The sequence below is a fragment of the Mojavia sp. genome (assembly GCF_059505145.1).
The window spans coordinates 1-57,671 of sequence record NZ_JCACKA010000068.1 but is presented as its reverse complement, the minus strand read 5'-3'; the positions used below and the strand labels follow the sequence as shown (position 1 = coordinate 57,671).

General features: G+C 42.0%; 50 protein-coding genes and 1 pseudogene (1 of these 51 running past the window's edge). 26 read left to right on the top strand and 25 right to left on the bottom strand.

The window, feature by feature from the left end; translation table 11 throughout:
* A protein-coding gene (locus AC5JL8_RS16310; RefSeq protein ID WP_495880793.1) for a response regulator crosses the window boundary here: on the top strand, window positions 1–102 show its 3' end. Its footprint begins 351 nt before the window's first position; 102 of the gene's 453 nt are visible here — the last part of the coding sequence; the start codon falls outside the window, past its left edge; the stop codon is at window positions 100–102.
* Between the two features lie 208 nt (window positions 103–310).
* On the opposite strand, the gene AC5JL8_RS16305 is transcribed toward AC5JL8_RS16310, so the two are convergent.
* From AC5JL8_RS16305 to AC5JL8_RS16290, 4 genes are all read right to left on the bottom strand, one after another.
* The gene (locus AC5JL8_RS16305; RefSeq protein ID WP_495880741.1) at window positions 311–1,438 is read right to left on the bottom strand and encodes a sensor histidine kinase; all 1,128 of its coding nucleotides are present in this window, start codon (window positions 1,436–1,438) and stop codon (window positions 311–313) included.
* A gap of 30 nt (window positions 1,439–1,468) precedes the next feature.
* The gene (locus tag AC5JL8_RS16300) at window positions 1,469–2,869 is read right to left on the bottom strand and encodes an ATP-binding response regulator (RefSeq protein ID WP_495880740.1); all 1,401 of its coding nucleotides are present in this window, start codon (window positions 2,867–2,869) and stop codon (window positions 1,469–1,471) included.
* A 196-nt stretch (window positions 2,870–3,065) separates the two neighbouring features.
* On the bottom strand, window positions 3,066–3,497 hold the full coding sequence (locus AC5JL8_RS16295; protein ID WP_495880739.1) for a response regulator: 432 nt from the start codon (window positions 3,495–3,497) through the stop codon (window positions 3,066–3,068).
* Between the two features lie 293 nt (window positions 3,498–3,790).
* Window positions 3,791–6,244 (bottom strand): PAS domain-containing sensor histidine kinase, encoded by a 2,454-nt coding sequence (locus AC5JL8_RS16290; protein WP_495880738.1) that lies wholly within the window; start codon window positions 6,242–6,244, stop codon window positions 3,791–3,793.
* 316 nt (window positions 6,245–6,560) lie between these two features.
* Between AC5JL8_RS16290 and AC5JL8_RS16285 the strand changes: the two genes are divergently transcribed.
* A complete protein-coding gene (locus tag AC5JL8_RS16285) occupies window positions 6,561–7,280 on the top strand; it encodes a response regulator (RefSeq protein ID WP_495880737.1) in 720 nt (239 codons plus the stop codon).
* A gap of 222 nt (window positions 7,281–7,502) precedes the next feature.
* Here AC5JL8_RS16285 and AC5JL8_RS16280 read toward each other — a convergent pair whose 3' ends face one another.
* A complete protein-coding gene (locus AC5JL8_RS16280; protein WP_495880736.1) occupies window positions 7,503–8,867 on the bottom strand; it encodes a lipid-A-disaccharide synthase-related protein in 1,365 nt (454 codons plus the stop codon).
* 220 nt (window positions 8,868–9,087) lie between these two features.
* Here AC5JL8_RS16280 and AC5JL8_RS16275 point away from each other — a divergent pair, with 220 nt between their 5' ends.
* Both AC5JL8_RS16275 and AC5JL8_RS16270 read left to right on the top strand, forming a co-directional pair.
* The gene (locus AC5JL8_RS16275) at window positions 9,088–11,133 is read left to right on the top strand and encodes a BamA/TamA family outer membrane protein (RefSeq protein ID WP_495880735.1); all 2,046 of its coding nucleotides are present in this window, start codon (window positions 9,088–9,090) and stop codon (window positions 11,131–11,133) included.
* A 239-nt stretch (window positions 11,134–11,372) separates the two neighbouring features.
* Window positions 11,373–12,989 carry a serine/threonine protein kinase gene (locus tag AC5JL8_RS16270; protein ID WP_495880734.1) on the top strand — a complete coding sequence of 539 codons (1,617 nt, stop codon included), beginning with the start codon at window positions 11,373–11,375 and terminating at the stop codon, window positions 12,987–12,989.
* 113 nt (window positions 12,990–13,102) lie between these two features.
* Here AC5JL8_RS16270 and AC5JL8_RS16265 read toward each other — a convergent pair whose 3' ends face one another.
* Window positions 13,103–14,257 carry a CapA family protein gene (locus AC5JL8_RS16265; protein ID WP_495880733.1) on the bottom strand — a complete coding sequence of 385 codons (1,155 nt, stop codon included), beginning with the start codon at window positions 14,255–14,257 and terminating at the stop codon, window positions 13,103–13,105.
* Window positions 14,258–14,445: 188 nt separating this feature from the next.
* Between AC5JL8_RS16265 and AC5JL8_RS16260 the strand changes: the two genes are divergently transcribed.
* Window positions 14,446–14,715: a hypothetical protein gene (locus AC5JL8_RS16260; protein ID WP_495880732.1), complete on the top strand. Its 270-nt coding sequence runs from the start codon at window positions 14,446–14,448 to the stop codon at window positions 14,713–14,715.
* Between the two features lie 555 nt (window positions 14,716–15,270).
* On the opposite strand, the gene AC5JL8_RS16255 is transcribed toward AC5JL8_RS16260, so the two are convergent.
* A complete protein-coding gene (locus AC5JL8_RS16255) occupies window positions 15,271–15,414 on the bottom strand; it encodes a hypothetical protein (RefSeq protein WP_495880731.1) in 144 nt (47 codons plus the stop codon).
* Window positions 15,415–15,506: 92 nt separating this feature from the next.
* On the opposite strand from AC5JL8_RS16255, the gene AC5JL8_RS16250 reads away from it, so the two are divergent.
* From AC5JL8_RS16250 to AC5JL8_RS16235, 4 genes are all read left to right on the top strand, one after another.
* Window positions 15,507–17,078: a CPBP family intramembrane glutamic endopeptidase gene (locus AC5JL8_RS16250; protein ID WP_495880730.1), complete on the top strand. Its 1,572-nt coding sequence runs from the start codon at window positions 15,507–15,509 to the stop codon at window positions 17,076–17,078.
* 745 nt (window positions 17,079–17,823) lie between these two features.
* Complete coding sequence (locus AC5JL8_RS16245; RefSeq protein ID WP_495880729.1) at window positions 17,824–18,099, top strand: TM2 domain-containing protein; 276 nt, start codon at window positions 17,824–17,826, stop codon at window positions 18,097–18,099.
* Between the two features lie 433 nt (window positions 18,100–18,532).
* The gene (locus tag AC5JL8_RS16240) at window positions 18,533–20,992 is read left to right on the top strand and encodes a heavy metal translocating P-type ATPase (protein WP_495880728.1); all 2,460 of its coding nucleotides are present in this window, start codon (window positions 18,533–18,535) and stop codon (window positions 20,990–20,992) included.
* 213 nt (window positions 20,993–21,205) lie between these two features.
* The gene (locus AC5JL8_RS16235) at window positions 21,206–21,709 is read left to right on the top strand and encodes an FHA domain-containing protein (protein ID WP_495880727.1); all 504 of its coding nucleotides are present in this window, start codon (window positions 21,206–21,208) and stop codon (window positions 21,707–21,709) included.
* A 508-nt stretch (window positions 21,710–22,217) separates the two neighbouring features.
* On the opposite strand, the gene AC5JL8_RS16230 is transcribed toward AC5JL8_RS16235, so the two are convergent.
* Window positions 22,218–22,565, bottom strand: a complete 348-nt coding sequence (locus AC5JL8_RS16230) for a hypothetical protein (RefSeq protein ID WP_495880726.1) — start codon at window positions 22,563–22,565, stop codon at window positions 22,218–22,220.
* 167 nt (window positions 22,566–22,732) lie between these two features.
* Here AC5JL8_RS16230 and thyD point away from each other — a divergent pair, with 167 nt between their 5' ends.
* On the top strand, window positions 22,733–23,653 hold the full coding sequence (thyD, locus tag AC5JL8_RS16225; RefSeq protein WP_495880725.1) for a thylakoid membrane protein ThyD: 921 nt from the start codon (window positions 22,733–22,735) through the stop codon (window positions 23,651–23,653).
* A 72-nt stretch (window positions 23,654–23,725) separates the two neighbouring features.
* Here the strand turns inward: thyD and AC5JL8_RS16220 are convergent, their stop codons facing one another.
* The 3 genes from AC5JL8_RS16220 to AC5JL8_RS16210 all read right to left on the bottom strand — a co-directional run bounded on the left by AC5JL8_RS16220 (window position 23,726) and on the right by AC5JL8_RS16210 (window position 25,003).
* Entirely contained in the window at window positions 23,726–23,968 is a 243-nt protein-coding gene (locus tag AC5JL8_RS16220; RefSeq protein WP_495880724.1) for a DUF8620 family protein, read from the bottom strand.
* 115 nt (window positions 23,969–24,083) lie between these two features.
* Window positions 24,084–24,506 (bottom strand): tetratricopeptide repeat protein, encoded by a 423-nt coding sequence (locus AC5JL8_RS16215; RefSeq protein ID WP_495880723.1) that lies wholly within the window; start codon window positions 24,504–24,506, stop codon window positions 24,084–24,086.
* Window positions 24,507–24,646: 140 nt separating this feature from the next.
* Complete coding sequence (locus AC5JL8_RS16210) at window positions 24,647–25,003, bottom strand: iron-sulfur cluster assembly accessory protein (protein ID WP_495880722.1); 357 nt, start codon at window positions 25,001–25,003, stop codon at window positions 24,647–24,649.
* A 326-nt stretch (window positions 25,004–25,329) separates the two neighbouring features.
* Here AC5JL8_RS16210 and AC5JL8_RS16205 point away from each other — a divergent pair, with 326 nt between their 5' ends.
* The 4 genes from AC5JL8_RS16205 (at window position 25,330) to AC5JL8_RS16190 (ending at window position 30,618) form a co-directional block, all read left to right on the top strand.
* Window positions 25,330–26,964 carry a DUF6930 domain-containing protein gene (locus AC5JL8_RS16205; protein WP_495880721.1) on the top strand — a complete coding sequence of 545 codons (1,635 nt, stop codon included), beginning with the start codon at window positions 25,330–25,332 and terminating at the stop codon, window positions 26,962–26,964.
* A gap of 1,325 nt (window positions 26,965–28,289) precedes the next feature.
* Complete coding sequence (locus AC5JL8_RS16200; RefSeq protein WP_495880720.1) at window positions 28,290–28,466, top strand: ribbon-helix-helix domain-containing protein; 177 nt, start codon at window positions 28,290–28,292, stop codon at window positions 28,464–28,466.
* A 238-nt stretch (window positions 28,467–28,704) separates the two neighbouring features.
* The gene (gene zds / locus AC5JL8_RS16195) at window positions 28,705–30,144 is read left to right on the top strand and encodes a 9,9'-di-cis-zeta-carotene desaturase (protein ID WP_495880719.1); all 1,440 of its coding nucleotides are present in this window, start codon (window positions 28,705–28,707) and stop codon (window positions 30,142–30,144) included.
* Between the two features lie 24 nt (window positions 30,145–30,168).
* The gene (locus tag AC5JL8_RS16190) at window positions 30,169–30,618 is read left to right on the top strand and encodes an SRPBCC family protein (RefSeq protein ID WP_495880718.1); all 450 of its coding nucleotides are present in this window, start codon (window positions 30,169–30,171) and stop codon (window positions 30,616–30,618) included.
* Between the two features lie 25 nt (window positions 30,619–30,643).
* Here the strand turns inward: AC5JL8_RS16190 and AC5JL8_RS16185 are convergent, their stop codons facing one another.
* The 3 genes from AC5JL8_RS16185 to AC5JL8_RS16175 form a co-directional block, all read right to left on the bottom strand.
* A complete protein-coding gene (locus AC5JL8_RS16185; RefSeq protein ID WP_495880717.1) occupies window positions 30,644–30,883 on the bottom strand; it encodes a 2Fe-2S iron-sulfur cluster-binding protein in 240 nt (79 codons plus the stop codon).
* Between the two features lie 15 nt (window positions 30,884–30,898).
* Entirely contained in the window at window positions 30,899–32,374 is a 1,476-nt protein-coding gene (gene cobQ / locus AC5JL8_RS16180; RefSeq protein WP_495880716.1) for a cobyric acid synthase CobQ, read from the bottom strand.
* Window positions 32,375–32,662: 288 nt separating this feature from the next.
* Entirely contained in the window at window positions 32,663–33,067 is a 405-nt protein-coding gene (locus tag AC5JL8_RS16175) for an Npun_F0494 family protein (RefSeq protein WP_495880715.1), read from the bottom strand.
* 174 nt (window positions 33,068–33,241) lie between these two features.
* Here AC5JL8_RS16175 and AC5JL8_RS16170 point away from each other — a divergent pair, with 174 nt between their 5' ends.
* Complete coding sequence (locus AC5JL8_RS16170; RefSeq protein ID WP_495880714.1) at window positions 33,242–33,679, top strand: peroxiredoxin; 438 nt, start codon at window positions 33,242–33,244, stop codon at window positions 33,677–33,679.
* Window positions 33,680–33,747: 68 nt separating this feature from the next.
* Here AC5JL8_RS16170 and AC5JL8_RS16165 read toward each other — a convergent pair whose 3' ends face one another.
* The 3 genes from AC5JL8_RS16165 to AC5JL8_RS16155 form a co-directional block, all read right to left on the bottom strand.
* Window positions 33,748–34,152 (bottom strand): hypothetical protein, encoded by a 405-nt coding sequence (locus AC5JL8_RS16165; protein ID WP_495880713.1) that lies wholly within the window; start codon window positions 34,150–34,152, stop codon window positions 33,748–33,750.
* A 44-nt stretch (window positions 34,153–34,196) separates the two neighbouring features.
* Window positions 34,197–35,084, bottom strand: a complete 888-nt coding sequence (locus AC5JL8_RS16160) for an ABC transporter permease (RefSeq protein WP_495880712.1) — start codon at window positions 35,082–35,084, stop codon at window positions 34,197–34,199.
* A gap of 96 nt (window positions 35,085–35,180) precedes the next feature.
* Window positions 35,181–36,200: an ABC transporter ATP-binding protein gene (locus AC5JL8_RS16155; RefSeq protein ID WP_495880711.1), complete on the bottom strand. Its 1,020-nt coding sequence runs from the start codon at window positions 36,198–36,200 to the stop codon at window positions 35,181–35,183.
* Between the two features lie 352 nt (window positions 36,201–36,552).
* Here AC5JL8_RS16155 and AC5JL8_RS16150 point away from each other — a divergent pair, with 352 nt between their 5' ends.
* The 6 genes and pseudogenes from AC5JL8_RS16150 to AC5JL8_RS16125 form a co-directional block, all read left to right on the top strand.
* Window positions 36,553–36,768 (top strand): hypothetical protein, encoded by a 216-nt coding sequence (locus tag AC5JL8_RS16150; protein ID WP_495880710.1) that lies wholly within the window; start codon window positions 36,553–36,555, stop codon window positions 36,766–36,768.
* A 123-nt stretch (window positions 36,769–36,891) separates the two neighbouring features.
* The gene (psbV, locus tag AC5JL8_RS16145) at window positions 36,892–37,383 is read left to right on the top strand and encodes a photosystem II cytochrome c-550 (protein ID WP_495880709.1); all 492 of its coding nucleotides are present in this window, start codon (window positions 36,892–36,894) and stop codon (window positions 37,381–37,383) included.
* A 273-nt stretch (window positions 37,384–37,656) separates the two neighbouring features.
* On the top strand, window positions 37,657–38,154 hold the full coding sequence (psbV2, locus tag AC5JL8_RS16140) for a photosystem II cytochrome PsbV2 (protein ID WP_495880708.1): 498 nt from the start codon (window positions 37,657–37,659) through the stop codon (window positions 38,152–38,154).
* 224 nt (window positions 38,155–38,378) lie between these two features.
* Complete coding sequence (gene petE, locus AC5JL8_RS16135; protein WP_495880707.1) at window positions 38,379–38,795, top strand: plastocyanin; 417 nt, start codon at window positions 38,379–38,381, stop codon at window positions 38,793–38,795.
* A 108-nt stretch (window positions 38,796–38,903) separates the two neighbouring features.
* Window positions 38,904–39,041: a hypothetical protein gene (locus tag AC5JL8_RS16130; protein ID WP_495880706.1), complete on the top strand. Its 138-nt coding sequence runs from the start codon at window positions 38,904–38,906 to the stop codon at window positions 39,039–39,041.
* Window positions 39,042–39,221: 180 nt separating this feature from the next.
* Window positions 39,222–39,464, top strand: a pseudogene (locus AC5JL8_RS16125) (hypothetical protein); the annotation flags it as partial.
* A 68-nt stretch (window positions 39,465–39,532) separates the two neighbouring features.
* Here AC5JL8_RS16125 and AC5JL8_RS16120 read toward each other — a convergent pair.
* Complete coding sequence (locus AC5JL8_RS16120) at window positions 39,533–41,134, bottom strand: peptide ligase PGM1-related protein (RefSeq protein ID WP_495880705.1); 1,602 nt, start codon at window positions 41,132–41,134, stop codon at window positions 39,533–39,535.
* 587 nt (window positions 41,135–41,721) lie between these two features.
* Between AC5JL8_RS16120 and AC5JL8_RS16115 the strand changes: the two genes are divergently transcribed.
* Window positions 41,722–42,579 carry an SDR family oxidoreductase gene (locus AC5JL8_RS16115; protein ID WP_495880704.1) on the top strand — a complete coding sequence of 286 codons (858 nt, stop codon included), beginning with the start codon at window positions 41,722–41,724 and terminating at the stop codon, window positions 42,577–42,579.
* 200 nt (window positions 42,580–42,779) lie between these two features.
* Entirely contained in the window at window positions 42,780–43,037 is a 258-nt protein-coding gene (locus AC5JL8_RS16110; protein ID WP_495880703.1) for a hypothetical protein, read from the top strand.
* A 284-nt stretch (window positions 43,038–43,321) separates the two neighbouring features.
* Here the strand turns inward: AC5JL8_RS16110 and mgtE are convergent, their stop codons facing one another.
* From mgtE to AC5JL8_RS16090, 4 genes are all read right to left on the bottom strand, one after another.
* A complete protein-coding gene (mgtE, locus tag AC5JL8_RS16105) occupies window positions 43,322–44,680 on the bottom strand; it encodes a magnesium transporter (RefSeq protein ID WP_495880792.1) in 1,359 nt (452 codons plus the stop codon).
* 364 nt (window positions 44,681–45,044) lie between these two features.
* On the bottom strand, window positions 45,045–46,592 hold the full coding sequence (locus AC5JL8_RS16100) for a mercuric reductase (RefSeq protein WP_495880702.1): 1,548 nt from the start codon (window positions 46,590–46,592) through the stop codon (window positions 45,045–45,047).
* A gap of 146 nt (window positions 46,593–46,738) precedes the next feature.
* The gene (locus tag AC5JL8_RS16095; RefSeq protein ID WP_495880701.1) at window positions 46,739–47,485 is read right to left on the bottom strand and encodes a TVP38/TMEM64 family protein; all 747 of its coding nucleotides are present in this window, start codon (window positions 47,483–47,485) and stop codon (window positions 46,739–46,741) included.
* A 170-nt stretch (window positions 47,486–47,655) separates the two neighbouring features.
* Entirely contained in the window at window positions 47,656–48,396 is a 741-nt protein-coding gene (locus AC5JL8_RS16090; protein WP_495880700.1) for a TIGR04283 family arsenosugar biosynthesis glycosyltransferase, read from the bottom strand.
* A 153-nt stretch (window positions 48,397–48,549) separates the two neighbouring features.
* Here AC5JL8_RS16090 and nrtS point away from each other — a divergent pair, with 153 nt between their 5' ends.
* On the top strand, window positions 48,550–48,663 hold the full coding sequence (gene nrtS, locus AC5JL8_RS16085) for a nitrate/nitrite transporter NrtS (protein ID WP_495880699.1): 114 nt from the start codon (window positions 48,550–48,552) through the stop codon (window positions 48,661–48,663).
* Between the two features lie 60 nt (window positions 48,664–48,723).
* On the opposite strand, the gene AC5JL8_RS16080 is transcribed toward nrtS, so the two are convergent.
* Window positions 48,724–53,277, bottom strand: coding sequence for a malectin domain-containing carbohydrate-binding protein (locus tag AC5JL8_RS16080; protein WP_495880698.1), 4,554 nt, complete (start codon window positions 53,275–53,277; stop codon window positions 48,724–48,726).
* 1,251 nt (window positions 53,278–54,528) lie between these two features.
* On the opposite strand from AC5JL8_RS16080, the gene AC5JL8_RS16075 reads away from it, so the two are divergent.
* Together AC5JL8_RS16075 and AC5JL8_RS16070 are read left to right on the top strand one after the other, a co-directional pair.
* The gene (locus AC5JL8_RS16075; protein WP_495880697.1) at window positions 54,529–55,764 is read left to right on the top strand and encodes an LL-diaminopimelate aminotransferase; all 1,236 of its coding nucleotides are present in this window, start codon (window positions 54,529–54,531) and stop codon (window positions 55,762–55,764) included.
* 124 nt (window positions 55,765–55,888) lie between these two features.
* Window positions 55,889–56,614, top strand: a complete 726-nt coding sequence (locus AC5JL8_RS16070; protein WP_495880696.1) for a Uma2 family endonuclease — start codon at window positions 55,889–55,891, stop codon at window positions 56,612–56,614.
* A gap of 103 nt (window positions 56,615–56,717) precedes the next feature.
* On the opposite strand, the gene AC5JL8_RS16065 is transcribed toward AC5JL8_RS16070, so the two are convergent.
* Complete coding sequence (locus AC5JL8_RS16065; protein WP_495880695.1) at window positions 56,718–56,849, bottom strand: hypothetical protein; 132 nt, start codon at window positions 56,847–56,849, stop codon at window positions 56,718–56,720.
* Window positions 56,850–56,942: 93 nt separating this feature from the next.
* Complete coding sequence (locus tag AC5JL8_RS16060; protein WP_495880694.1) at window positions 56,943–57,251, bottom strand: threonine dehydratase; 309 nt, start codon at window positions 57,249–57,251, stop codon at window positions 56,943–56,945.
* Between the last annotated feature and the right edge of the window lie 420 nt (window positions 57,252–57,671).

Sequence of the window (57,671 nt, the reverse complement as noted above, 5' to 3'; positions counted from 1 at the left end):
TACATCAGCAAACCTTACATGATTGAGGAATTAGAGAATATCATTCGTCGCCTACTTTTTGGTAAACTTGAGCCTCAACCAATTGAGTTATGTCAAGACTAATTTGATAAAGAATAGTTCTATCGTATACACATCCCAATGCAATAAATGAGGTGTTTTTGGTTTCAGCAAACCTCTAACTTTTAACTCTTAACTCTTAACTCTTAACTCTTAACTCTTAACTCTTAACTCTTAACTCAGCAGTCTCTTAAGCCAGGTAATGGCAGTAACTGGCTCAAATTTTTGCAAAATATAAAATTTTAAATCGGCATTAAATGTGCTTTGGTAACTGCACTTTAAATATGCTACCTTTACCTAGTTCAGAGGTTACCTCAATTTTTCCACCATGAGCTTCCACAATTCGGCTAGATAGATGCAGTCCTAAGCCACTGCCTGAACGTTTATTTCTACCTTGGCGAAATCGCTCGAAAATGCTTGCTTGGTCTTCTGGAGCAATTCCATACCCTGTATCTTCAACCTCAATTATGAGACTAGATGTATTTTTAGGATCGGCTGTTTTTTCTAAAAGCCGAATTGTTATGCCACCTTTATCTGTAAATTTGATAGCGTTGCCAATCAAATTACTTAAAACTCGTCGTAATTCTAAAGCATCACCCATGACTATACCAGCTGTGTCATCAAGCTCGTCTAACTCACTAGTATCTACTGTCAGAGTTAAATTTTTTTCCATAGCCAGAGGAGCTAGTTCGCTTACGACTTCTTGAGCGGTTTGCTTGAGATCGCATTTTTCCCAATTTAAGGTTTTTTTACCCGCCTCGAACCGAGAGACTTCGAGAAGGGTGTTTACCATTTGCATTAAATTTTGGTTACTGCGAATCATGACGCCGATCGCCTGTTTCATTTCGGGAGAAATTTTACAGAAGGTTTCCTCCTGAAACAAATAGAGCATCCGATCAGCAGCTACTAAAGGTGTCCGCAAATCATGAGTTAGACGAGAAACAAAGTCTTCTCGCTGACGTGTCATTTTTCGTTGTTCGTCAAGACTATGCTTTAGCCGTAGCAGCGATCGCACTCTTGCTAGTAGTTCATCGGTATCAAATGGCTTACGAATAAAGTCGTCAGCGCCAGCGTCTAGCCCTTCGACAACGCTAGATTCGTGAAAAGCAGTGATCAATAGAATCGGAATATAGCTTTTGATAGCAGGGTTATTACGAATGCGGCGTGTAACTTCATAACCATCTATTCCCGGCATCATCACATCTAACAAAATTAAATCGGGAGGTGATTGTTCAACTTGCTGCAAAGCTGCTATACCATCTGTTACTAAATCAATCTCATATCCCTCACTCTCTAAAATTGTTTGAACCAAAATGAGATTGTCTTTTGTGTCATCAACAGCGAGAATACGATCAATCTTAGAACTTTCAACAACAGACATGGTTTATTATCAACTCTTTTACAATTAAGCTTATGGCTTGAGGTTAGGATAACCTGTAGATATTTTAGTGGTTTGAGAATAAGATTGATGTGGATTATGAGCCGATGAAGATTGAGATTGATGGGAGTTGTGGCTTGATTGAGAATGAGATTGATGGGGATTATGAGCAGAACCAAGAATCTCATCACTGTCTAATTTAAAATCCGAACTATCAGCTGTTGTAGTCGGTAATGTTATTTGACGTGGTAATTCAATCCTAAACATTGAACCAACCCCCAATTGGCTTTCTAGAATGATTTTACCGCCCATCATTCTAACTAGCGCATCAATGATTGCCAAACCCAAACCTGTACCAGGATACTTGCGGGTGATACTTTGATCTACTTGCCGGAAAGCTTCAAAAATATGTTTGAAATCTCTAGGAGCAATACCAATACCTGTATCCCGAACTGTAATTGCAATTCGATTAGCAGCAAGTTCCTTAACCTCAACCCAAATAGTACCAGACTCTGTGAATTTAATTGCGTTTGAGAGGAGATTAATTAAAATTTGTCGTACACGCACCGAGTCATTAAATATCAAGTTGTTTTGTAAATCCATCTGCACCAGCAAAGACAGCTTTTTTGCCTCCACCAAGGAACGCATTTCCGCAACGGTAATGTCAATTACTTTAGATAAATCAAATAATTCTGGCTTTAATTCTAATCGTCCCGCTTCCAATTTAGAAAAGTCGAGTACTTCGTTCAACAGCATTAGCAAATGCTTGCCATTGTTGAGGATACGCTCTACCATGTCAGCTTGCTGATAGGTAAGTTGACCAAATTTGGGACGTAGCAATATTTGAGAAAAACCAATGATGGCATTCATCGGAGTTCGCAGTTCGTGAGATATAGTTGCCAAAAACTGCGATTTTAACCGCGAAGCTTCTAATAGCCTCAAATTTTGCAAGTGAATTTGTTGGCGTTGTCTCTCTAATTCTTGGTTCTTACGAACTAGCTGCTCATTAGTTTCTCTAAGCTGCTGGTTGGCTAAAGCTACCTGCATTTCAGCTCGATAAACCCGAATTGCATTTCGCAAAACTTGCGCCAAAGTTTCTGAAGATACTTTAGATTTGGATAGATAGTCTGTAGCACCAGCTTTCATCAATTCGACAGCTATCTGTTCATCTCCTTGACCGGTCAGAACTACTATCGGTACTTTAATTTCTGAAGAGCGTAATTTTTGGATTAATGTTAAACCATCTTGGTCTGGAAGCCGATAGTCAAGGAAAATGCAGTCAAAGGTAGTATTTCTAACAGTAGAAATCGCATCATTGCAGCCACCTACTTCAGACAGTTCCATCTGTACGCCTGCTTTAGTCAGAGCACGACGCACTGCCATGCGATCTACTTCATCATCATCTACAACCAAAATGTTCAGCGTCTTTTCCATCGGCTTTTATTTTCGCTGTTAAATACAGGGCTAAATTTAGGTTGATGTATAGCATTACCATTTTCCAATTATTTAAGTAAATAATTTTAGATTTGAGATTGGGTAATACTTACTAGTTATTCCTCATCCCCGTTGCCCTTTATTCCCAAGCTGAAATCCAAAATCTCTGGTTATTAAAAACCTAGGCATTGCTTAACTAAGGCATTTCGCACAATATCCAATACCTATTGAGAGTTGCCATGATCTCGACAAACTTAGCAAAGGTTACAGGCTTAAGGATATAGCCAGCAACATTTAAGTTATAAGCTTCCACTCGGTCTTGATCCTGGTTTGAGGTAGTCATCACAACCACAGGAGTTGTTTTCAACTTAGGGTCAGACCGTAATTCTTGAAGAAATTCGATTCCGCCCATTTTCGGCATATTCAAATCCAGCAAAACCAAGCGTCGTTCGGCAGGAACTTCGGGGGACTGACCGCTATTGCCACGAAGCATACTTAGCGCCTCTAGTCCATTGTTGGCCAGGTAAACCGGGTTAGTAATATTAACTTTTTTGAATGCCCTTTTGACATTCATGACATCAACTTCATCGTCCTCCACTAGTAGTATGTTAATCACTCTTTCCGGCATTTCCTTAGTTTAAATTTTGTCTGTTTTATGTTTAATCCGGTTAATTTACCAGAGTATTGGCATCATAGACCCAGCTTGTGGCTGATTGTTTATGGTAGTTTCCAATGGCTCTGTGATCATTAGCAATTAACAAGCGGGCAGTTATTAACCTGCGAAAGCAAACAAAGCTGATACATAGTAAAATAGAATACTTGATCATGCTCAACCCAATTGTAAATGAGCGGATAACCGCCCGTCTTCAGCCATTGGTCTGAGTTGGAAATCAACATTATGTACCATAAGCCTGAGCATTTCTACTCATCAGTTTGCTTGGGCCAGGTAAAGCGGAAAGTACTGCCTTGACCTAAAATGGATTCTAAGGTAATCGTGCCTCCTTCTGTTTCAATAATTTTTTTAACGATCGCCAGACCAATTCCTGTATTTTCTTTGCGATCGCGGGACTCTAGAGTTTGGAAAATCACAAATATCTTATTGTGATACTCAGAGGGAATACCGGGGCCATCATCCGCGATGCTAAATTCGTAGGAGTTTCCTTGGTCTTGAACGGAAATTTTGACGATGCCATCAACTCGTGAGTGGTGTTCAATTGCATTGCCAATCAAGTTAGCAAACACTTGTTGCAATGGCACTCGCTTAGTCAATATAGTCGGCATTCCTGGGGCAATCTCGATACGGAAAGTTGATGGCGGTTGCAGCGACTCAATCACTTCATTGAGCAACATACCAACATTCACTAAAGACAATTCTGTATCAATGCGCCCAATGCGTGAATATTCTAGCAAGCCGTTGATCAGTGCCTCCATCCGGCGGACTCGTCCTCGCAGCAGCCGCATCTGATGCTGGTTTTCTTCGGGAAGTTGGTCTGCAAGGTCTTCTTCTAGCCATTCTGAGAGACTAGTGATTGCTCTTAAAGGTGCTTTGAGATCGTGAGAAGCTACATAGGCAAACTGCTCTAGTTCTTGATTGCGCTTTTGCAAAATTGTCGTTGTTTGCGCCAAGATGTTGTTCAAACGTGTGAGTTCTTCAGCGCGCTGTTGCAGAGCCAATTCTGCTTGTTTGCGTTCGTGCAGCGCAGCTTGCTGTTCGCTAATATCAATACATGAACCAATGTAACCAGCAAAACTTCCATCGGTAGTGAACAGAGGAGTACCAGTATCCCAAACCCAGCGATATTCACCATCAAAACGCCTCAGGCGGTACTCCATACTGAAATTTTGTCGATTTTCAAAAGCTGTGAGATATGTATTCAAACAATGTTCTAAATCCTCTGGATGTACTCCTTCTGTCCAGCCATTACCTAGTTCTTGTTCCATTGTCCGACCAGTGAAGTCCAGCCAGCTTTGATTAAAGAAATTACAAAGTTTATCCAGACCGGACATCCAAATCATCACCGGTGCGGTATCAGCCATCGTGTGGAATCTCTCCTCACTTTCCCGCAATGCTTGTTCTGCCTGCTTCAATTCGGTGATATCAGTTATGGTGCCAACATAGCTAATTACCTCACCGTTATCTCCTGTTTCAGCAACGGTACGCGAAAACACCCAAGTGATTTCGCCATCAGGATGTAAGAACCGAAATTCACCTGTAAACGGCTTTTTATCGGTTACCATGTCTTGAGCTTCCGAGTCTATCCGCTTTAGATCATCTGGATGAATCGCAGTTTGCCAACTTTTTCCGAGAGCATCTGCTAATGGAATTTTGGTGATATTACACCATTGTTCATTGACATAAAGGTAGTTGCCGGATAAATCTGTGCGAAAGATGCCAACAGGAGAAATTTTCGCTAAGTTTGCCCATCGCTGCTCGCTTTCTTGTAACGCCTGTCCAGCTACTTGGGGCTGAGTAATATTATCAAACGCAACCCCAACACAGCAATTAGGTAACGGAAAAATTCTGACATTGAAAAAGCTACAAGGGGTATTTTGCTCGCAGTAATAAACTTGTTGTTCTTGTCCAAGTCCAGAAAGAGCAACTTTGGCGTATAGCTCTATGTCTACTTGATTCTTAATAATTTTGCTCGGATAACATTCGGTAATATATTTACCTATGTAATTTGATAGTGTTACTCCGGTTAGATGGCTAGCAGCAGGATTGGCAGTAATTAGCCGCATGGAGTTGATATCATTGGGGTCTTCTAAATACCAGACAATCAAACCCAAGGGCATACTATTGACTATATCGGCATCAAGTTGCATATATGCGTTTGCTGCCTCTTGCTGTGCCAAGCCAGCTCGTTCACGCCCCGATAATTTTGCTATTTGCTGCTTTGTAGCTGCTAACTGCGCTGTTAATTGGACACTGAATTGCTCTTGGACATTTAGGTAGTTTGTTATATCTGAGGTAATTTTGCCCTCAGTAATCTCTCGACCTTTAAAGGTTAAAAGGATGATTTTTCCACTGGTATTTTTGATGGGACGAATAGCAAAATCGAGGGTAGCTGTAGTATTGCCAACACCGAGAATATCAACTTGAGAACATACTAATTCCCCGGTGGTCGCTTGAGCGATCGCTTGTTGAAGTTGTGCTTGAGTTGCTTGGGAAATTCTCCACCAGCCAGCTTCCCACAAGGGACGGCCAATCACTTGCACGTTGGTGAGTCCACCAAAGTCTAACGCCATCTGATTGATATCAATGAGAGTACCATCTAGCTCCATTAATCCCATAAATTCGCAAGATGGGTACAAAATGGCACGATCTAGTGGCGCTTTTTCTCCTACAGCAGCTTTGCTTGGATTGAATTTGTCCATTTTTGTCAGCTTCTTTCAAAGCTTTACATGAAAAAATATATTATTAAATACTAAAGAGATATTACTTTTAGGTTCCAAACCAAAGAATGGCACAATTTAAACTCTGTCTCAATATTTCATTTTTTATCGTAAAATATCTATACATCTGCGGCTAGATTTTTGCATCTACCTAGCATTGAAACTAGGAAATTTATTATTTCTATCGGTGGATGCAGGCTAGTGAAAATATCATCTATCTTTAGTTTGGGAAAATCAAATAAATAACTTACAAAAGTTCGTATTCTGTAAGATGGAGCCAGAGAACGTGAGTGTAGCAATGAGTGAAATAAGTATTATTTTAATTGAAGATCATGACCTAACTCGTATGGGGCTAAGGACGGCATTACAGTCTCACAGCGGGTTGAAAGTAATTGGTGAAGCAGCAAATGCTACCCAAGGATTAAAACTTTTGGAAAGTGCCAAGCCAGATGTAGCTGTTGTAGACATTGGCTTACCTGACATGGATGGCATTGAACTGACTCGCAAATTTAAACGTCAGCAAGCAGAGACTGGGCAAGCAACAAAGATTTTGATCTTAACAATGGATCACACAGAGGACGCAGTATTGGCTGCTTTTGCAGCAGGTGCAGATTCTTATTACATGAAAGAGACAAGTATTAGTAGATTAACAGAGGCGATCCAAGCCACTCACACTGGTAACTCTTGGATTGACCCAGCGATCGCTAATGTAGTCTTGCGGAGAATGCGGCAAGGTTTGCCTGGAGAAGCTCAAGCAAACGATAAGCCGAAGACTGTGAAAATTGAGGCATTAGCAACTGAATATGAACAAGTTTTAGAAACCTACCCACTGACTCAACGCGAACTAGAAATCCTTGAGTTAATTGTCGCTGGTTGCAGCAATGGTCAAATTGCTGAAAAACTTTATATCACAGTTGGTACAGTCAAAACCCACGTTCGCAACATCCTCAATAAACTCTGTGCTGATGACCGTACCCAAGCAGCCGTTCGCGCCTTGCGTTCTGGGTTAGTGGGATAATACCAATTTGAGTTTTGGATTTTAGATTAAAAGTCTTGACTAATAGACTTTTGCAGTAATCTAAAATAATATTCACGATGCAATTTGGTATTGAATGAAAAATTGCTAACAATGAAGTTAACAGAAGCTAACAGCTTTGACAACTGAGTTGCTCAGGATAGAGATTTTATAATTGGTAATAAAAATCCCACTGCTTACGGCAGTGGGAGTGGAAAACATATGTCATGCCAATTGTGCCTGTAAACACTCAGCAATTCGTCGTGCTGCTCCGGGTTTACCCATTCGGCGTATACCATTGTCTGCAATTAATTGCAAAATGTCAGGATTTTTGAACATAAATTGTACTACTTTCGCAACTTCGCTTGGTTGGTTAACTAAAATCAAAGAAGGCCCTAAATGGCGGCTTTGAGCTTCAGCAAACGCAGGATTATATTGAGGGCCATTACCAGGAATTGCGATCGCAGGCTTGCCTAAACCTACGAATTGTTCTGTTGCTGTTCCGGCCATGGCGATCGCAAAATCTCCCAAATGTAAGCAGTCGTTATAAGCTTGTTGAGTTAGTAGTAGGTAAGCATTTTTTTGTTTAAATGTCAAAATATTAGGGTCAGCAAGTGCGATCGGAGATTCAGAGTGGGGTCGCCAGCCTTGGGTTGTGAGAGATTGCGCTAAAGTGTTACAGTCCAAACCAGGAGCGATCGCCCCCAAAAACACTACTGTGTCAGAAGTGTGAAAGACAGAATCTCGCTCCCGAAAACTTGCCATCAACGCAGACACAGCAACCATAATTACTTTCCAGTTAGCGTAGGCCTCTGGCGGTCTGGAACCAGGAAGGAGAGTCACAACTAGAGGCCGAGTTACTTCTTGCTGTTGGATATCAGCACTATAAAACCTTTGGGGTGGAAACGATGGTTCTAAACCATCCATCATCGGATTGCCCAAATCAAAAGCAGGAATACGCCACTTTCTTAATATTTCTGTAGTTAACGAATCTCTAGGGAACACCGCCCGACAACGGCGATTGCCCATCAACCAACGTTCCCAAGGATGATAAATAGAACCAGAAAAATTTTCCCAACGTGCAGCTTTGCTTTTGCGTGGCAATAATCCAACTTCATCCCGAACATAGTATTCGGATTTTGCCGTACCAACAAAAGCATAGTTAGCACCACTGAAACTTGCAAATAACAGCGGCACAATATCACCCACAGCCAGGATAGCCCTGTTGTTGCCTAATTGTTTTTGAGAACTGACCCAACGGCGTACAGCTTTAATCTGGCTCAAGGTAAGTTGTAATAAACCGCCGCGGACATCTCGGACTAATTGACGGCTATCCATGTAAACAAAGCCACCAGAAGGCATAGTACGCACTGAACCAATTAAAGGGATATCCAACTGTTGGTAAGCCCGTCCTTCACCCACCAGAGGCAAAGCAAAGATATCTGGTGGGTTTAATTGTTGCTGGAGTTCTTGCAAAATTCGGGCTGCAACAACATCCTCACCATGACCATTGCTCAAAACAAGTAACTGCAAACGAGAAGCTGTAGATTGCGAGTTAGAACCTAGAGATAACCGGGATACATGACTCATGAGAAACAAAAAATCACTATGAAATGTCTGTTTGGGTATTGGGGATTGGGGATCGGGTATTGGGTATTGGGTATTGGGTATTGGGTATCAGGGATTGGGCATCGGGCATTGAGCATTGGGCATAAGGTATTAGATAAATTACCTAGTCCCCAGTCCCGTAGTCCCTAGCCCCAGTCCCCAATCCCCAGCCCCGATTCTCAAGCTATATAGGCTAAATATTATGCGAATTTCTTCTGCTACAATTTTTACTTTAGCGACTTTGGCGGCTAGTAATGCCACCCAGCAAGCAATGGCTGCACCTGCCAAAGACTCTATTCAAACCGAAAAAACAAGTAAATTGGTAGTTCCGGTAATTGAAGACTCACCAATACGCAAAGATGTGGTTGCAGCACCGGAAACCATACTCGCCCAAACATTTTCGCAAAATCCTGTGGTCGTGCAAAAAGATGTTAAAAACAATTCCACAGTAGTATTAACACCGAACAATGGGAATGGTAAAGTCTCACTTCCTCAGTCCGCTTCTGCAACTGACAATAACTTAGTTGTCACCGCTACGGATGTGCAGATATTGGGAGCTACTCAAGAATTACAGGAGATAATCCGCAAGGTAATTAAAACCCAAATCGGAGGAGACACTAGCCAAAGCCAGCTGCAAAGTGATGTGGCAGCAATTTTGAATACAGGTTTATTTATCAGTGCCAACGTGAACAGTCGCAGCACTCCATCTGGCTTGAATGTAGTGTATCAGGTACAACCAATAGTAGTGCGATCGCTGCAACTTTCTGGTGCTAAGGCACTTACTTATCAGGTAGCTCAAGCACAATTCCAATCTCAAGTTGGCACAGTTATTAGTCCGGCTGCACTCCAGCAAGCAGTGGCACAAATTAATAAGTGGTATACCGACAATGGTTACAACTTGGCACGGGTGCTATCAATCAAACCCAGCCGTGAAGGAATCCTCACAGTGAATGTAGCTGAAGGCTTGGTAGGCGATATCAAGTTTCGCTTTGTCAACGATGATGGCAAAACTATCGATAGCAAAGGCAATCCAGTTACAGGACGCACCAAACCAGATTTCCTACTGCAACAACTAAAGCTTAAGCCTGGTCAAATCTTCCAAGAAAATGCGGTACGGCAAGATGTACAGCAGTTATATCGTACTGGGTTATTTCAAAGTGTAAATGTTGCCTTAGAAGGCGATGCTACCAAAACTGATTTAATTTACGAACTCAAGGAAAATGGGGCCCGTGCCATTAACGTCGGTGGTAGTTACAACGCCGATCAAGGGCTTTTAGGCACATTAACTTATCAAGATCAGAATGTTGGCGGGATCAACGATACTTTAGGCGTGAATGTTGGCGTCGGGTTACGTGACTTCCAGTTTGATACTAAATTTAACAGTCCTTATCGGGAAACTAACCCCGATCGCTTAGGCTATACCATTAATGCCTTTCGCCGCCGGGAACTGTCGCAAACATTTGACGATGAAATCAAATTAGCAAATGGCGACCGAGCCAGAGAAGGTAAAATTGGGGCCGGGATTAGCTTTCAACGACCGATTGATGATTGGAATACTTCTTTGGGATTCAACTACAGCCGCACTAGTATCCGCGATCGCCAAGGTAATATTACCCCAACCGATGCCCAAGGAAATCCTCTAAGTGTAAGTGGTACTGGTATTGATGATTTGACTACTGTATCTTTCACCGCCACCAAAGACCGACGCAATAACCCCATCAATCCTACACAAGGTTCTGTCCTGAGTCTGAGTACAGAACAATCTGTGCCTCTTGGTCAAGGTAATATTTCTATGAATCGCGTTAAAGCCAACTACAGCCAGTATGTGCCACTACAATTATTTAACAGCAAACAACCACAAGTATTTGCCTTGAATCTCCAAGCTGGTACAGTATTGGGAACATTGCCACCTTATGAAACCTTTAACTTGGGTGGCTCTAATTCTGTGCGAGGATACGATTCTGGGGAAGTTGGTAATGGTCGCAGTTATGTTTTGGCTTCAGCAGAATACCGCTTTCCTGTGATTTCAGCATTAGGAGGCGTGTTATTTGCTGACTTTGCCTCAGACCTTGGTTCTGGTGGTAGCGTATTGGGAAATCCAGCAGGAGCGCGGGATAAACCAGGTATCGGTTTTGGTTATGGGGCCGGAGTGCGCCTCGACTCACCTCTAGGCGTTATCCGGGCTGATTATGGAATTAATGATCAAGGAGAAAGCCAAGTGCATTTCGGCATAGGCCAGCGTTTTTAATAAAAGCTAACTTATACCCAAAAGAATGAAGTCTGAAACAAGAAGGATGTAGTAAGGTTTTATCTTTCACATTTCATATTTCTTTTGTCAATGTATTATGAAAAAGACAAAACTGTTGCGATAATGGGGAGGTTTTTCCCACTGAGGGAGGAGCCGATTTCTTCCGAAATCCCTTATGGCTCAGGACTCAGTGCTTATCTGCTCACTCAGGACTAAGGACTCAGGACTCAAAAATCTCTATGTTAGCAGGTACAACTTTGCAGGGTGGAAAATATACCCTAAATCAGGAAATCGGACGTGGTGGCTTTGGAATTACGTTCAAGGCTACGCATCACTACTTAGGTCAGGAGGTAGTGATGAAAACTATCAACGAACGGCTGCGACAACATCCTGATTTTGCCAAGTTCGAGCGCCAATTCCAAGATGAGGCCAGACGATTAGCTACTTGTGTCCACCCAAATATTGTTCGGGTCAGCGACTTTTTTGTTGAAGCTGGACTACCTTACATGGTGATGGAATACATTCCTGGTGAAACCTTGGGTAATGCATTTGTATTGCCAGGAATACCTTTACCAGAAGCAACCGCAATCCATTACATCCGGCAAATTGGGGCAGCATTGCAGGTAGTACACAATAACGGTTTGCTGCACCGAGATGTTAAACCGGATAATATCATCCTGCGTCAAGGCACTCAGGAAGTAGTGCTGATTGATTTTGGTATTGCCAGAGAATTTAATGGTGGTGTAAGGCAGACGCACACGGGTATGGTTTCTGAGGGCTATTCTCCTATTGAACAGTACCTGTCACAAGCGCCGCGCACACCTGCCACAGATGTTTATGGTTTGGCAGCAACCTTGTATGCATTGCTGACAGCCCAAGTTCCTATGCCAGCACTACTGCGCGATCGCGAACAAATGCCCACCCCCCGCGAATTGCAACCCTACCTCAGCGCTGCTGTCAATCAAGCAGTAATGCGTGGTATGGCGGTGGAATCTCGTTTTCGTCCAGCTACAGTTGCTGAGTGGCTGAAACTGCTACCTGGGGATGGAGTGAATTTCGTACCCCAAGCCCTACCAACTCACACTGTTGCAACTATTAATTTATCGCAGCAACAAGCAGACAATCTTTTTGGCAGAACTGCCCATAATCGCAATAATCCAACAGCAAGTTTCAAGAATGCTAAAACACTTGCACAGAAACTAGCTGCTTCTAAAGTATTGATTGGCACAAGCGTAGCTGTTGTTGCTGCCACAGTCGGTTTTGGCATTACTAGTCTGTTACCTAGATCGCAACCGCAATCAACCTCACAACCAATTTTTGCCCAGCCTACAAAAGAACCGACTGCGGAATTACCTAGAATCAGGACTACAAACTCAGATAGCAGTAGAGAGACTAAGACCTCCCCATCTAAAGCTGCACCCGTTTCTACTACCACTACCACACGTCGCAAACGCAATCGTCGTGTTTATCAGGCAGAATCGCCAAGCAGCAATAGCACTAACAAAGCAGAATCACTACGCCCTGATGCTCAACAAAGTTCACCTTCGCCTAGTGCTTCTCCCTCTTCATCCTTAGTGGAGACATTACGGGCAATTCGCTCATCTCGTAATGCTTCTCCCTCACCAGCACCAGAAAATAATTCGCCTTCTTCTACTAAGGATGCCATCCCACCCCAGCCAGAGAAACAGTTCAATCCTGTAGTTATACCAAAACTCCAGGCACCACCAGAAACAAAAGCCTCAGATCCTCCAGCTGTGGTAGTACCAACTCAAGAGATCAGACAAAATTTAGCCCCTGAAAATCAATCCCAAAAGGATGATAAACCGCAGGGCAAACCACTAGAAGTTAATAATTAATTATCTCAAATAGGAAGTAGGAAAATCACCCCAAAATTGCTAATGTTAAACTCTTTCCTTTTCGTTATCACAGAGAAATTGGGGTGTGTTTGCGTGAGAATTTTGAAAAATTTCTACTTGCTATTCATTACCACGATTTCTCCCTGATTATTAATCTTTACCGGATTTTTAGGAAAATCTTGATTATTTAAATAACGCAGAAGTCCTACAATCCGAAAACGCTGATCAACATAAGGAATTCCCTGACGATCAAGATGAATAGGAATAATTTTACCTGACACTAAATTGCCTTTGGAGTTAAGTTTCGCTTCCAAAATCATTGAGTAACCTGTTTCAGCCGCTGTTGATAAAGTTCGGTATCCCAAAAAGTTACCCAAAGAATAAGCAATCAGTTTTCCTTTATAAATTTCTAACGCCCTGGGAACGTGAGGGCCGTGTCCTAGAACTAAGTCCGCCCCCATATCAATCATGGTTCGGGCAAACTTTATAGAATTGCCTCTGTTTTCTCCATAAAAGAATTCTGTTTCATTCTTAACACGCAGTGCCCCTGTTCCTTCGGCTCCCACCTGCATTGATACAACTACGATGTTTGCATTATTTTTAGCTTTTGCTACCAAGGCTCTAGCTGCTTCTAAATCGTGGACAGAATTATAAGCATCATAGGTAGTAAATCCGATCATTGCCACCGGAATATTATTAGCTTCTAGATAAAGAATTTGATTTTTATGCCCTAAAGTTTCAATACCAACACCAGCAAGATTGTTTACGGTATCTTGAAACCCCACCGGGCCGAAGTCCATTGCATGATTGTTCGCTACATTGAGTACATTAAATCCAACATCAGCAAATAGCTGGGCATAATTAGGTGGGGAGCGAAAAGCAAAAACTTGTCCTCGGCCGATATCTTTAGCACTATATGGATAATGAGTTAAGCTACTTTCAAAGTTACCAAATAAAATATCAGCACCTTGCAAATAAGTTCTCACCGACTGTGGTAGCAGCTGATTGCGAAAGCGTGGCAGTCTGTAGTTAGGAAAATTAGTGCCAGGGATTATATCTCCAACAGCTTTAATGATGATTGTGTCTGAAGGGGTTTCCTGATAATCAGGTTCAACAAATGGAAATGGCAGAGTTTCAGTCGGTGTTGTAGCAGCATCTGACTTTTGTACTTGCCCAAAACGAATGATAATTCCTATACTAATACCCAAACAGAAGCAGAAACTGATAAAACTCACTGATAATAGACGCCCCAGCTTCTGATTAACCATTGTTTGCTCCTCACGCAATGGCATTAGTTTATCCCATAAACTAGCGTCATCGGTATATATTCTGCTGCGATTTAGGCAAAATCTTAACTACATATCGTCGGAAATTTACTTATAAAATTTTAGCTATTTTCAGAAATGGCTTTCTTACCATGTGTAGTCATAAATATCGATTTTCTAAGGTCATACTTATGAATCGCTGTACATCTGTTCTTTTTGCAAGCTTAATAGCATCCTTTGCAACTTTAGCTATTGCTCAAAATACTGATGCTACAACATGCACACTTTACCGTAATTGCCACTATCATACTTCTGATAGCTATAAGCCTAGCTATAAATATAACTTTGAACAAGACACGAATAAGTATCTCTACAAAAGCGGCTTTCTCAGCATATTCGTCATTATTCTCATAACGAAAATAGCACAAGCTGCATTAAATTCGTGGCTGACTAAAGCCTAAAATTGTCTGTATCTTCTTTTTTAATCTATAACTTGCGATCACATGATTGCGCGGAGCGCAGCCAAATTGTCTGAGCCACACTTTCGTTATCAATTAGTAATAGGTTTTTCACAACTACATAAGATATTTGATTAAGCTCGTTTGACTACATAACCAATTACTCATCATTGAATAGCACAAGTCAGGATTCTCTTTATAAAAAGTTACACATCGCTAGCGCGTAAAATTTAGCTTATTTTACTTTGCCCTGATTTATATAGGAATCCGCTTTAATTTATGAACTGATTTGCGTAGGCAGGGAATAGGCAATAGGCAAGCTTGCAACGGGAAAGAAGGCTTCCTAGTTGTACTGAGCTTTTTCAAAAATCAAATATGAGTCCTATAGCGATCGCCTACTTTATCAGTAAACATACTGTTGTGAGTTTGGGCATACATAGGAGAATCTTAGGTTCATACGAGTACATTGTCTAGTCCTCCAGGATTGCCGCAAGTAATCCTGGAAATTTTTTTGTATTTAAGAAACCTAAATTAGCGATTGCGCGGAGCGCAGCGCAATCATGCGATCGCGTAGCGCGCCCTAGCCTCCAACCGCAGGGAGTGCGGTTGCCATATCCCTTCAGGACAAGGGACGGATTCCAAAAAGGAACCCGCCGAGGCTATACGGGCGATCGCAGACTCATAAATTGATGCTATCCACAATCCTTTTATCTGAAAAGCTATCCACCTCCTACTGTTTCTTGCGATAATTCCCAAGGGGACGCGCTCTAAACTGGTTAGTCAAGGGGGAATAGATGACTATTAAGCGGTTGGGTTTAATTGGGCTGACACTGATATCTTTGGTATTGTCTGGCTTATCGCTATTCAGCAGCTGGCAGGAACCTCAATTTCAAAGTCGCTTAGAACTGTACCAAACAAACATTGCCCTACAAGCTCAAGCCTGGCAGCCAGAAGATAACAAAGACGAATTCCAGGGAATACAGTCAGCAATACTTGGTGATAAACCCCTAGAAAACGCTACCAAGCAATATCAAGAAGCACGAAAATCGGCGCAAACCAATTTAGTCACAGCCAAGAATAAACTTGAAAAGCTGCGTTCTCAATCAGTTACCACTCCCATACCTCCTAAACCCCTACCAGAAACTGATTCTGCTAAAAATATCTCCAGCCCACAGGAGCAACAGTTACAGCAGTCCCTCAACCAACTGCAAAAATTGCTGGTTGAATTAGACTTACGGCTGGGAATTTTACACGCACAGCAAGGAAAGACAGATATAGCGCTGAAGACTTGGAATGATTTGCAGCAACGCTCAGATATTAATCCCGAATTTAGAGAAACATCTGCTGTTTTAATTGGACTGTGGAGTGATCCCCCCCGTCTTCTACCAAATGCCCAAGAGCTGATTCAAAAGAATTTAGATGGTTGGTTTCGCTCTACTGCTCTAGTGCAACTGTACCAGCTCCAGCAACGTCAAGAAGCACTATCAGCAGTTAAAGCTACACAACAACAAGCTGCTACCCAAGCTGTGTTGAAATTAGCGGTGATTGGTATCATCCCTACATTGGCAGCTTTGACAGGTATCATCCTGCTGATTTTTGTGTTTGCTCAACTCTTAGTAAAAGGCAAAGCCGCTTTCTTGGCTCAAAATGCTGATGTACCTTGGACAACGCCTTGGGGTGGAGAAACGGTTCTCCAGGTTTTTGTCCTGGGCTTTTTCTTGATGGGACAACTTTTTGTACCTCTGATATTCTCGCTGATCCCCGTTCCCCTTGCTAGCGGTAATGTGCGAATTCAGGCTTTTTCCGTATTAATTCGTTATCTGTTAGTAGCATCAGGTGCGCTGTGGGTGCTGTATTCATCAATTAAGCGCTTTTTCCCTTTACCAGAATTTTGGTTTCGCTTCAATTTCCAAGGTAAGTGGTTTTTGTGGGGGCTAGGTGGCTATTGCGCTGCTTTACCCATAGTTGTGCTGGTATCTTTAATTAATCAACAACTATGGCAAGGGCAGGGTGGTAGTAATCCTTTGTTGCAACTAGCACTAGAAAGCCAAGATACGGTAGCACTAGGGATATTTTTCTTAACAGCTGCGATCGCAGCCCCCTTATTTGAAGAAGTCCTGTTTCGTGGGTTTTTGTTGCCTTCCCTGACTCGTTACTTACCCGTCTGGGGAGCAATTTTGGTCAGTAGCTTGCTGTTTGCGGCTGCACACCTTAGCCTGTCAGAAATTCTACCGCTGACATCCTTGGGGATCGTTTTAGGAGTAGTTTACACGCGATCGCGTAACCTTCTCGCTCCTATCCTCCTCCATAGCCTTTGGAATAGCGGCACACTACTCAGCTTGTTTATACTAGGAAGCGGTAATTAATTATACTTCAATACTACAGTTGCTAAAAGGTAAATATTTGCTTATACCTCCTTATAGGGCAATAATTTACTAGTTATAAATAGTGATAAGCATGAATCAATGCTAGCTTCAGGTTAGATACGGCTGATGTAAAAGTCGTTCTGCCAAAAGAGCTAAATACATAATAAAATATCCCAGTAAAAATTCACTCTTCTCTAGGCCTTTTAGCCTCGGTAGAGATGTTGATTGCCCTTCCAAGCTATTATTGGTTGAAATTATTGGGAAAGCAGGCAGCAGCAATTAACCAGAGTTATCAAAACTCTACTGCTTTGTACTTTGGTTACCGCAAAATTTTTTCCAGCCTTTAGGTAAATACCTAACACTGATACTGCCCACAAAACGTGTCTTCATCATTGCACCCAACTTAAAAAAAGTCCGGACATAAAACTGATGGACTTGTAGAAAGGGGTATCGCAGCATAAGAGTTTTTGCTGATGATTTAAGGTTCATTCTCCTCAAGAGAAATGATTAATCGAAAAAGCTGTAAAACTATTTTGCTGTTGGTAGTCAAACTTCCGAATAGTAAGGAGCGCCATAATTAGCGTTCCCTACGGGATGGTAGGAGATTGATTGTGGCTATCGATTTAGGGCAGTGCTTCTACAACAATAAAAGTAAAAATATATTTACTTGCTAAATATATTAATTTATTTTTTTATTTAGAAATAATTTAAAATTACACCTTATTTATCAAGGAGCAGCACTTATATGGCAAATCTCAACCCTAGTCATACCACTAAACAACTTATGGCTGGTTACTGTGGCATTATTTTCGGGGGCTTTGGAGTGCATAAGTTTATTCTAGGATACTCTCCAGAAGGCTTCATTATGTTGGTTATTTCTGTAGTTGGAGGTACTTTTACTTACGGATTTACTTTTTTGATTATGCAACTTGTAGGTTTGATTGAAGGCATGATCTATTTGAACAAATCTCACGAAGAATTTGTAGATACCTACTTTGTGAATAAGCAAGGTTGGTTCTAGGAAAAATTCTAACCTTACAATTGCATTTCTATATTTAGGCTAAGTATCCTGGGTGCATACTTACAATTTATCTCTACTGATATGCTAACCCTCAAACGTCAAAAGTTTACCTTGGCCTTGCTCCTAATGCTAGGTATGGGGTATTTCAGCGCTATGTCTAATTTGGAAATTCACTATTTTTTGAAAAGCCTGATTGCCGTCATGCCTATGCAGATTGCAGCATTAATCTACATGAGCCGAAAGGGTACAGGGGACAGGAGCCAGAGGTCAGTGTGAATTTTCCCTAGCCCCAGTTCTTGATCCCTGGCTCCTATGAATTGATAAATAAAAATGTTTGACATACAGTCGTAGTTCCAGATTTCGCCTACCCTCGAAATAGGACGCTTTTATTGTGGCGTTGTATTTTCGTAGCGAATCTAACTAAACTCTTGCCATGCAACTTGTCCCAGAAACCAAGCTCACCCAAGAATCCACCCCAGTAACAGAGAAAATAATTCTCGATGTTGGAGGCATGAAGTGTGCTGGGTGTGTGACCGCTGTAGAAAAACAGCTTACCCAACATCCAGGAGTCAAGAGTGCCTCTGTCAACCTGGCAACAGAAGTAGCAATTGTAGAGTCGGAAACTGGTGCGGTAGAGCCAGATTCACTGGCACAGCGATTGACAGCCAATGGTTTCCCAACTAAACCCCGAACAGCAAGCAGTGTAACAGGTGAAATATCCACCCTAGAAGATCCAGGCGCACGACAGCGCCGAGAAATGCACTCTGCACTCAGGCAGTTGGTAATTGCTGGGGTGCTGCTTGTGTTATCGGGAATTGGACATTTTGGTAATATTGGTGGCTCAGTATTGCCATTTTTAAACAACATTTGGTTCCACTGTGGATTAGCAACGGTAGCACTACTAATTCCAGGTCGCCCGATTTTGGTAGATGGCTGGCTGGGCTGGCGGCGTAATACGCCTAATATGAATACCCTCATAGGGTTGGGAACGCTGACAGCCTACACTGCTAGTTTAGTGGCATTGCTATTCCCTCAAATGGGTTGGGAGTGCTTTTTTGACGAACCAGTAATGATGTTGGGCTTTATTCTGCTGGGAAGGACTTTAGAGCAACAAGCTAGAGGACGCGCCGCCGCCGCATTTAGGCAGCTGCTAGCACTACAGCCACAGGTAGCCCGATTGATTGCCAATCCAGAAAAAGTTAGGCAAGAAACTGATAAGGAAGGTTCTGGTGGTAGCCAGGATTCCTTAGGCGTGTCAGCTATTGTAGAAATTCCCGCAGAACAAGTGCGGATTGGTGAATGGTTACAGGTGTTGCCTGGTGATAAAATCCCCGTTGATGGAGAAGTTCGCTTTGGACAAACAACGGTGGATGAGTCGATGCTGACTGGGGAAGCCGTACCAGTCATCAAGCAACCAGGGGATATAGTGACAGCAGGTACTCTCAACCAGTCGGGAGCGATCGCTATCCAAGCAACCCGTACAGGTAGCGATACAACTCTAGCTCATATTGTTGCTTTAGTTGAAGATGCTCAAACTCGTAAAGCTCCAGTTCAGAGATTAGTAGATACAGTAGCTGGTTACTTTACCTATGGTGTATTGGCAGCGTCTTTATTAACATTTATCTTTTGGTACTTTTTTGGCACTCATATTTGGCCAGATATTATCATGCCAGCGGGCATGGACATGACAAGCCACGCTGCCCATATTCCTCAACACTCAGTACTGACCATTAATCACTCTCCTCTGTTAGTTAGCTTAAAATTAGCGATCGCAGTTATGGTAGTTGCTTGTCCCTGTGCTTTAGGCTTGGCTACACCAACAGCAATTCTTGTTGGAACCGGCATAGGTGCAGAACGAGGTCTGTTAATCAAAGGCGGCGACGTTTTAGAACGGGTACACCAGCTAGATACCATAGTCTTTGATAAAACAGGTACTCTCACCACAGGTAATCCCACCGTGACAGATTGTCTGCTGATTGGAGAATCAGAGACTGGCAGACAATCTTCCCAATCCCTTCTGCAACTGGCAGCCGCAGTAGAAAGTGGCACATACCACCCGCTAGCCAAAGCAATTCAACAGGAAGCACAGCAACAACAGTTATCCATCCCAGAGGCTGTAGACTTTCATACAGAACCTGGACTCGGCGTATCTGCTGTAGTGGAAGGTACAGCTGTATTGCTGGGAAATTGGGAATGGTTGAGTTGGCATGGAATTGCTATTAGCGAAACTGCACAACAGGTGGCTCAGAAACTGGCAACAGATGGTAAAACCGTTGTTTGCGTAGCAGTTGGGGGAACTTTAGCTGGACTCCTCGCCGTGTCTGATACCCCCAGACCAGATGCTCAAGCTACAGTAGATAAGTTACGCCAGATGGGTTTACGGGTCATGCTACTGAGTGGTGATAGATTAGAAGCCGCTAGTGCTATTGGTAAACAACTGGGGTTAGATAGTGCTGATGTCATAGCAGGTGTCCCACCTAGCAAAAAAGCGGCCGCTATCGAAGAATTACAAGTCAAATTTGCATCTAAAGTCGCAATGGTCGGAGATGGGATCAATGATGCTCCAGCTTTATCCCAGGCAGATGTAGGAATTGCTTTATACTCAGGAACAGATGTGGCAATGGAAACAGCTGCAATTGTGCTGATGCGCGATCGCTTGAGTGATGTTGTCGAATCAATTCACCTCAGCCGCGCTACTTTCAACAAAATCCGTCAGAATTTGTTTTGGGCTTTTGCATATAATACAATTGGCATCCCTCTAGCAGCAGGTATTTTGTTACCTAGTTTAGGTTTTGTCCTTAGCCCATCTGGAGCCGCTGCATTAATGGCCTTTAGCTCCGTTAGTGTTGTTAGTAACTCAGTTTTACTACGGCGGTTGGCTCATCGATCATAATATTCTTTTTTAGCGGTAATATTCTAAGTTACAGCTCAGTTTTGCCTCTGTGAGTTAAACTAAATCCGTATTCAGGTGTTATATATCTTTCCAAACCTGATGGGATTACCACAAGTAAAAGTAGCAAGAGTAGAACAGCAATATTCTACTCTTTTCAGCAAATACGCAAGTTAATACTTATCAAAGCAGTATCACAGACTTTAATGCGTGAGAATGGCAAAAAACGATTATAGACAAATCTTGATTAATCACAGTTCAACCGAATATAGCAACGATGCGTCAATGGCAACAGAAACGAATGAAAGTCATCTACTGATTATTGAAGATGATCAAGGTCGTAAGGAATTTTCTCTAGAACACCCCGTCTATTCTATCGGTAGAGACCGCGAGTGCAATATCCGCTTGGTGTCGCAGTTTGTCTCCCGCCGCCATGCCACATTGGTAAGATTGCCACGAGAGCATAATAGTCATAGCTATTATTACCGAATTGTAGATGGCGATGCTAAAGGTAAGCTGAGTTCCAATGGTCTGATGATTAATGGACGCAAGATGCCAGCCCACGATTTAAGAAATGAAGACGAAATTGTTTTCGGCCCTCAGGTACGTGCCATTTATTACCTGCTAAAGAATGTGCAGCGATCGGGTCAAACGGATGCTAGCGAGTACGATATTACACTAATAAACCCCGGTATGGCAGAGGATATAGAGGATATATAAAACTAAACATATAAGTACTCGTGCAAAATAAATTATCTAGTTGGGAGAGGGAACAGGAAATAGAAGCACACAGTAGTTTCAGCCGTTTTGAGAAATGGCTAAGTATTTATGGGTGGGTACTTAAGAGACTTCCAAATAAAAATATAATGCCAGGGGAGCAGGGAGCAGGGAGCAGGGGGAGGAAAGTCGTTTTAATTCCAGAATTGGTTAATTTATTTTTTGGAGTTCCCTAACTTGAATTCCAAGTTGTTTTTTAAAAAATGTAAAGCTGTAAACAGCAAGCCTTGCCACAGGCTAGCCGCTTGTCGTCAGATATTGCGACATCTGCGTATAGGTAAAGACGTGAGATTTTCACAATCTATTTGATATAGAAAAACTTGCAACGCCTCAAGCAGTTTTTTTTATACAAATATCCTCTTACTCAATTTTGACTATGTTGACTTGTTGCTAGAGCTAGCTTTGCGCTCTAGCTAGCCGCAGCGGACGTCCAGATAACAAGCAGCAATATTTATCCTGCTAGACTTTCAATCAGATGCCAATGGCGACTATGTTCAATCGCTTCCTTAACAAATTCAAACACTTGTCGGCAGTGATTCACAAGTTGGAGTGGTAATTCCCCATTTTTCACCACAATACTTAACCGAGTTTCTACATCAGTCGCTGTTGATTTATCAATAAAGACTTCTACTGTAACTAACTTAGAGAAAGTAACAGTACCAGGATACTCACGAGCCATAATGTAATCGGCTGTGTAATATTGAACATCCAATTCACAATCTTGTAGAAGTTCTACAAGCAACGGTTGGAGATGGTCAATAGGAACAGAAACAATAAATGAACAGGTATAGCGAGCCATAATAGCCCCACGCCTTGCAACACTCCGTCCATCCTATAATATCGAAGCATCTAAACGGCAAGTGTTTATAGATTGATTAAAGAAACGAACTCACTCATAAGCAAGGTGGTAAAAGCTGAAAATTTGATAAAAAACTTTAAAATAGGAATTTGGCGGAGGTGCGCATAATGAAAATCGCAATTGCTGGAGCAACAGGATTTGTAGGCAGTCGTGTGGTAAAACGACTCCATCAAGAAGGTAATAAAGTACTAGTGTTAACACGTAACACCGCCCATGCTCAAAGGATTTTTCCCTCAAAAAATTTTCCAAACGTAGAAATTGTTGCGTATACACCCATTGCATCCGGTTCTTGGCAAGATGCCATTGCATCTTGTGATGGTGTAGTTAACTTAGCAGGAGAACCTATCGCCGAAGAACGCTGGACACAAGAACACAAGCAAGAAATTCTGAATAGCCGTAAGCTAGGTACACAAAAAATAGTAGAAGCAATAGCAAAAGCTAACCCCAAACCTAAAGTATTAGTTAACGCTTCGGCTATTGGCTATTACGGCACTAGTGAAACTGCTACCTTTGACGAAACAAGCCAGTCGGGGAATGATTTTCTCGCCCAAGTCTGCCAAGCTTGGGAAGCAGAAGCCAGCAAGGTAAAAGATGTTGGTGTGCGACTAGTAATTCTGCGTCTGGGTATTGTCTTGGGGATGGGTGGCGCTTTGGGTAAAATGATTACTCCTTTCAAACTCTTCGCTGGTGGGCCGATTGGCAGTGGTCGGCAGTGGTTTTCTTGGATTCACGTAGACGATTTAGTTAATCTAATTTTGCAAGCTTTAACCAACCCGGAAATGGAAGGAGTATATAATGCCACCTCACCCAACCCTGTTCGGATGGCAGATTTGTGCCAAACTATGGGACAGGTGATGAATCGTCCTTCATGGTTACCTGTCCCTGCTTTTGCGCTGGAAGCCCTCTTGGGCGATGGAGCGATAGTAGTTTTAGAAGGTCAACAAGTCTTTCCTAAACGCACTGTGGAGGCTGGCTTTGAGTACCAATATCCTAATGTGAAATCAGCACTCACAGAAATTTTGGATTAAAAATTAAAGACCCCAAAGATAAATCTGGGGTCTTGAAAAATTTTGCATAGGATTTCACTATTGAAGTATTGACTAATCCGCCTGGAATTTTTGAGAAATCCAGTTGATCAGACCGCTTAAAAGAGCGCCTGCCATGAGAATACCAATAGCTGGGTTAAATACAGGTTGCCACAATTTATGCCACAAATCCAAACCTAAATTGAATCCAGAGGCATCAGCAATAGCCGCGATCGCTAACCACCCAAAGCCAAACAAAACTAAGAATACATCTGCGACTAAAACAAAGTTTAGCCAGCTTAAAAATTTCTCTTTCATCAGCTGTCGTGTCTTCAATTAGTCTAAAAACTGCAAATTGGTTATGGGTAATAGTTAGTTGTCTGTTGTTGCCAGCTAATGACTGCTGACCATCGACAACTAACACGATTACCAATTACTTGTCAAACAACCAGCCTTTGACTTTTGCCAAACTCTGCCAATCTGGTTTTCTAGTTAAACCGTCTTCAATGCTGTTTTTGATTTCATCTTCCCATTCTTGATTTACAAAAATTAACTGTTGGGCGAAATCAATATGTTCTCGTAAACCTTTTTGACCAGTTTCTAGCATAGCAACAGCGAGATTAATTCTGGCCTGTGGGTCTTGTGGATTTAACTTTACTGCTTTCTGTGCTGCTTTGTAAGCTAAATTGGCTTTGTTATCGAGCAGATACAACCACGCCAAACAAGTCCAAGCAGGACTACTTCTAGGAGCGCGATCGCAAACTTCTTTAAATACAGGAATTAAAGAAGCTACGTCTTCTCCGGCTTTATAACGTTCCAAACCTGTATCAAACAGGGATTCAACTGTATTAGTCATTAGTCATTGGTCATTGGTAATTGGTGAGTCAGTGCGGTTTTGGGGGTTTCCCTCATGAGCAACTGACGAACCCGGAGGGTCATCGATTATCGGTCATCAGTCATTAGCAACTAACAACTGACCCCTGACAAAGGACAATCTTACACTCCAAATGACTTACCGCAACCACAGGTTTGGTTGGCATTGGGGTTGGTGAATTGAAAACCGCCACCAATCATGGCATCGCTATAATCGAGCATTAAGCCATACAGATATAGTAAGCTTTTGCGATCGCAAACAATTTTGAAGCCATCATAGTCAAAAACTTCATCCTGAGGGGTGATCTTAGTAGTGTCTTCAAAGTCCATCATGTAAGACATCCCAGAGCAGCCACCTTGTCTGACTCCTACCCTTAAGCAGAAATCTTGGCCTTGCCTGTCACGAAGAAATTTTACTTGGCGTAGTGCTGCTTCGCTCAACTGAATTCCGCGTTGTTGCGGTTGAGTAGCTTGTGTCATCTGGTTTTTCAACTCCTTAAGTGGTCTAACTACTAACTTGTATAGGCATATTACTAGTTTTGGATTGCCTTTGGTGTTTTTGTATTCATTCTAGCGACATTGATGTCTCTAGATGCCAAATTGTAAAGACTGCACCAAAAGCAGCTAAAGCTTTTTATTCTAGAATTGAGAGACTCGGTGCGTTTAGATATTCGCTATTTTTGGAAATTAAACTTAGGGCAGCCTGAGTTGCAACCAATCTTCAGGTGCAGCCAGGAAGATTTCATCTTAAACTAGTCATTCCCAAAAGTTGACGAACATATAGCTTCTTTTAATTAATTTACTCTATGACAAGTTTTAATCGCTCTACTAGTCGTCGGCTAAAGAAATTAACTCAAATTCCTTCTGTGTGGGAGGGCGATCGCCGTCCATTGTCATCATCACAAACCCAGCCAAGAGACTCAGAGAGTAAGGGCGATTGCATTCTTTGGGTAGATGGCTCCCAAGGTGTTGTGAGAGGCATGGATGTGGTAGGAACAGAAACCGGACCAGAGGCAGTTGTTCGCACTTTAATGCGAGCTATGGAGCATCCTCATAGCCCTGCCAAACCTGCTCGACCCCAGAGAATTGTAGTACGAGACCGTGAGATTCAATTTTATTTGCGCGGTGTGCTGCAAGATTTGGATATTGCTATTGACTATGCACCGGAATTGCCTTTGATTGATGAACTGTTTCGTTCCTTTGCTGAAATTCTCGATAGTCAAATTCCTGATTTACCGCCACAGTATGCACAAATCTTACAAGAAAAAGCATTTGCGATTTGGCAGGCATCTCCTTGGGAATTTTTAGAAGAACAGCAAATCTTGTCTATAGAAATCAATAAGTGGGATGTAAATAAACTCTATGCCTCAGTGATGGGAATGCTGGGGATGGAATATGGGATTTTGTTATATCGTTCAGAAGAGTCGCTAAAGCGTTTTCGGGCAGCAGTTTTAAGGGATGAGGAGTCACAAGGACGTTTAGAAGAAGCTTTCCTCAAGCAAGATTGTCTGTTTCTCACCTTTGAACATAGTGACGACACAGATGAAGACGAGGAGGGCATAGGAGATTTAGCAGAGCTACCGCTATCAGAAATTGATCCCACCTTTGGTAATATCCACCCTTTAGAAGGACTCAGGTCTGTTTTATATGACGAAGAGGCGCTTGTCGTTTTTGTGGCCCTAGAAAGTCTTAACCGCTTTATCCGCGATCACCGCCGCCAGCTTGATGGAGACTCCTTCCCCAGTCTAAGCCGTCGCTATCGGATTTCGCTGCCCCAGCCTGATGAATCGGCTAAATCAGTTTCTGTAACTGTCTCTACCATGCCAGAGTTGGCAGCAGAATTAGAGGAAATGGCAGGCTTAGATGGCCAAGATGAGGTCATGGGGGAATATGACTCTCCAATGTTTCATTCATTACGAGATGATTTGATTCCAGAAGACTCTTTTCTAAGTTTGGGCGTAGTGTCTTGGGAGATGCTGGAATATTTACGTCAGGGAGCCACATATCATACTGTCGGTGAAATTACACAAGTAGGTGATGGGTTGCCTGTGATTTTAATTCAAACTTCCCGCCCCAGAGCTAAGACGGTAATTGAAAATCTGGAGGCGGCTGGTGGACTGAAAGCAATTTGCTTTAATCCAGGCGCAGATCCTTTTGATGGCAATCACTACGACTTGGGTTTACTACAAACACAAAATGGTGAATTGTTCCTGTTCGGTGAATTTTTAGATGATGACCCCATTCATGTAGAAGCCAGAAAAAAATGGAATCGGCGGTGTAAAAATACTAAAGGCTACTGTGGCTTAATTATTGCTAAAGGGCTGACAGGTTCTGCCCGTGGAAACCCTCAATTACGAGATATGATGGCTCTTTTTGAGGCGCGATCGCTTTCACCAAAAGATTTAGGCATCGGTACTCTTCAACTCGTACCTCAACTTTAATTTAAATGATAGTTCAAGTCATAACCACAGGTGAACAGAAAATTTATACGAAGCGTTATTATTTTGACGTTGATCTGTGGTAATTACTCATTTTCTAGAGTATTCATCATGAGTATTTAATCCAAAAATTATACCAGGCTTAATTTTTAGCCGGATTTTGACCTTCAGATTGCGACTGCTAGGTTAAACGCTCCTAGTGTTCAGTAGGGCTAGAAATGCACTCTACCTATCTAGCCATGGCAATTCTGGTAAGGAAATAGCACTTCGGCGATATCGTCTCGTTGCGAGCATAGGTTATTTATCAGAACTTTATGAAGTAGCTATATTCTCGTCTATGTTTTAGTAATCGCTAAAGTAATAACAATGTATATTATATTACAGTAGATATCAACTATCTCTGTAATATTTAGGTGCAATTAACCCAAACATATTTATTTGTATATTTATCTTTTGTCGTGATTTATTTTGAGTTTAGTATTCTACTGTTTGTCAATCTTATTCATCAAAAATTTAGTCTATTTAGGCTTACTTTGTAAGTCTTTTATAAAGCCTAAAAAATGATATAATCCTGCTTTTGAATAAAGTTTATTTAAAGTTTGCTAATCATGACTCTAAAAAATACACTTTGGAAATATTGAAGTGTACAATATTTTTTATCCAGTAGATATCAAGTTAACAATGTTTGAATAACAAACTTTTTGCTGGTGATTTCAAGTCTAGTCAATCATCTTGAGTGCAGCAACTAACTGTCAAGTAGGTGTGGCATATCCAGGTTGATGAATAGGGCAAAGAAATCAAAAGACAGAAAGTTCGTAAAGCACTTGCTCTTCTGGAGCGAGCATTTTTAGTAAGACTAATAGTGATTGACTTCAAACTAGATATGCTACAAATCATATACAAGGCAGGGTTGAATAGTGTTTATGCTCCAGAGCTTGATTTGACTTATTATAGATATCTCCTCCAGAGGTTGGTAGCGAGCATGGTTGAGAAAGGAAACCAAATACATTTGAGCAAGAAAAATATGCACACATATTATTTAATTAAAAGTACAGAGTGAATCTAACTTATCAAGTTGATTAGTCCACTTTAGCCATTCTTTTTCTGTAGTCAATTCGTTTAATGACTAGGTGCGCTATTGTTGCTGCCACAATAGTCAAAAATGAATTTTGGCTTTGATATTTTATTGGAAAATGCAGAAATATGCAAAACTGGCATTTTTACTATTAGTGACATTGCTTGTTTACTGTCACTAAATCTGATAGTCTTATCCTTCTCATTTTTAGTTAGTTAGTTACCACTAACAAGGTTAATATACAGCACATAGCATGATAATGACAAATAAAAAATGGGCGGTAAAACGTATAACTGTTAATCTTGCAGCACAAGAAGCAGACAAACTAGAACAATACTGTCAGCAAACAGGTAGGCCTGCGACCGATGTCATTCGGGAACTGATTAGAGGTTTACCTAATTCTGATGAAACCAAAGAAGCCAGCAAGTAAAAAGGTATTTAATAGTAATACTTACGATACTTGTTTTTAATTTGTTGTCAGAGACGAGAGTTTTATGGCTGTTACCAATGTCATGTTCCTCTCGTCTGGGTAATAAAATTTGATTGAGTATAAGTTAGGAGGGTCGGACACCGCTGTGTCCTTAGATGTTTCGAGAGTGGATATTAAGTAGCAAATTCCGGCACCAAGCCAGTTACAATCTGTAAAGAAACTGAAAAGGAGCGACGGAATGCGCGTTGCAATCGTAGGTGCAGGATTAGCTGGGCTAGCAACTGCTGTGGATTTAGCTGATGCTGGTTGTGAAGTCCAAATTTTTGAATCTCGTCCGTTTGTTGGTGGTAAAGTTGGCAGTTGGGTAGATGGCGATGGCAACCATATTGAGATGGGGTTGCACGTATTTTTTGGCTGCTACTATCAACTGTTTGACTTGATGAAGAAAGTAGGGGCATTAGAAAATTTACGTTTGAAAGAACACACCCATACCTTTATCAACAAAGGGGGGCGCACTGGTGCTTTAGATTTTCGCTTCTTGACAGGCGCACCATTTAACGGATTAAAAGCATTTTTTACTACTTCTCAACTCTCCTTGCAAGATAAATTGCAAAATGCGATCGCCTTGGGAACTAGCCCGATAGTTCGGGGTTTGGTCGACTTTGACGGGGCGATGAGAACCATTCGCAACTTAGATAAAATTAGCTTTGCCGACTGGTTTCGCAGTCATGGTGGTAGTGAAGGTAGCATTAAACGGATGTGGAATCCCATCGCCTATGCTTTGGGATTTATTGATTGCGAAAACATTTCTGCCCGTTGTATGTTGACAATCTTTCAATTTTTCGCAGTGAAAACCGAAGCTTCAATAATGCGGATGCTGGAAGGTTCCCCCCATGAATACCTGCACAAACCCATATTGGAATATCTAGAAGCTAGAGGTACTAAGGTTTATACTCGGCGACAAGTGCGAGAAATTCAGTTTGTTGAAGAAGGGGAACAAGCGCACGTTACTGGCATAGCAGTTGCCCAAGGTGATACAGAAGAAATTATTACTGCTGATGCCTACGTCTTTGCCTGTGATGTGCCAGGGATTCAACGCATCCTACCTCAGCAGTGGCGTAAGTGGTCAGAATTTGACAATATTTACAAGCTGGATGCAGTGCCAGTAGCAACAGTACAGCTGAGGTTTGATGGTTGGGTGACCGAATTGCAAGATGGAGAACAACGCAAACAGCTGAATCATGCAGCTGGGATAGATAATTTGCTTTACACTGCCGATGCTGACTTTTCTTGCTTTGCTGATTTAGCCTTGGCTAGCCCTGCTGATTATTATCGTCAAGGACAAGGTTCATTATTGCAGTTGGTACTGACACCGGGAGATCCATTTATTAAACAAAGCAATGAAGCGATCGCCCAGCACGCTCTCAAGCAAGTGCATGAATTATTCCCCTCATCACGGGAATTAAATATGACTTGGTACAACGTCGTAAAACTTGCCCAGTCTCTCTACCGAGAAGCACCGGGAATGGATGTGTACCGTCCCAACCAAAAGACGCCAGTATCTAACTTTTTCCTAGCCGGAAGTTATACACAGCAAGACTACATCGATAGCATGGAAGGAGCGACAATTTCCGGGCGGCGGGCGGCAAAAGTAATTTTGGAAACTGTGAAAAAATAACCAACCGCAGAGGAAGAAGACAGAATGCCAGACTGGTTAGAACATAGTGTCCAAGTTGAGGTAGAGGCTCCTATAGATTTAGTATGGAGTCTCTGGTCTGATTTGGAGCAAATGCCACGTTGGATGAAGTGGATTGATTCGGTTAAAGTTCCGCCGGATAATCCAGATATCTCTCTGTGGAAGCTGAGTACAGGCGGTTTGAATTTTACCTGGAAATCCCGTATTCTCAAAGTCATCCCCAACCAAATTATCCAATGGGAATCAATTGATGGTTTGCCAAATCAAGGAGCGATTCGCTTTTACGATCGCCACGGTAGTAGCATTGTCAAAATGACTATTTCCTACGCTATCCCTGGCTTTATTGGCAAAATCATGGATAACTTGTTTTTAGGACGGGTGGTAGAGTCGACTATTCAAGCTGATTTAGAAAGATTTAAACAATACGCCCTAGCAAGGATGAAGGATGAAGGCTAAAGGTTAGAATTGTAAACTTCATACCTCACCAAGTAGGGTCACTAAAAAGATTAATCGTCAATTGTTCGCGTCCTGGTGGTACTGCTGTAATACAAGCGCGGATGGTATCTCCATCTTCTAATTCCACAGTGCAAGCGTGACAAGTCCCCATAAGACAGCCAGTGGGGATAAATATCCCCGCCCGATCTGCTACATCCAAGAGGGCTTCTCCAACTTCAGCATTGACTGTGACATCATCTGGTAAAAAGCGGACGCGAACACTCATGAAATACCAACCTAATTAGGACAAAAAGAGTGTTAAATCTAAATGATTTTCAATTTCAATAGCGAGAGAATCCAATGTATGTTCTCGCTGTTCTCGGTAGTTGGCAACACCCGTAGGCAAAGATTTCAAACCCCGCTGTTGACGCAGGCGATTTAACCAAGCGCGTCGCCAAGGGCCATTGTCAAAAATTCCGTGGAGATAAGTACCCCAAACCGATTGACAACTATCTACTAACCCTAAATTAACATCGTCAAATAGGGGTTGGTAGGCTTGGCTATCTCCTTGCTGCTCAATACGCGATCGCCCCTGATGGATTTCAAACCCATTAACTGGTAGCCCCATTTGCGGATAATTCGAGCTAACTTGGCGCTGGCGGGCAATTTTTTGCCCTGTGATTACTGTTCTTATAGGTAATAAATTTAGTCCTTGATATCTGCCAGCTTGTCCCTCTATTCCCTCTGGATCGGCTATCATCTGACCCAAGATTTGGTAGCCACCGCAGATGCCTAAAACTGTTCCACCAGAAGCGGCATAGTTTTGTATTGCTTCTGCCATACCGCTTTTTTGGAGCATGATCAAGTCAGCAATTGTCGTTTTAGTCCCTGGAATAATTACTGCATCAGGATGACCTAAATCTTGCTTGGGACTCAGGTATTTCACTGATACTGTGGGTTCTGATTCTAGCGGATCAAAGTCGGTAAAGTTAGCAATTCTTGGTAAGCGGATAACAGCAATGTCGAGATCGGCTTGGCTTTTGTGCGATTTACGTTCCAACAGATCGAGGGAGTCTTCTGCTGGTAACATATGTTCTAAATAGGGAATAACACCAATAACTGGGATACCAGTACGTTCTTCTAACCATTTTATCCCCGGATCTAAGAGTGATCGCTGTCCGCGAAATTTGTTAATTACTATACCTTTAATCAGGTCTCGTTCATCTTGGTCTAATAACTCTAGAGTGCCGATCACATGGGCAAAAGCACCACCCCGGTCAATATCAACTACTAATATTGTGGGTGCATTCAAGTATTTTGCTACCCGCATATTAGTCAAGTCGCGGTGCTTGAGGTTAATTTCCGCCGGACTACCAGCACCTTCGCAAACCAACAAGTCAAATTCTGTCCCTAAATGCTGTAGGGATTCTTCAATTGTCCGCCAACCAAGTTCAAAATATTGCTCGTAGTAATCTATAGCGCTGACTTTACCTACAGATCTACCTTTAATAATTACTTGGGAAGTCATGTCCCCTTGGGGTTTAAGTAAAATAGGATTCATTTCTACCCAAGGAACAACTCCCGCCGCCCAAGCTTGTACAGCTTGGGCATAACCAATTTCTCCACCACTGGCTGTTACATAAGCATTTAAAGCCATATTTTGACCTTTAAAGGGAGCCACTCGCCAGCCACGCCGCGACAGAATGCGACAAATAGCTGTAGTTAAGAGTGATTTCCCTGCGTGGGATGTTGTCCCCACAACCATAATTGATTTCATAGATCACTATTATTTTTTAAGATTAGAAGCAAATTTAAAGGGGAAACGGCAATATAGCAACTTGTTTGTCAACAGTTAACAAGCCAGGGCAGAGGCATACAGCCCTAGACTCAGAGGATACCATAGCACCTCTGCCATCCTCTGTTAACCCATATTTGCTCTGTACTTCCCATCAACACCGTTTACATTGAGTTAGATGGTTATGATCAAGACTTGATAAATGGTGTCGATGCTTACGTATATATTGTTCCCTTTTACTTCCTAATCCTAACTTCTTGGTTTTTCATTCTAAAACGGCAGTCTTAACCAACGAGTCACAAAATTATATATGCGATCACCCCATGAGGGATGACGCCAATTTTTTCCTTGGTATTGTTCTGCTAACTGCTGACCTAAAGGAGTCAGACGAAAACTATCAGTAATTCCTTGTCCATCAACTTCTCGCCGCAGTACGCCTACTTGAATGAGCCAAGACAAAGCGTTATCACAAGCCAATTCTGACAAAGGACGCTTGGTATAGCCATGCTGGATACCATTATCTTGGGCGATCGTACTTAATGGCACACTTTGGTGACGCATGGCTGCTAATAAACCAGGATTGAAGGGAGAACACACTAGCGATCGCTCAGCTCGTTCTACAGTGCTTTGAGGATAGGAAAATGTTTTGGGGTTTTGGTAATTAACGCTAGGCATATTGAATTGCAGTAATTTTTTTCATAATTAACAATCAGGCAGTAGTTCAAGGGCTGCTATGCTAAAGCATATTTTTGAGAATGTTTGTTTTGTTTCTTAGATAATTCATTTAAACATTGTAAATTATTGTAAAATTTCAAATGCCCCAACAATCTCAAACAGGAAAGGTTCATTATGCCTCTAGCAGTTGGTACGGATGCACCTGCGTTTACCACCAAAGATACTAACGGCAATACTGTCTCATTATCTGATTTTGCAGGTAAGACAGTAGTTTTATATTTTTACCCCAAAGATGACACTCCAGGTTGTACCAAACAAGCCTGTAGCTTCCGGGATGCTCAAGCTGATTATCAAGGTAAAGATGTTGTAGTGCTGGGAGTGAGTGCAGATGATGAAGCGTCCCATCAGGCATTCACTGCTAAATATAATTTGAATTTTCCTTTACTGGCTGACACCGACAAAAGCCTAATCAAAGCTTACGATGTTGATGGCGGTGGTTATGCCAAGCGTGTTACCTACGTCATTGACCCCAACGGTAAAATCATCCACGTTGACGCTAGCGTTAATACAGGTACTCATGCTAGTGATGTTTTAACTGCACTAAAGCTGTAGTTGTTTCACCTAATTTTATTTTATGCCTTGTTTCCCCAACAGAGGCGGAAGCAAGGCATGATGATGATTTAGTTTTTTGCTGGTTGTGTCTGCCCCAAAGGTATATTTGCTGGAAAAGGAGTGATTGGTAAACTTTGGTTTACCTGCGGTTGTTGGCCTGCATTTTGAATTGCTTGTTGCTGTCTTTTTCTAAACTCAAGAGCTGCTTCGTCTAATTGTTGGTTCTGTTGTTGAGAGTTCCAGTTGAGAGTCCCAAAATTAGCTCGGTGAATCAAATCAAACATATTGAAATCTGAGTTACCGCCACGGGAGAACGGATCGACATTATTATTTTGGTTGGAATCCGCGCCAGGAAAGGAATCTACGGTATTGAGTTGAGCCAAACTCGGTTGAGCCATGAGCAAGGAAGCGCAGCCAATTCCAGCCACGGTAGTAAATGCAAGTTTGGCGATGGGTAGCAATGGTTTTTTCATGAGTTTTTACCCTAAATTTTTTACAAAGAAATCATGCTTATATCTTAAGCAAGAGTTCGTCTAAGTTGGGGTTGAATACTTAACAAAGCTACTAAAGCAAAGCCAAATAACACCAGCAATGCTTCGCCAAAGGTAACAGTACCCCAAGGAGCCTGCATCACTACACTAGCTAGTTCCCAATGGCTGTGGAGATAGAGATAGCGGATTGGTTCAATAGCGTAGCTAAGAGGGTTCAAGGTGGCTACAACTTGCAACCACTTCGGCATAAAGGATAAAGGTGCTAGGGCGGTGCTGGCAAACAGCAATGGCAGGTTAGTAACAAAAATTACTGCAATCAGTTCTATGTGTCCAGGTAAGGCAAAAGCCAAGCCCAGAGAAATAGCTGTCACGCCTAAAGCTAAAAGCAAGACAATTAAGGCGATCGCAGCCAAACCAGTTACATCTGGCAGCCCTGCGCCTAAAAATGCTGCTGCTGCGACAATTACGGCTGCTTGCAACAAACTTTGGCTGATGATGAAAATAGCTGAAGCAAAGACAATGGAAAACCGCGATGCTAAAGGCGCTACCAGTAACCGATTTAAAAACCCAAACTCGCGGTCAAACATTACAGGCAACCCAGCATTTAATGCTCCTGCAAAAGCTGTAAAAACAATCACGCCAGCAGCCAAAAACTGACCGTAATTTGTCGTACTGCCAAATATTCCTTTAGGAGCATTTTGGAACAAAGCACCAAACAGCACCAGCCACATCACCGGCTGGATAATTCCCGCCACCAATGTTGAAGGGCGGCGCTGTAACTGAATAAACAAGCGACGAGTTAAAGCTAACGTCTCTTGTACTAATTCACCAAAGAAATTAGGAGCAGCATCAGCGTTAACTTGTGGCAGTCTTGCTGGCTGCCAATTTATATCAGATTTAGGAGTAACACTCATAATGATTGGGGATTGGGGATTGGGGATTGGGGATTGGGGATTGGGGATTGGGGATTGGGGACTGTAATTATTCCTATGCCCCACTCGCTATGCCCCTTATCGCATATTCTGCTTTTTCTCAGCTTTAGGATCGCGATTGGCAACTGCTGCTAGTTCTGCGTCCATCAAGGTTTTACCCGTAGCGGCGAGGTAGACATCATCCAGGCTGGGGCGAGATTGGGCAATACCAAAAATGGGCAAGTCAGCAGCATTCAAGGCTTGTTGGATGATAATCAGCGCATCATTCTGCGGTGTCACTACCAAGTTGAGCGAATTACCTTGGGCGTTGTTAATAATTACTTCTTGCACCAAAGGTAAAGCTTGCAGAAGGTGTTTAGCTTTTTCTGCTTCTTCAATAGGGGAAAACTCACGGATTCGCAAAGTAATGCGATCGCCCCCTACTTGATCCTTCAATTGTGAAGGTGTCCCGGCGGCAATGACAACGCCGCGATCAATAATTGCCACGCGATCGGCCAGTGCGTCAATCTCTTCTAAATAATGGCTGGTAATTACTACTGTGGTTCCAGAGGCGCGTAATTTTCGTAAGAACTCCCACACCACAAAGCGGCTTTCGATATCAAGCCCAACCGTTGGCTCATCCAATACCAAAACATCGGGTGCATGGAGTAATCCAGCAGCCAGATCGAGACGCTTGCGTAAACCGCCAGAGTAGGTTCCTGTCTTTTTATCGGCGTATTCTTGCAAACCCAGTAAATCCAGCACCGTCTCAATCCGCTGTTTACCCACTGCGCTTGGGAGGTGATAAAGCGCCGCTTGCAATTGTAGTAGTTCTCGTCCAGTCAGCACCTTATCTAAAGCAACTTCCTGCGCCACATAACCTAACCGTTGTCTTGCCACTCTGGGCTTATCTAACACCGAGATCCCAGATACTTCGATTTTGCCAGCATCCGGTGTGGTGAGAGTACACAAGGCACGTAGAGTAGTAGTTTTACCTGCACCGTTGGGGCCGAGTAAACCAAAAATTTCTCCTGGTTCTACCTCAAAGGAGACATCTTTGACAGCTTCAACCGTGCCGTAGCGCTTTTGTAGATTTTGAATTAAAACAGCGGGAGCCATGACAGCTAATTCCCAACGATACAAATCTCAACAAAGTCTATCTATATTGTAGTTGAGTAGTGTTAGGTGAAGCGATCGCGTGGATACAACTCCTTTATTAGCAGAAGATAATTTGAAAATGCAGCTACGCCTTTTTTAACCGCTACTTTATTCAAAGCGTCACATTTACTGGGGAAAAGGTTAACAGTTATTTTACTAATCTCCTTGTCCCCTTTGTCCCCTTGCCTGCCTACTTACTCATTGCCACGATCCCCGTCAGAAGTACAGCCGTATTTTAGGCGACAAATTGCACTCTTAACGTGATATTGGTATTACAGCGGCTCAATCTCTATCTATTCAGTTAACAAGCATTATGGGTTTTACAGACCTATCGAGCGCAGAGATAGCAGCAGACTACAGTATTCCTGTGGGCAAAGTGTTTTCTCTGTACAACCAACTCTTAATTGCCTATAAACACCAAAAAACCCATTTGGCTTTAGAGGATGCAACGGCAATTATTTTTCACATATTTTCTGAAATATACCCAAAAGGTACTAGCGACTCGGTAAGTGATACCGCAGTCACCTAAAGGGCTATATCGGGCTGTTACTCATGGCTCATGGCAAAGACAATTAGCCATTAGCAATTAGTACTGTGGAGATTGAGCATCGCTAACTAGCTGTGTTGAGTGTCAAAATCTTTAAGGGGAAACATGTTTAGAAGAATAATTGGCGTTGTTGTAGCTACTGTGATGCTGACGTTTCAGTTGATTGTTGGTAGCGCGACCGCGGTAGAACTGGATGCAGCGACCCGAACAGTACCATTAAATGATCAGGGCGATACAGTTGTACTCAGTTTAAAACAAGTTAAAGAAGGTAAACGTTTATTTCAATACGCTTGTGCCCAATGCCATGTTGGTGGTGTTACTAAGACTAACCAAAACGTGGGACTTGAACCAGAAGCACTCGCACTGGCAACACCAAACCGTAACAATATTGAAGGATTGGTGGACTACATGAAGAATCCTACTACCTATGACGGGGAAGAGGAAATTTCCGAATTACATCCCAGCACCAAGAGTGCAGATATTTTCACAGAAATGAGAAATCTGACAGACGACGACTTGAAAGCGATCGCTGGTCATATTCTTCTGCAACCCAAAGTTGTTGGCAACAAGTGGGGAGGTGGCAAAATTTATTACTAAAGCCACGAATTAGTGCTGAGTGCTGAGTGCTGAGTGCTGAGGAGCCACTGACGGGTACGCAGGGGTCTCCTCAAGTAGAGCAAGTGGCGTTGCTGAGTGCTGAGGAGCCACTGCGTTGCAGGGCTATCGTGTTGTAACAACTGGCACTACCTAGCAAAGAAACTGGAGATTTTTGAATACCCAATTTCTAACGCTCTTCCTTAAAAGCTCAGAACTTAGAACTCGGAACTCAGTACTTTCGGCGATCGTTCACAATACAATCACTGGCTGCTGATGCTATATACATTCTTTACTCGTTCGCTGTTCTTAGTTTTTGTAGCTGTCTTAGTGGTCTATAACAGCACTAGCTTACCCGCCCAAGCTGCCAATATTGATCCTTACATAGCCAGATATTTACATATCACTGAGCCAATTGCTCTCGATATGGATGGGCAAGGTAATATCCGTCTGTTTTCACCGTCAGAGCTATCTATTGGCAAACAACTTTTTGAAAATAATTGCATTAATTGTCACGTTGGCGGTGCAACTTTGCCAGATCCTCAAGTATCTCTGTCTCTAAAAACACTGGCAGGTGCTAAACCTCCACGCGATCGCATTAATGCTCTCGTGGCTTTCATGCGGCAACCCATGACCTATGACGGTAGTCAAGAAACTTATTGGTGCCGTCAGTTGTCCCCCAATTTTCTCTCGCAACAGCAGGTAGAAAGTTTAGCTGCTTTCGTTCTCACCGCAGCACAAAAGGCTCCTGGTTGGGGCACCGAAAACTTTTGAAAAGTTAAAGAACCTTCTTAAAAGAAAAATAATATTTTTTCTTTTACCTTTTAGTTTATACTTACACTTTTTACTTTTATCCTATAGCTGATTGCATAAACTTCTGCTATTGATTTCTGGTAATTCTAAAAAAAAAATTCTATCTACGACAGTTTGTCATATTTAGCGTTGATTTTATTTAAAATAAGAAAAGGAAAATAAAAACTATTTGTTAGGAGAAAGCCATGAAATTGATTGCGGCAAGCTGGCGTCGCTTTAGCTTAACTGTCTTGACAATTCTTTTAGTTGTTAGCAGCTTCGCTGTTTTTACTCCCAGTGCATCGGCTGATACATATCAGGTGAAACTAGGTAGTGATAAAGGACTACTAGCATTTGAACCCAAAAAGTTAACGGTTAAACCAGGTGACACAATTGAATGGGTAAACAACAAAGTTCCTCCCCATAACATTGTGTTTGATGCTGCTCTCAATCCTGCTAAGAGTGCTGATTTAGCTAAATCTCTGTCTCATAAGCAGTTGTTGATGAGTCCTGGTCAAACCCAAAAAACTACAATTCCCGCAGATGCGCCTGCTGGTGAATACACCTTCTACTGCGAACCCCACCGTGGCGCTGGCATGGTTGGCAAAATCACTGTCGAATAGTTAGAAACAGCATTTTTGACTTTAGATGATTTTCCTTGCTACTGAGTAAAAATCGCACATAGCAACACGCCATACCCCTGTAGTGGTTCACACTAGGGAGCAACGGCGGTGACGATTCCTATCCCTGCCTTAAATTCTGATCGCCACGTGGTAACGGAAGGGATGAACTCGTCACCGCTGATTTTACTTAACTTTGCCTACATCGAAAACTTTGCCGTTGTGAGTGATGACGGCATAGAGTTTTGATTTTCAAAAAATCGGCGGCCTATCCCTTGAAAGCATGGGATGAATTAACTTCCAACCTAGTACCGCAAGGCGGAATTCAAAATTTGCTCATTCAAAATGTATACAGCGTAAGCGTTTCCTTAATTTGGAATGGGTGGTTTATTTACGCCGCAGTGTACTAGTTTTTAGATACTCAAAGAAAAACTCCATAAGGGCAAAACGGTAGTTATTCCGCCTAAACGCAACCGTATTGTTTCTCGTGAGTATGACAAAGACTTATATAAAGCACGACATCTGATTGAGAATTTCTTTGCCCAACTCAAGCAATATCGAGCGATTGCCTTTGGCACTGCGCTTCGCGCAATCGCAACACGTTATGATCAGCGGGCAAGGAACTTTCTGGGCGCAATTTATCTTGCTGCTGCCGTTATCTGGCTTAATTGATGACACGCCCTAGAACGCACCTTCTCTTCTAGATTAAGTTTGCACTTTAATTTGATTCACGTTCGCTATTAGCTGTATCCATCCCAAGTCATAGGGAAGGCGTAATCTGAGAAGCCAGAGAAATTATTATTGTTGCTGCGGGTTTCTTCATCAAGAACTTTGACAACCTTGTTATACATATCTTCTGCCTGTTGCAGGGAATCACCAATACTGGTTAATCCCAACTTACCAAACTGAGAAAGACAACCCATCAAATGAAATACCGTACCTGTCTCAGTGCAGCTATCAAAGTGCAATCTGTGGTGGGCGATAATATCCATTAAATCGTTGGGTAACAATCCCTGATAGCGGTTTTTTTGCAGGTTGTCAGTGGCAATGTAGTATTTTGGACGACCTTGTTGACTATAAAATAACCCGGTAGAAAGGTCATAGCGACCGTTAGTTAATAATTTCAGGGTCATGAAAGGATGAGTAGTACCGCCTTTACGGAGGTTAATTTCGATCGCCTGAATATCCCACTGTCCATTACCTTGGTCAACGGTGATAAAATCTACGCCAAATCGCTCTAATGCACCTTTTTCGGCAAGTTTTCTGCCAACTTTTAATCCTAATTGTTGCAATTGCAACCGATAGCTTTCATCAGCAGGAAATTTACAACCGAGATAAATCTGACCGTCTGGCCCTCCCAGAATTTGGTCATGAGTTGAGAGGATTTCTACTTCGCCACTGGGTGTAATGCGTCCTTGCACACTAGGCGATCGCTTAATTTCTCCTTCCACAAATGCTTCAACAATCCCACCTAATTCAGGAATGCGTCCCGAAAAATTCGCCCAAGTCTCTTTTGATGCTTGAAAGCTCATAGTTGCGAAGCGATCGCTAATTGCTGCTGTCCGTTGGGCATGAGAAGCTTGCCCTGGTGCTACATTCATAATCGGTCTTAAATCCAGCAGTGCATTTCCCTCACCCGAAATTCCTTCGTTGAGTTTCACTACGATTCTTTTTAATGTCGGCTGGCGTTCCCACAATTCACTTGCAGCTTCTGCCAAATCTTTCGGATTCCAAACTCTTGGACTGCCATCTGGATGAGGTACACCACTTTCAGCAAAGATTTGCCGACTGCCACTTTTTGTCCCCAAAATCTGCAAATCTGGTGCGGCTGCGTACAGTGGCACATCCAATTGTACAGACAATTCTGCTTCTAAAAAGGTTGAGTTGTAACATACCATAAACGATTTCTCTCGCCTCAAGGCTTGGCGAATCCGCTCTAGTAAACGAGGGCGTTCTAAAACTTTTTGGCTGAGGGGTTTGAGAGAAGAATCATAAGTAGAAAGTAGCAGCAACCGATTGCGGGCATGGGAAAAAGGAATTCCTGGTAGCAGTTGCAGATAGTAATCAATAATACTAGGATGCAGAGGCATTGATGTCACATAAATTAGCCTAGTGCGGGGGTTCCGCAAGCGCATCAAAGAAAATAATAATCGTTCTTCATAATGTTCACAACCCTCGATTTTCCTGAGTTCGCGCTGATCGATACTCAGTGAGGGAATAACTAAAATATCCGCCTCGCTGTTGTCAAACAATTCGATAGTTTTCCAGCGATCGCGCAAACTTAATTGAAGACTACGAAACTGATCAACCTGCTCTAACTCAGAAATATTCACTTTTACCATAATACCTGCCCTGTCTTGATTTCAAGACCTTCTTACTACTATGGTACATCCGAGAGGAGCAACCAGACGGGCAGGATTTCAAACTGACACAGTTTCTAACCAAGGGTAGCTAGCCGATAGAGCTGGATGTAGAAATATACTTTTTGTTGCAATACTCTATAAGCCTATTTAGTTAATATTGTTGTACATCTTAAGGTTGAGCAAATTAGAAATACTTTTACATCTAAAGAGCGATAAACTCTTCCAAATTAACAGTTAACTTGAAAGCAGATGTATGAGAGCAATCCTACATCGTTAGAGAGTTGTGTACTTATTTTTCGTGGTCAGATTAAGAGCGTGTATTAGGTGTGAGGAGCAAGAGTTTTAGACGTGTGCATCTACAAGCCGTGATTACGTTTATTTAACATCTAGGGCAAATAGCATAAACTTGCAAATTGCAAGAAAGAGCTAAAGCACAAAGTAATCCTTGGGTTGAATTGTCGATCCAAGGTTTACTTTTGGGAATCAGTTATCAGAAGATTTACTGTTAACTCATTTCCAAATATTCCCCAAGCTAAAATTGCTAGTCAATTTACAGGAAAAGCCTTATGCCAGAAGAGCAAACTTTACAACCACCACAGCAGCAAAATCCACCCGGTTCTGAATCTGAAATGAACCCAAAACCCAAAGCAGAAGATGACAAATATCAGGGTAGCGGCAAGTTAAAAGATAAAGTTGCATTGATTACAGGTGCAGATAGTGGTATTGGTCGTGCTGTAGCGATCGCATTTGCTAAAGAAGGTGCAGATGTGGCGATTCTTTACTTAAATGAACACGAAGATGCCAAAGAAACAAAAAATTTAGTAGAAAAATACGGACGTCGTGCCGTAGCCATAGCAGGCGATATTGGTGATGAAACTTTTTGCCAACACGCTGTACAACAAACAGTAGATGAGTTTGGTAAACTCGATATTCTTGTTAACAACGCTGCTGAACAACATCCACAAAAAAATATCGAAGATATTAGCAAAGAGCAGCTAGAGCGCACGTTCCGCACTAATATTTTCTCGATGTTCTTCATGACCAAAGCGGCGATCAAACACTTGCAAGAAGGCAGTGCGATCATTAATACCACATCGGTAACCGCTTATAAAGGCAGCGCCCAACTACTTGATTACTCCTCTACAAAAGGTGCAATTGTTGCCTTTACTCGGTCTTTATCACAAAATTTGGTCGAAAAGGGAATTCGCGTAAATGCTGTAGCGCCAGGGCCGATTTGGACACCTTTAATACCCTCTACTTTTCCTGAAGAAAAAGTTGCTAACTTTGGTAAGCAAGTTCCAATGCAACGAGCTGGACAACCCGAAGAAGTTGCCCCTAGTTACGTGTTTTTAGCTTCTGACGATTCTTCCTATTTCTCTGGTCAAGTGTTACATCCAAATGGTGCAGAAGTAGTTAATGGCTAGTTTTCCCAAGATGAAAAAGGGTAACTAACAAATTGCACCCTTCTCAATAACCATAGGGTGGGTACTGCCCACCCTATAAATTATGGAATATGGAAATCTTGAGAATTTACCTTTATTCGTCCTCCATAAGGGGGATAAGCAAATACTAAATAGTTGATAATATATCTAGAAATAACACTTAATAATTAACAAATACGCCTATGCCATCCACAACACCATTACACGGTACAGAGCTAGTAGATTGTGCTAGAGCAAATGCCAAACAAGGAATTGAAACTGCTGCTTACCAATGTGGTTATGGTGATGATCTCAATAGATTTGCACGAGAATTAAGACAAGCTTGTGAAGAAATGAATCTACAAGTTAAGGAACTTACGGAATTGATTACCGATCAGGATCTGATTCTAGAATTAGGTACAGGCGAAATTGTTGCCCCAGATACAGCTACCGAACTGTAAAAATTTTGAACTATACTTTTTTGGTAATAGGTAAACAGTGATGAAGTTGATAACTGTCTGTTACCTACTTATCAGCAATACAGATACATATCTGATTTATCAAAAATTACAAGTTTTTAGGGTGCGTTACACTGCATTAACGCACCTAATTTTAATTCTTAGGGAGCAAACATTTATCAATAAGTACAGCAGTTAGACCTCTGATCGCACCCCAATCACTTTAATTAAATTTAAATGTTTACTTTACAAATAATCCACTGCCAGTACTGAATATAAACAGGGTATTACAACTTTAAAATAACCCGCGCCAGATTGAAGTAAATTAAGACGCCAAGTACATCAACTGCTGTGGTAATGAATGGCGCTGACATCAATGCTGGATCTAAACGAAGTAAGCGGAATAAAAACGGCAGTGCCGAACCAGAAATAGAGGCTAAAACAGAAATAGCTACTAGACTAATTCCTACTGCGATCGCCACCTCTATTTGTCCTTGCAGAAAGAATGCCCAAATAGTGGCGATTGTTCCTAACATTGTTCCCAGTAATGCACCAGCGATCGCCTCACGTCCAATCACTTGCAATGGCCCCAACGCATCTATTTCTTCAGTATTCATCCCACGAATCACTACAGTAGAAGACTGTGCCCCCACATTACCGCCAGTACCAGTAAGTAAGGGAATAAACGCCGTTAGCGTTACTACTTTTGCTAAAAGGTCTTCTTGTGACTTAATAATTGTGCCTGTGAAGGTATTTGTTACAAGTAAGATTAACAACCATACAACACGTTTGCGAGCAACTTCCAGTAAATTCATCTGAAAATAGTTATCGCCTCCTGACTGTACACCACCCAAGGCGTAGATATCTTCAGTCGTTTCCTGTTGCAAAATATCAATAATATCATCTACAGTGATAATACCCACAAGACGCTGTTCTCGATCCACTACAGGCACAGCTAGAAAGTCATATCTTTGAATTAATCTTGCAACTTCTTCCTGGTCTGTATCAGTGTAGACAAATACTACGTCACGGGTCATGATTTCACCCATGAGTTGTTCAGGTTGAGATGTGACTAACTGCCGTAGTGACACAATCCCTGTTAACTGCCTTGCCCCATCAGTGACGTAAAGGTAATAAATCATTTCACTGGCATTAGCTAGGCGGCGAATCCGCTCCAGAGCTTGAGATACCGTAAAATTTTCTTTCAGCGAGATTAACTCTGGCGTCATGATTCGCCCAGCAGTATCAGCTTCATAACCCAATAGCTGGGCTGTGGCTTGGCGTTCTGTTGGACTAAGTTGTTCTAATAGGCGATTAACAACTTTTGCCGGTAGTTCATCAAATAACCTAGCTCGGTCATCCGGGGACATTTTATCTACAATGTCGCGGACATCCTGACTTCTGAGTTCCTCAATTAGCCGTTCTTGAACACTGTAGTCGAGATATTCATAAACCTCGATCGCTTCATGCTTAGAAAGTAAGCGAAAAGCCAACCCATGCATTGCTTCTGGCAATCCTTCAATGGCCTCGGCAATATCCGCAGGCTGTACAGGTACCAGAATAGCTTTAGCTCCACGTAGATCCTCTTCTTCCAGCAGCATTTGCAGCTGAGTTCGCACTAAATCTCGCAATTCTCTACGGGACATATCCTGGAAAATAGAGGTTAAATTATTCTTCTCTGTCACAAATTCCACCTTCCTCAGCCAGTTTGAACAAGGTTGCTGCCCTTAGTCTAGGGGAAAGTGGGAATCTAAAACGTCAAGTTTGTAATTTTTCCTACTTTAGAAATGCTTTTTTCGGCTTAAGGCAAGGTCGCTGTAGGGATTATAAGGAAGTTCCAAATAAAAAAATATCCTATCGCTTTGATGGCGGGGAGCAGGGGGAGGGAAAGTCGTGTTGAGTCCAGAAATTGGGATAATTTATTTTTTGGAGTTCCCTAATTAGTAATTCGTAATTAAAGGTACAGAGCAAGTGACTTGAGTGATGGAGACAAATAAATTTTTTCCTTGGTCAAGAAAATTTTGTCAGAAATCCTAACAGCCGTTTAGTATTCTCAGTCAGGAGTGTGCGCCGATAAGCATCTGCTGCCTTCTTAACAGCTTCAGCCTGAGTCGGATAAGGATGAATCACACTGCTTAACTTGCTCAAACCGAGTTTACCTACAATTGCCGTGGTCACTTCCGAAATCATCTCACCTGCATGACTGGCGACAATCGTTGCACCGAGAATCTCATCAGATCCTTTTTTATGGTGGATTTTGAGAAATCCTGATTCTTCACTATCGGCGATCGCTCGGTCTACACTACTAAAAGGAATGATAATTGTATCCACATCAATACCTTTCTCTTTAGCTTCTTGTTCATACATCCCCACATGGGCAATTTCCGGGTCAGTATAAGTTACCCACGGCATAACTAAACTACTAAGTTTGGAACGCCCCAAGCCAAAGGGAGAAAACAGCGTATTTTTAATTACAATCCGTGCTGCTGCATCAGCTGCATGGGTAAACTTCCAATCCATGCAGATATCACCAGCTGCATAAATTTTGGGATTCGTCGTTTGGAGATAATCATTCACCTTTACACCTTGGTGCTTGTCGTACTCCACCCCGACAGCTTCTAAATTCAAACCTTCTACATTGGGGGCGCGTCCTGTACCGACTAAAATCTCATCTACAGTTACAGAATCTCGGTGACCATTAACAGAAAAATAAAGCCGCTTCCCCTCGGTGACAGTTACCACCTCTTCTACCTTAGAATTTAATACTAAGCGAATTCCTTCTTTAATTAATACTTTTTGAAGAATTTCGGCAGCATCAGCATCTTCTTTATTAAGAATATGTGCGCTGCGATGGAAAAGCACCACCTCACAACCCAAGCGTCGAAAAGCCTGAGCTAACTCACAACCAATAGGGCCACCACCAATTACCGCTAAACGTTCCGGTCGTTGGATTAAGGAAAAAACCGACTCATTGGTCAAAAAACCAGCCTTTTCAATTCCGGGAATCGCCGGACGTGCGGCTCTAGCGCCAGTTGCAATTACTGCTTTTTTAAAACGCAGGGTTTTATCACCCACTTCCACAGTATTTTTACTTGCAAACCGACCGCTACCTAAAAAGATATCAACTCCCAACTTTTGAAAGCGTTCAGCTGAATCATGAGGGCTGATACCAGCTCTTATCCGGCGCATCCTGGCCATGACTGTGGAAAAATCAACATCAATATGTTTGGGAATGTTAATTCCTAAATCTTTACCATCCCATAGTTCGCCCACCACACGAGCAGAGCGGATAATAGTTTTAGATGGAACGCAACCCACATTTAAGCAATCTCCACCCATGAGATGCTTTTCAATCAACGCCACTTTTAAACCCAAATCCAGACCCGCCGCCCCCGCCGCCACCACTAACCCTGCTGTTCCCGCGCCAATTACCACCAAATCGTAAATATTAGCAGGTTCTGGATTAACCCAATCCGGTGGATGAACGTAGGACACCAAAGTTTGGTTATACTCATCCATTGGGCGGACTGTGACTCTCTCGAATTCTGAGTTAGACATTGGTGATACCTCATTTGATGGGGGTTGGAATGATTTTCCCAGTACCTAGTACCTAATCCCTTAATGTACAAGGATTACAGCCTCAGAAATGTTTGTCGGTTGGATAATTAACAGATATTTTTCTAGCTTTATTGAGTTTTAAATTTTTAATTGTTGATTACTTCCTGTTCTAAAGCTTTTCGCGCTATACGAGTGATATAAATAGTCACAGTGATCGTACCAATAAAACCAATAATCCGAATTGCCCATTGCACAGTAGGGTTGGTAGGTTGCGCCTCAGTTCCAATCCTGGCCAGATTACCTGCCAGAGAACCAATATAAACATACATGATTGTTCCAGGAATCATGCCCACAGAGCCAATAAAGTAGTCTTTGAGTGAAACTCCTGTGATGCCAAAGGCGTAATTCAATAAATTAAACGGAAATATCGGGGAAAGTCGCGTTAACAGAATGATTTTTAATCCAGCTTTACCGACAGCTTGGTCAATAGCAGCAAATTTATTGTTACCTGCGATTTTATCAGCAACCCAGCCTCTTGCTAAATAACGTCCGATCAGAAAAGCAGCAGTAGCGCCTATAGTTGCACCAATGAACACATAAAGAGAACCCCAAACTACACCAAAGACAACGCCAGAGCCTAAAGTGAGAATCGAGCCTGGTAAAAAAGCGACAGTGGCAACAATATAAAGTGCAATAAAAGCTATAGCTCCTACAGAACCAAGGCTATCAATCCATTGCAAAGCATCTCGTAAAATGGCTTGGATATTAAAAGCAGTTGCACTAGCAGATTCTTGCGCTAAAACAGGGTGCGTGTCTAATATGAAAGTAGTGCCAAGTACCAGAAATATTAACACGCACAGTCTCAAAAAAATAATTTTAGTTATTTGAATCATGACTAAATTTGACTGTTGCCACACTTTATTTAAAAGCTTTCTGAGCAATTTTTGTTACATTCTGAATAAGAGTTAATCAGGGACAAATCTGATTCAAGCGTCTTGAATTTTCAGTTTGTTTACCGTCTTGCTATCTTCAACCAAAATATTCTACTTTCCTGAGAATTAGCTTAAATGCCCTTAAATTTTTCCTGGCGATACCAGCTACGAATTCGCTTAGGTGAAACACCAAGTAAATAAGCAATAATTACTATTTGATTAATTAGGGTAGTTTGAATAATTCCTTTTTGTAACCAACGACGGGCTGAGGTGACAACTGGAACTGCAATAATCGCAATTTTACCGATGCGTTTTAAACGGCGTATGAGTTCAAAGTCTTCCATAATAGGCAATTCTGGAAAGCCTCCAATTTGCTGAAAAACTTCTTTAGTTAAAAAAATTGCTTGATCGCCATAGGGCATTTGCAAAAAATGCGATCGCCAATTCACTCCCCATTCTACCCACCGCATACCCCAAGGTGATGCATCAATCCGCAACTTAAACGCACCGGCAACTGTTCTTGGTTGCTGTAGTGCTGTGCGAATCATCGCATCAAAGCCAGACGGTAAACGTGTATCTGCATGAAGAAACAGCAAAATTTCACCACTAGCAGCCACAGCACCTGCATTCATTTGCACCGCACGACCAGGAGATGACAAGATAACTTTTACGCCCAGTGATTGCGCTATTTCTACAGTGTCATCTTTGGAGCCACCATCTACCACAATTACTTCTATATTCCTACTAGGTTGGGTAGTTGCGTTGGCAAAGCCCGCCTCTTGCAGAGAAGACATCGCTATTTTGATATTTACTGCTTCATTCAGAGTTGGAATAATGATAGAGATGCTTGCAGTGCTAAGATTTTGACCCATGATTACTCATACTGAATATTTTTACAGCCAAAATAAAACAGTTTACTTCCTGATAGATAATCACTTAAATATGTAAAGATGAAAACTTTGAAAGAATTCTGCTTGTGTCTGGTTGATAAAAGAATGATGTCGACAGCCCTCAAAGTGGCTTAGGTGGTTGGTTCTGCTTTATTTGTCATCAATCATGGAGCAGCGCTTGCCAAAGGTCAAATGAAGCGCGATCGCCAAAGGCACTGCGCTCTGTGCGATACGAAAACAGGGGCATAAGATTCTTATGCCCCCATTCTATAATCAATCTAGAACAGCTAGATTGCAGACTTTATCTCATCAAACGAAGTAGGCTGTTCCAGTTAATGGCAAGAATGCGTCTGCCATTACTGACTGCTTACCATTACTGTTAACAACCAAATCTAAGAGTCCGTTAGCATTGGGGTCAATGAGCTGTTTGCCGACAAAGTTTGGCACAGTTCCAATGATTCTTTGGTCAGAAACTGAGGTAATAGATGCAAATTGTCCACCAATGGAAACCTGAGTATTTCCTAAATTCCCAAAGTTCTTACCGCCAATGACGAATGTATTACCGCCTACTGCTGGCGCTCTCCAAGGGAATAAATCGTAGACAGTAGGATCTAGCGCCGAAGGATCATTAGGAAGCGCAACCGTAATTGAGTTATCAGTTAAATCAACGCCGACAATCGCGCCTCCAGGCCCATGCTTGATATCTAAACCATCTGCAACACCAGTCAGGTTTGTAGTTTGTTGCACCTGAGTGCCATCTGCTGAGAGTTTAATGTTATAGAATTTGCCATTCCATTGCTGGGCAATTAAATTACCTCGCATTTGGTTTTGGAATGTTGTAGCACGGTACTCATCAAGCCCATTGGTCGAAGGAGTGAAAGTTGTCAGTGGGGCTGTGTATACGCCTGGAATACTGGGGTCACTTAGCCCATAAAAAGTATTCTGGCGATTGTCAGTGCGTCCACGATTTCGATTGGGATGACCATAGTATTCACCTGCTTTGATCAGATTGAGTTCATCTGGAGCAGAACCGACAGTGGTTGGTTTTTGAGTTGTAGCCGAGGTAGAGATGTCTCCAAATGTTGCGTTATAACCATTTTCTGTGGCATAAAGTAATCCTTGTGTGGTGTAAACTGCACCAAAAGCATTACGAAGTCCACTAGCGTAGACGGACACATCTACACCAGGTTTTACATTCACTATATCCCCAAAGACCTGACTATCTGCCGGATTAAAAGTTAATCCACTTGGAATCTCATAACCAGGTGGTAGAGGATTTGGTAGTTCGTACTTAATCTGCCCATTGAAGTTAGATTTGGAAATTTCAGCTTTGAGGATAGCAGCCGAGAAAGGAGACTCTGGAATACCACCTATATTGTCATTGGTAATACCTGCATTAGTATTGCCACCAACATTAATGTATAAATCACCTTTGTTATCAAACGTTAAAGCATTAATGCCATGGTCATGGTTTGAAACCGGTAGCCCTGTAATTAAAGATTTCCGTTGTGAGAAATCAGCTCCTTCGAGTATTGAAATTTCACCACTATAAGGAGAAAGTTCAGTTTTGGGAAAGCCTGTACCACCATTGGCATATAGCTTACTATGAGCAACATAGATACTTGGGGAACCAGAGGTGTCGTAAGGGTTAAAAGCGATCCCTAATATTTGCTTATTATCTAGGTTCTTGATAGTGGTGATTGTCTGGGTAGCAGTAACGTTGTAGTTTTGATCAAAAGTGTATGCTTTGATTTCACCACTGTAAGTGCCCACATAAAACCTACCATCTGGGCCCCAAGCTCCGACCGTAGGAGAACTAACTGAAGCTACTGTTTTCTTGTTAAAGCTGACAGCAACGATATCATTGTCGATGATGTCAACAGCAAGATTTGGAACAGTAAGATTTTTGTAGTTGCTATCTGTAGTAGTGATCGTGTGAGTAATGTTGGCTGTTTGGGCACCTTCTGCCACATTATCGTTCACTGCACTGATAGTGACTGTTTGAGCAACATTCCAGTTAGCAGGGGTGAAGGTCAAACTAGTCTTGTTGGCGCTGATCTGATTGCCAGGTACAAGATTAATCGTCACATCCGCTGTGGGTTGGCTATTGAGAACTAAGGAATAACTATCGCTAGCGCCTCCTTCTGTAATCTCAGTTTTGCCTCCTGTTTGTTGCAAAACTACTTGCGGCCCGGTCAATGCGATGACTTCAATACCTGCGATACTTGCGTTGTCAACACTGGCTGCGAAATCAATGTTGAGGATGCCATCAGTCACAGTCTGAGTTGGGGCAGATAAAACCAGAGCAGAGTTGTTACCTGTGAAGAAGGCATTTTTGGATTTGGCAAAAATGTCTATGTCATCAAAAACTTTCTGACCTTCTAAAGAGACATCAAAAATCCTCTTATTAAAGTCAGTCCAGTAAATTTCTGCAAAGTGTAGATTTACAGCATAGTTGCCGTTCGCTACTGGAATCTGATAAGCCAAGTTTTTGCCATAACGCTCAGTTTGATACACAGCGTCGTCTTCACTCTTGCCGATTGGAGCAGCAGTAGAATAGGTATTGCTTGTTCCTACAAAATACTTATCTGCTTCCCAAACTTGGCCTTTAGTGTCGGTATAAGATTTAGTTGCGCCTGTATCGATCCGAATGGCTTTGCCTGTGGCTGGAGAACCATCGTTGTCAATAACAGTAACAGCAACGTTGGGAATAGTAAGAGTTTTGTAATTGTTATCTGTAGTGGTAATGGTGTGACTAATATTTACTGTTTGAGTTCCCTCTACTAAGCTATCGTCAACAGCTTTAACAGTAACAGTTTGGGCTATATTCCAGTTATCAGGTGTGAAGATTAGGCTGGGTTTATCTAGTGTAATTTGATTACCAGCTGCTAGGTTAATCGTTACATTGCTTGTAGGTTTGGTATTAAGAACTAACGAGTAAGTATCACCAGTAGCCGCTCCTTCGGTAACCACAGTATTACCCGCAGTTTCTTGCAAAATTACCTTTGGGCCAGTCGCACTCACAGGGATGATTTCAATAGCCGAGACTTTAGCATTGTCTTTACTGGCCAAGAAATCCAAATTCAGTGTGCCATCTTTGACGTTGACATTGAAGGACTTGTCCAGAGCGATGTTTTTACCGCCAGCTTGGGCAAGAATATCTAAGTCATCGATGACTAGCTGATTTTCTGCACTGACATCAAAGATGCGCTGGCCTGCGGCATTCCAGTAAATTTCTGCAAACTGGAGTTTGACTGTGTAGTCTCCATTCGCTACTGGAATTGCATAGGCTAGGTTACTCAGCCAACGCTCTGTTTGAAAAAGTGGGTCTGCGGTAGTAGCAGCGATCGCTGCTGTCGTACCATTAAGATTGCCACCAATGAAATATTGATCTGCGCTCCAAACTTGACCTAAGCTATCGGTGTACGCTCCACCTCCAGCATTAATCCGAATTGCGCTGGGTGTGGGTGCAGGAGTAACGTTAGCAGGGATGATTTCAATAGCCGAGACTTTAGCATTGTCTTTACTGGCCAAGAAATCCAAATTCAGTGTGCCATCTTTGACGTTGACATTGAAGGACTTGTCCAGAGCGATGTTTTTACCGCCAGCTTGGGCAAGAATATCTAAGTCATCGATGACTAGCTGATTTTCTGCACTGACATCAAAGATGCGCTGGCCTGCGGCATTCCAGTAAATTTCTGCAAACTGGAGTTTGACTGTGTAGTCTCCATTCGCTACTGGAATTGCATAGGCTAGGTTACTCAGCCAACGCTCTGTTTGAAAAAGTGGGTCTGCGGTAGTAGCAGCGATCGCTGCTGTCGTACCATTAAGATTGCCACCAACGAAATATTGATCTGCGCTCCAAACTTGACCTAAGCTATCGGTATACGCTCCACCTCCAGCATTGATCCGAATTGCGTTGGGTTTGGGTGGAGTATTACCTGAATCAGGTAGAGGTGCGGGTGCAGCGTTAGGTTGATAATCTAAGATCTGCACGACAGATGGTAAGCTTGTCGTTCCATCAGCGGCTTTAGTTACCGCAACGATATGGTTCAATCCTCCATCCGTTTGAGAACGTGTGAGGGTTATCGGAATATCGACAAAACCTCCTGTCCCAATCGTGGCAGACTTTTCACTAACAGCGATCGCTGAGTTGGCTTCAAAAGGATCTAGATCAAAACCACCGCCGTTATTTTTAAATAAGCCAGCCTCCATCACTAGTAAGCTAACTGAAGTCCCTGGAGTACCGCTGACTTTAACTGTTTGGTTGGCATTTGAAACAGTTGTGGGTGCAGTTGAGGCTAGACCCAAAACCTGAATTGTTGGTTGGGTAGGTGCATTTGCTTGGATAACAACCTGTGAGCCATCTAAACTATTGGGAATTCTATAAGTCTTTCCTGTGTAACTCGTACTATCAGAGAAATCGACTGTAAGTGTTGTACCTATTAGTTCGAGCCCAGAAACACTTCCTGACTCATTTGGCCCGGGAGCAGGTAAACCTTTGATACTGGTTGGGTCAACATCTACAGAAAAAGTGAATGTTTTACCTGGATCAAAGCTGTTAAAAGTGATTTCTACGGCATCAAAGCCACCGTCACGAGCTTTGAGGAACTTGAAAGCAGCAAATCCTGTTCCGCCTTCACTATCTACTGTAAAGTTCTTTGCTACAAGGTCACCAGCAGTTCCCGAAGGATCAAAGACTAAATCTGGAAGAATACTAGAGCTTAGGTCAATAACTACTTTGTTTATTTTTTCTTGAGATGTGGAATTATTAACAATCTTAAAAGAGCCGGAATTATAGGTACTGGCATTGATGCTATTAGCATTTGCATCATCGATGAAAAAAGAAGCTTTAGCAACCATGATGTTCTACCTACGAGTAATTGCTTACTCAATCTCACGTAAAATACATGCTTGGCACAAGGCTTTATATAAAATTCTGATGTTTTTTGTTTAAAAAATATATTAATTTTTTTGGGATTTTATATTAATCAAATACATATGAAAATTACATGAAGTTGTATAAATATTTTATGTAGTTTTTATTAACGCACCATAAGCAGTTAATTAATTTATAGTAAAGTTATATATGGTAAAATACTAGCAGTACATAATTTTTAACAAATTGGTTTGGAATTTTTGTAACAGCGCAAGTTTATATAAAATTATAACGAGAATTTGCATTTGCCTTGGAAGCGATCGCTACTTTCCGCTCTGCAAAATCAGCTTTTGTTATTTAATTAACCGGTTGCTATAAACGTAAAGAACCTTGTAAATACCGAATTATATAAGTTAAATATTTTTTTGTCTAGTAGATAAGTCTTTAATACGTATCTACCTATAGTTGTAATTTATATAATAACCTTCAATATAATTACGTTGGCTGCGGGCATCTTTGCCCATATACATAATCAGAGCTACAAGCAGTATATTTGCGTATATTAGCAACGGAGTCTAATATACTTGCTTAATGATGATTTTTACCAATTTAGCGCTAAAATTACCTTATAAGACCGAAATTCAGAAAAAATAATTAGTTAAGGCAGGGTAAGCCCAAGTATGGTGAATCACTTTGCCTACTCCTTTAAGTATAAATCGGTAATTGGTAACATAAGAAGATGGAATTAGCGATTACCGATTAGTTATTAGCTAGATCAACGGATAATATAAATCTTCGAGCAGGCATTATATTATATGATGAGATTATGCAAACATGATATTATCTGATTTTTCGACACTGTAAAGCTTTTTATTACTCAAAAGCCGAAAAGCATTGAGACAAATTATAAAATTGTTACAAAATTGTCTGGACGCAGATTTGTGCTTAAATGCACATTTAAGCCGCATATTTTAAACTTTGAAAAAAAAACGTTAATATTTCTTGCCTGCTCCTCTATTTCCCTATTGCCTAAATGTGTAAAAGAAGTGTGTAACAGCTTATTACTTGTGTAATTTCTGACTTGAGCTTTTCATATCAACGTTCAGCAATGGCTTATTTATCATGCAAATCTGCAATGCCAAATTTTTGGACAAGATAGCATCAGCACGGCTAAAGATGCTATAGCACAGATCAATTAGCAGTAAGCTGTTTTAGGGCGTCTTTCACAGACTAGTATGGCAACGATTAACGATAACTACCTCAAGCTAAAAGCAGGTTACCTATTTCCGGAAATTGCTCGCCGGGTTAATGCCTTTGCACAAGCAAATCCTGATGCTAAGATTATCCGCTTGGGCATTGGCGATGTGACCGAACCTTTACCAGAAGCTTGCCGCACGGCAATGATTAAAGCAGTTGAAGAAATGGGCGATCGCGCCACCTTCAAAGGCTATGGCCCAGAGCAAGGCTATGCTTGGTTACGGGAAAAAATAGCTACCCAAGATTTCCAAGCGCGGGGGGCTGAGGTAGATGCTTCAGAAATCTTTATCTCCGACGGTTCTAAGTGCGATACAGGCAATATTCTGGAAATTTTTGGCAAAAACAATATCATCGCCGTTACTGACCCTGTTTATCCCGTGTATGTGGATACTAATGTCATGGCGGGAAACACTGGAAATCCTAACGATAAAGGCGAGTTTGAAGGTTTAGTATACTTACCGATTACGGCTGAGAACAACTTCACCGCAGAAATTCCCTCACAGAAAGTCGATTTAATTTATCTGTGCTTTCCCAATAACCCCACAGGTGCAACTGCTAGTAGCGAACATCTCAAGGCATGGGTGGACTATGCTAGAGCGAATAACTCAATCATCTTCTTTGATGCCGCTTACGAAGCCTACATCACCGATCCCGATATTCCTCACTCGATCTACGAAATTGAAGGTGCAAGAGAAGTAGCGATCGAGTTTCGCTCGTTCTCCAAAAATGCAGGTTTTACAGGAACCCGTTGTGCGTTAACTGTTGTACCTAAGACATTAACAGCAAAAGCCGCCGATGGTTCCGATGTAGAACTATGGAAACTGTGGAATCGCCGCCAATCCACCAAGTTTAATGGTGTGTCCTACATCGTACAACGGGGTGCTGAGGCAGTCTACTCTCAAGAAGGGCAGGCACAAATCAAAACACTCGTTAGCTTTTATCTAGAAAATGCCCAAATTATTCGTGAGCAACTCACAGCCGCAGGATTGGCTGTTTACGGTGGCGTAAATGCGCCTTACGTCTGGGTAAAAACACCTCATGGACTTTCGAGTTGGGAATTTTTTGATAAATTGCTGCATACCGTCAATGTGGTAGGAACTCCTGGTTCTGGTTTTGGTGCTGCTGGTGAAGGTTACTTCCGCATTTCTGCGTTTAACAGTCGAGAGAATGTAGAAGAGGCTATGAAACGGATTACCGAGAAGTTTAAAGTGTAAACCGAGCGTTCTCAATCGCTTTTGTTAAACTCAATCTATCATCAGTCTTAAAGGTTGCGGTGGGCACCTTACCCACCCGCCCTGATAGATAATTATCTAAACTTAGCTTACTTATATTGTGGTTATGACTGCTGCCATCCCCGTTTTTAAACCTGTTAGCCAGATGCAGCTGGCACCTGGTAGCACTGTTACCATTCCAGATGTTAGCTGGGAAGAATTTGAGTCTATTTTGCAAGAACTGGGAGAAAAACGAGCTGCACGAATTGCCTACAGCCAGGGTGCTTTAGAAATTATGGTTCCCTTACCTGAACATGAAATTGCCAAAGATTTAATTTCTGATGTTGTCAAAATCTTGCTAAAAGCTAAGGGTATCAGATATCAACCTTTTGGTTCCACCATCTTTAAACGGCAAGGTATCGCAGGTGTAGAACCTGATGCTTGCTTTTATATTGAGAATTATCAACGGATGATTGGTCATCGTCGTTTACAACCTGATGATCCGTCACCAGATTTAGCGATTGAGACGGATGTTACATCTAAAACGACTCTTGATGCTTATGAAGCGATCGCAGTCCCAGAACTATGGATTTATGATAGTGGCAGGCTTTCGATTTATTTGCTGAGAGAGGGGAAATATATAAAATCTGACATTAGTTCTATTTTTGAAGATATAGCGATTACTCAGATTATCCCTGCTATTGTAAAACGTAGTTGGGAAGTAGGAAGCTTTCAGGCTTTAGAAGAATTTACCCAACAAGAGTTGAACTATCTTTCATGTTTTCCACAACCAGAAGTAATTGCAGAAAGTTTGGTTACAGCGGCTAACAAAATTGTGGAAAATATTAAGTAATAAATTGTACTTGTATACTTTAGCATTCACTTCTGTTGTTGCTTTTTAAAAAAGCGATCGCCCCAGAAATTGCCCATGCAATTGAAATTTGCTAAATATCTTTTCAAACTGCCATCAGTTCTTCGAGTCTAATACCTTTATAAGCCTGTGGATAGAGGTATTTCTCTGTTACTGCATAGAAAGGTGAGGTGAACTCAGTCTCATCAAGATAGCGATCACGCGGAGTGTCCGACATAGGCGATCGCACCCACCGCTACAACTGTTCCACCCTCACCCTTATAAGCTCACACCCAGCCTCTACTAGTCAACTTCGTGCGTAAATCCTGAATTAGTTCTTTTTGATATCACGCGCCATGTTGAGGTAGTAGTCCATTTTGGCATTAGAACGGCGGCGGTTGGTGGTGGAAGTACTAGGAGCGGTATCCCGATCTGTTTCAATCTTTTGTTTTGTTTCAGCCCGCTTTATGGTTTGTGCCTCATCAGATTCCAAGAAATAACCAGATTCGGTTAATCCAAAGAGTTTGGCAAAAAAACCAAAGAAATTTCTGCCCGAATTAGCAAAATTTTTCCAGATAACAGAAATAAAACCTTCAAGACGAAGTAAGAAGTTCCGAATAATTTGAGTTAGACGATACATAGCAGCACCCTCTATGATTGCCTATTCTTATTGTGGTCTAATTCCATGATAGTTGGTTTACTTGCTTGGGGGATTGCGTAGTCATGCGCTCTCAGCAGTAAACAAGTTGTTGTTGAGTATCCACAACTATGAAACGTGGTTGCTGATTTTTAGTCATAGGGCGATCGCGTATTGCGTGATAATCTTTGTAATTAAAGATTCCAACTTATCAAACAGTTAACTCAGTTGTAATATTTAACTTCTCATAATCCATACAAAAGCTCTTTTACCTATCGCTCTTTTAAACGGCAAGCAGACTTTGCCCATTATTGAAGCTTACTTTGAGTTTAATCACCTCAAACAACTCTATCGTCAAGGTTGGCTTCGGGAGCATATCAACTTTGTAAGAACAAAAGAACTAACAGCACCTAAAGCTTGTCA

Excerpts from the sequence above, each read along its gene's own strand:
- AC5JL8_RS16305 (WP_495880741.1), bottom strand. The coding sequence starts at position 1,438 with ATGTCTGTTGTTGAAAGTTCTAAGATTGATCGTATTCTCGCTGTTGAT.
- AC5JL8_RS16300 (WP_495880740.1), bottom strand. The coding sequence starts at position 2,869 with ATGGAAAAGACGCTGAACATTTTGGTTGTAGATGATGATGAAGTAGAT.
- AC5JL8_RS16295 (WP_495880739.1), bottom strand. The coding sequence starts at position 3,497 with ATGCCGGAAAGAGTGATTAACATACTACTAGTGGAGGACGATGAAGTT.
- AC5JL8_RS16290 (WP_495880738.1), bottom strand. The coding sequence starts at position 6,244 with ATGGACAAATTCAATCCAAGCAAAGCTGCTGTAGGAGAAAAAGCGCCA.
- AC5JL8_RS16285 (WP_495880737.1), top strand. The coding sequence starts at position 6,561 with ATGAGTGAAATAAGTATTATTTTAATTGAAGATCATGACCTAACTCGT.
- AC5JL8_RS16280 (WP_495880736.1), bottom strand. The coding sequence starts at position 8,867 with ATGAGTCATGTATCCCGGTTATCTCTAGGTTCTAACTCGCAATCTACA.
- AC5JL8_RS16275 (WP_495880735.1), top strand. The coding sequence starts at position 9,088 with ATGCGAATTTCTTCTGCTACAATTTTTACTTTAGCGACTTTGGCGGCT.
- AC5JL8_RS16270 (WP_495880734.1), top strand. The coding sequence starts at position 11,373 with ATGTTAGCAGGTACAACTTTGCAGGGTGGAAAATATACCCTAAATCAG.
- AC5JL8_RS16265 (WP_495880733.1), bottom strand. The coding sequence starts at position 14,257 with ATGGTTAATCAGAAGCTGGGGCGTCTATTATCAGTGAGTTTTATCAGT.
- AC5JL8_RS16260 (WP_495880732.1), top strand. The coding sequence starts at position 14,446 with ATGAATCGCTGTACATCTGTTCTTTTTGCAAGCTTAATAGCATCCTTT.
- AC5JL8_RS16250 (WP_495880730.1), top strand. The coding sequence starts at position 15,507 with ATGACTATTAAGCGGTTGGGTTTAATTGGGCTGACACTGATATCTTTG.
- AC5JL8_RS16245 (WP_495880729.1), top strand. The coding sequence starts at position 17,824 with ATGGCAAATCTCAACCCTAGTCATACCACTAAACAACTTATGGCTGGT.
- AC5JL8_RS16240 (WP_495880728.1), top strand. The coding sequence starts at position 18,533 with ATGCAACTTGTCCCAGAAACCAAGCTCACCCAAGAATCCACCCCAGTA.
- AC5JL8_RS16235 (WP_495880727.1), top strand. The coding sequence starts at position 21,206 with ATGGCAAAAAACGATTATAGACAAATCTTGATTAATCACAGTTCAACC.
- AC5JL8_RS16230 (WP_495880726.1), bottom strand. The coding sequence starts at position 22,565 with ATGGCTCGCTATACCTGTTCATTTATTGTTTCTGTTCCTATTGACCAT.
- thyD (WP_495880725.1), top strand. The coding sequence starts at position 22,733 with ATGAAAATCGCAATTGCTGGAGCAACAGGATTTGTAGGCAGTCGTGTG.
- AC5JL8_RS16220 (WP_495880724.1), bottom strand. The coding sequence starts at position 23,968 with ATGAAAGAGAAATTTTTAAGCTGGCTAAACTTTGTTTTAGTCGCAGAT.
- AC5JL8_RS16215 (WP_495880723.1), bottom strand. The coding sequence starts at position 24,506 with ATGACTAATACAGTTGAATCCCTGTTTGATACAGGTTTGGAACGTTAT.
- AC5JL8_RS16210 (WP_495880722.1), bottom strand. The coding sequence starts at position 25,003 with ATGACACAAGCTACTCAACCGCAACAACGCGGAATTCAGTTGAGCGAA.
- AC5JL8_RS16205 (WP_495880721.1), top strand. The coding sequence starts at position 25,330 with ATGACAAGTTTTAATCGCTCTACTAGTCGTCGGCTAAAGAAATTAACT.
- AC5JL8_RS16200 (WP_495880720.1), top strand. The coding sequence starts at position 28,290 with ATGATAATGACAAATAAAAAATGGGCGGTAAAACGTATAACTGTTAAT.
- zds (WP_495880719.1), top strand. The coding sequence starts at position 28,705 with ATGCGCGTTGCAATCGTAGGTGCAGGATTAGCTGGGCTAGCAACTGCT.
- AC5JL8_RS16190 (WP_495880718.1), top strand. The coding sequence starts at position 30,169 with ATGCCAGACTGGTTAGAACATAGTGTCCAAGTTGAGGTAGAGGCTCCT.
- AC5JL8_RS16185 (WP_495880717.1), bottom strand. The coding sequence starts at position 30,883 with ATGAGTGTTCGCGTCCGCTTTTTACCAGATGATGTCACAGTCAATGCT.
- cobQ (WP_495880716.1), bottom strand. The coding sequence starts at position 32,374 with ATGAAATCAATTATGGTTGTGGGGACAACATCCCACGCAGGGAAATCA.
- AC5JL8_RS16175 (WP_495880715.1), bottom strand. The coding sequence starts at position 33,067 with ATGCCTAGCGTTAATTACCAAAACCCCAAAACATTTTCCTATCCTCAA.
- AC5JL8_RS16170 (WP_495880714.1), top strand. The coding sequence starts at position 33,242 with ATGCCTCTAGCAGTTGGTACGGATGCACCTGCGTTTACCACCAAAGAT.
- AC5JL8_RS16165 (WP_495880713.1), bottom strand. The coding sequence starts at position 34,152 with ATGAAAAAACCATTGCTACCCATCGCCAAACTTGCATTTACTACCGTG.
- AC5JL8_RS16160 (WP_495880712.1), bottom strand. The coding sequence starts at position 35,084 with ATGAGTGTTACTCCTAAATCTGATATAAATTGGCAGCCAGCAAGACTG.
- AC5JL8_RS16155 (WP_495880711.1), bottom strand. The coding sequence starts at position 36,200 with ATGGCTCCCGCTGTTTTAATTCAAAATCTACAAAAGCGCTACGGCACG.
- AC5JL8_RS16150 (WP_495880710.1), top strand. The coding sequence starts at position 36,553 with ATGGGTTTTACAGACCTATCGAGCGCAGAGATAGCAGCAGACTACAGT.
- psbV (WP_495880709.1), top strand. The coding sequence starts at position 36,892 with ATGTTTAGAAGAATAATTGGCGTTGTTGTAGCTACTGTGATGCTGACG.
- psbV2 (WP_495880708.1), top strand. The coding sequence starts at position 37,657 with ATGCTATATACATTCTTTACTCGTTCGCTGTTCTTAGTTTTTGTAGCT.
- petE (WP_495880707.1), top strand. The coding sequence starts at position 38,379 with ATGAAATTGATTGCGGCAAGCTGGCGTCGCTTTAGCTTAACTGTCTTG.
- AC5JL8_RS16120 (WP_495880705.1), bottom strand. The coding sequence starts at position 41,134 with ATGGTAAAAGTGAATATTTCTGAGTTAGAGCAGGTTGATCAGTTTCGT.
- AC5JL8_RS16115 (WP_495880704.1), top strand. The coding sequence starts at position 41,722 with ATGCCAGAAGAGCAAACTTTACAACCACCACAGCAGCAAAATCCACCC.
- AC5JL8_RS16110 (WP_495880703.1), top strand. The coding sequence starts at position 42,780 with ATGCCATCCACAACACCATTACACGGTACAGAGCTAGTAGATTGTGCT.
- mgtE (WP_495880792.1), bottom strand. The coding sequence starts at position 44,680 with ATGTCCCGTAGAGAATTGCGAGATTTAGTGCGAACTCAGCTGCAAATG.
- AC5JL8_RS16100 (WP_495880702.1), bottom strand. The coding sequence starts at position 46,592 with ATGTCTAACTCAGAATTCGAGAGAGTCACAGTCCGCCCAATGGATGAG.
- AC5JL8_RS16095 (WP_495880701.1), bottom strand. The coding sequence starts at position 47,485 with ATGATTCAAATAACTAAAATTATTTTTTTGAGACTGTGCGTGTTAATA.
- AC5JL8_RS16090 (WP_495880700.1), bottom strand. The coding sequence starts at position 48,396 with ATGGGTCAAAATCTTAGCACTGCAAGCATCTCTATCATTATTCCAACT.
- AC5JL8_RS16080 (WP_495880698.1), bottom strand. The coding sequence starts at position 53,277 with ATGGTTGCTAAAGCTTCTTTTTTCATCGATGATGCAAATGCTAATAGC.
- AC5JL8_RS16075 (WP_495880697.1), top strand. The coding sequence starts at position 54,529 with ATGGCAACGATTAACGATAACTACCTCAAGCTAAAAGCAGGTTACCTA.
- AC5JL8_RS16070 (WP_495880696.1), top strand. The coding sequence starts at position 55,889 with ATGACTGCTGCCATCCCCGTTTTTAAACCTGTTAGCCAGATGCAGCTG.
- AC5JL8_RS16065 (WP_495880695.1), bottom strand. The coding sequence starts at position 56,849 with ATGTCGGACACTCCGCGTGATCGCTATCTTGATGAGACTGAGTTCACC.
- AC5JL8_RS16060 (WP_495880694.1), bottom strand. The coding sequence starts at position 57,251 with ATGTATCGTCTAACTCAAATTATTCGGAACTTCTTACTTCGTCTTGAA.